Annotated in this window: 50 protein-coding genes, 8 tRNA genes and 1 rRNA gene (2 of these 59 running past the window's edge); 7 read left to right on the top strand and 52 right to left on the bottom strand. The window is 53.8% G+C overall.

The features are described 5' to 3' along the window. The 11 genes from E6C60_RS00965 to E6C60_RS00915 form a co-directional block, all read right to left on the bottom strand. Nucleotides 1-428 carry the 5' portion of an ABC transporter permease gene (locus E6C60_RS00965; RefSeq protein ID WP_138227560.1) on the bottom strand. 334 nt of this gene lie to the left of the window's left edge, so only the first 428 of its 762 coding nucleotides appear in the window; its start codon is at nt 426-428; its stop codon lies beyond the left edge, outside the window. Between the two features lie 41 nt (nt 429-469). Beyond that, complete coding sequence (locus tag E6C60_RS00960; protein ID WP_138224048.1) at nt 470-1,321, bottom strand: ABC transporter permease; 852 nt, start codon at nt 1,319-1,321, stop codon at nt 470-472. Beyond that, nucleotides 1,318-2,289, bottom strand: a complete 972-nt coding sequence (locus tag E6C60_RS00955; RefSeq protein WP_233281090.1) for an ABC transporter ATP-binding protein — start codon at nt 2,287-2,289, stop codon at nt 1,318-1,320. The genes E6C60_RS00960 and E6C60_RS00955 overlap by 4 nt, the downstream gene beginning before the upstream one ends. A gap of 294 nt (nt 2,290-2,583) precedes the next feature. After that, complete coding sequence (locus E6C60_RS00950; RefSeq protein ID WP_138224046.1) at nt 2,584-3,339, bottom strand: SIMPL domain-containing protein; 756 nt, start codon at nt 3,337-3,339, stop codon at nt 2,584-2,586. A 108-nt stretch (nt 3,340-3,447) separates the two neighbouring features. Then, nucleotides 3,448-4,812 carry a sulfatase family protein gene (locus tag E6C60_RS00945; RefSeq protein ID WP_138224045.1) on the bottom strand — a complete coding sequence of 455 codons (1,365 nt, stop codon included), beginning with the start codon at nt 4,810-4,812 and terminating at the stop codon, nt 3,448-3,450. Between the two features lie 14 nt (nt 4,813-4,826). Continuing rightward, nucleotides 4,827-6,329: a sulfatase gene (locus tag E6C60_RS00940; protein WP_138224044.1), complete on the bottom strand. Its 1,503-nt coding sequence runs from the start codon at nt 6,327-6,329 to the stop codon at nt 4,827-4,829. 68 nt (nt 6,330-6,397) lie between these two features. Beyond that, nucleotides 6,398-9,565, bottom strand: a complete 3,168-nt coding sequence (locus E6C60_RS00935) for a 3-keto-alpha-glucoside-1,2-lyase-like domain-containing protein (protein ID WP_138224043.1) — start codon at nt 9,563-9,565, stop codon at nt 6,398-6,400. Nucleotides 9,566-9,580: 15 nt separating this feature from the next. Then, nucleotides 9,581-11,536, bottom strand: a complete 1,956-nt coding sequence (locus tag E6C60_RS00930) for a heparinase II/III family protein (protein WP_138224042.1) — start codon at nt 11,534-11,536, stop codon at nt 9,581-9,583. 165 nt (nt 11,537-11,701) lie between these two features. Further along, on the bottom strand, nt 11,702-13,342 hold the full coding sequence (locus tag E6C60_RS00925) for an extracellular solute-binding protein (RefSeq protein WP_138224041.1): 1,641 nt from the start codon (nt 13,340-13,342) through the stop codon (nt 11,702-11,704). 27 nt (nt 13,343-13,369) lie between these two features. Continuing rightward, nucleotides 13,370-14,239 (bottom strand): carbohydrate ABC transporter permease, encoded by an 870-nt coding sequence (locus tag E6C60_RS00920; RefSeq protein WP_138224040.1) that lies wholly within the window; start codon nt 14,237-14,239, stop codon nt 13,370-13,372. 13 nt (nt 14,240-14,252) lie between these two features. Next, entirely contained in the window at nt 14,253-15,170 is a 918-nt protein-coding gene (locus E6C60_RS00915) for an ABC transporter permease (protein WP_138224039.1), read from the bottom strand. Nucleotides 15,171-15,410: 240 nt separating this feature from the next. Here E6C60_RS00915 and E6C60_RS00910 point away from each other — a divergent pair, with 240 nt between their 5' ends. Then, nucleotides 15,411-17,747 (top strand): AraC family transcriptional regulator, encoded by a 2,337-nt coding sequence (locus E6C60_RS00910; RefSeq protein ID WP_138224038.1) that lies wholly within the window; start codon nt 15,411-15,413, stop codon nt 17,745-17,747. 194 nt (nt 17,748-17,941) lie between these two features. Here E6C60_RS00910 and E6C60_RS00905 read toward each other — a convergent pair whose 3' ends face one another. From E6C60_RS00905 to E6C60_RS00880, 6 genes are all read right to left on the bottom strand, one after another. Beyond that, nucleotides 17,942-18,211 carry an HPr family phosphocarrier protein gene (locus E6C60_RS00905; protein WP_138224037.1) on the bottom strand — a complete coding sequence of 90 codons (270 nt, stop codon included), beginning with the start codon at nt 18,209-18,211 and terminating at the stop codon, nt 17,942-17,944. Nucleotides 18,212-18,313: 102 nt separating this feature from the next. Then, entirely contained in the window at nt 18,314-19,243 is a 930-nt protein-coding gene (gene whiA, locus E6C60_RS00900; protein WP_138224036.1) for a DNA-binding protein WhiA, read from the bottom strand. A gap of 5 nt (nt 19,244-19,248) precedes the next feature. Beyond that, a complete protein-coding gene (locus E6C60_RS00895) occupies nt 19,249-20,235 on the bottom strand; it encodes a gluconeogenesis factor YvcK family protein (RefSeq protein ID WP_175415121.1) in 987 nt (328 codons plus the stop codon). A 12-nt stretch (nt 20,236-20,247) separates the two neighbouring features. Continuing rightward, a complete protein-coding gene (gene rapZ / locus E6C60_RS00890; RefSeq protein ID WP_138224034.1) occupies nt 20,248-21,153 on the bottom strand; it encodes an RNase adapter RapZ in 906 nt (301 codons plus the stop codon). A gap of 63 nt (nt 21,154-21,216) precedes the next feature. After that, nucleotides 21,217-22,167 carry an ROK family glucokinase gene (locus E6C60_RS00885; protein WP_138224033.1) on the bottom strand — a complete coding sequence of 317 codons (951 nt, stop codon included), beginning with the start codon at nt 22,165-22,167 and terminating at the stop codon, nt 21,217-21,219. A gap of 177 nt (nt 22,168-22,344) precedes the next feature. Beyond that, nucleotides 22,345-23,130 (bottom strand): glucose-1-dehydrogenase, encoded by a 786-nt coding sequence (locus E6C60_RS00880; RefSeq protein WP_138224032.1) that lies wholly within the window; start codon nt 23,128-23,130, stop codon nt 22,345-22,347. Nucleotides 23,131-23,370: 240 nt separating this feature from the next. Between E6C60_RS00880 and E6C60_RS00875 the strand changes: the two genes are divergently transcribed. From E6C60_RS00875 to E6C60_RS00860, 4 genes are read left to right on the top strand one after another with little or no spacing between them, the layout of a single operon-like run. Beyond that, the gene (locus tag E6C60_RS00875) at nt 23,371-24,306 is read left to right on the top strand and encodes an ABC transporter ATP-binding protein (RefSeq protein WP_233281089.1); all 936 of its coding nucleotides are present in this window, start codon (nt 23,371-23,373) and stop codon (nt 24,304-24,306) included. 1 nt (nt 24,307) lies between these two features. Next, a complete protein-coding gene (locus tag E6C60_RS00870; RefSeq protein WP_138224031.1) occupies nt 24,308-25,051 on the top strand; it encodes an ABC transporter permease in 744 nt (247 codons plus the stop codon). A gap of 14 nt (nt 25,052-25,065) precedes the next feature. Further along, on the top strand, nt 25,066-26,211 hold the full coding sequence (locus tag E6C60_RS00865) for a sensor histidine kinase (RefSeq protein WP_138224030.1): 1,146 nt from the start codon (nt 25,066-25,068) through the stop codon (nt 26,209-26,211). Further along, complete coding sequence (locus E6C60_RS00860) at nt 26,208-26,819, top strand: response regulator transcription factor (protein WP_138224029.1); 612 nt, start codon at nt 26,208-26,210, stop codon at nt 26,817-26,819. The genes E6C60_RS00865 and E6C60_RS00860 overlap by 4 nt, the downstream gene beginning before the upstream one ends. A gap of 48 nt (nt 26,820-26,867) precedes the next feature. Here E6C60_RS00860 and E6C60_RS00855 read toward each other — a convergent pair whose 3' ends face one another. The 4 genes from E6C60_RS00855 to E6C60_RS00840 form a co-directional block, all read right to left on the bottom strand. Beyond that, complete coding sequence (locus E6C60_RS00855) at nt 26,868-27,074, bottom strand: DUF4177 domain-containing protein (RefSeq protein WP_138224028.1); 207 nt, start codon at nt 27,072-27,074, stop codon at nt 26,868-26,870. 58 nt (nt 27,075-27,132) lie between these two features. Then, a complete protein-coding gene (locus tag E6C60_RS00850) occupies nt 27,133-27,633 on the bottom strand; it encodes a YcxB family protein (protein ID WP_175415120.1) in 501 nt (166 codons plus the stop codon). A 118-nt stretch (nt 27,634-27,751) separates the two neighbouring features. Next, nucleotides 27,752-28,777, bottom strand: coding sequence for a FecCD family ABC transporter permease (locus E6C60_RS00845; protein WP_138224026.1), 1,026 nt, complete (start codon nt 28,775-28,777; stop codon nt 27,752-27,754). Next, nucleotides 28,767-29,777: a FecCD family ABC transporter permease gene (locus tag E6C60_RS00840; protein WP_138224025.1), complete on the bottom strand. Its 1,011-nt coding sequence runs from the start codon at nt 29,775-29,777 to the stop codon at nt 28,767-28,769. Before E6C60_RS00840 ends, E6C60_RS00845 begins: the two co-directional genes overlap by 11 nt. A 203-nt stretch (nt 29,778-29,980) precedes the next feature. On the opposite strand from E6C60_RS00840, the gene E6C60_RS00835 reads away from it, so the two are divergent. Further along, nucleotides 29,981-30,991, top strand: a complete 1,011-nt coding sequence (locus E6C60_RS00835; protein ID WP_138224024.1) for an ABC transporter substrate-binding protein — start codon at nt 29,981-29,983, stop codon at nt 30,989-30,991. A gap of 170 nt (nt 30,992-31,161) precedes the next feature. Here E6C60_RS00835 and E6C60_RS00830 read toward each other — a convergent pair whose 3' ends face one another. After that, entirely contained in the window at nt 31,162-32,205 is a 1,044-nt protein-coding gene (locus E6C60_RS00830) for a CotH kinase family protein (RefSeq protein WP_138224023.1), read from the bottom strand. A 137-nt stretch (nt 32,206-32,342) separates the two neighbouring features. On the opposite strand from E6C60_RS00830, the gene E6C60_RS00825 reads away from it, so the two are divergent. Beyond that, entirely contained in the window at nt 32,343-32,945 is a 603-nt protein-coding gene (locus E6C60_RS00825; protein WP_138224022.1) for a hypothetical protein, read from the top strand. A 178-nt stretch (nt 32,946-33,123) separates the two neighbouring features. On the opposite strand, the gene E6C60_RS00820 is transcribed toward E6C60_RS00825, so the two are convergent. From E6C60_RS00820 to E6C60_RS00675, 30 genes are all read right to left on the bottom strand, one after another. Next, a complete protein-coding gene (locus E6C60_RS00820; protein ID WP_138224021.1) occupies nt 33,124-33,606 on the bottom strand; it encodes a hypothetical protein in 483 nt (160 codons plus the stop codon). Nucleotides 33,607-33,757: 151 nt separating this feature from the next. Next, a complete protein-coding gene (gene trxB, locus E6C60_RS00815) occupies nt 33,758-34,711 on the bottom strand; it encodes a thioredoxin-disulfide reductase (protein ID WP_138224020.1) in 954 nt (317 codons plus the stop codon). A gap of 47 nt (nt 34,712-34,758) precedes the next feature. Continuing rightward, on the bottom strand, nt 34,759-36,480 hold the full coding sequence (locus tag E6C60_RS00810; RefSeq protein ID WP_138224018.1) for a tetratricopeptide repeat protein: 1,722 nt from the start codon (nt 36,478-36,480) through the stop codon (nt 34,759-34,761). A gap of 91 nt (nt 36,481-36,571) precedes the next feature. After that, nucleotides 36,572-37,519, bottom strand: coding sequence for a ribose-phosphate diphosphokinase (locus E6C60_RS00805; protein WP_138224016.1), 948 nt, complete (start codon nt 37,517-37,519; stop codon nt 36,572-36,574). A 208-nt stretch (nt 37,520-37,727) separates the two neighbouring features. Beyond that, on the bottom strand, nt 37,728-38,546 hold the full coding sequence (gene hisJ, locus E6C60_RS00800; RefSeq protein ID WP_138224015.1) for a histidinol-phosphatase HisJ: 819 nt from the start codon (nt 38,544-38,546) through the stop codon (nt 37,728-37,730). Between the two features lie 15 nt (nt 38,547-38,561). Beyond that, the gene (gene hisIE / locus E6C60_RS00795) at nt 38,562-39,275 is read right to left on the bottom strand and encodes a bifunctional phosphoribosyl-AMP cyclohydrolase/phosphoribosyl-ATP diphosphatase HisIE (protein WP_138224014.1); all 714 of its coding nucleotides are present in this window, start codon (nt 39,273-39,275) and stop codon (nt 38,562-38,564) included. Beyond that, entirely contained in the window at nt 39,272-40,030 is a 759-nt protein-coding gene (gene hisF / locus E6C60_RS00790; protein WP_138224013.1) for an imidazole glycerol phosphate synthase subunit HisF, read from the bottom strand. The genes hisIE and hisF overlap by 4 nt, the downstream gene beginning before the upstream one ends. 24 nt (nt 40,031-40,054) lie before the next feature. Continuing rightward, the gene (gene hisA / locus E6C60_RS00785; protein ID WP_175415119.1) at nt 40,055-40,789 is read right to left on the bottom strand and encodes a 1-(5-phosphoribosyl)-5-[(5-phosphoribosylamino)methylideneamino]imidazole-4-carboxamide isomerase; all 735 of its coding nucleotides are present in this window, start codon (nt 40,787-40,789) and stop codon (nt 40,055-40,057) included. Nucleotides 40,790-40,818: 29 nt separating this feature from the next. Next, nucleotides 40,819-41,439, bottom strand: coding sequence for an imidazole glycerol phosphate synthase subunit HisH (gene hisH / locus E6C60_RS00780; RefSeq protein ID WP_138224011.1), 621 nt, complete (start codon nt 41,437-41,439; stop codon nt 40,819-40,821). Between the two features lie 3 nt (nt 41,440-41,442). Next, nucleotides 41,443-42,045: an imidazoleglycerol-phosphate dehydratase HisB gene (gene hisB / locus E6C60_RS00775; protein ID WP_138224010.1), complete on the bottom strand. Its 603-nt coding sequence runs from the start codon at nt 42,043-42,045 to the stop codon at nt 41,443-41,445. Then, nucleotides 42,042-43,346 carry a histidinol dehydrogenase gene (hisD, locus tag E6C60_RS00770; RefSeq protein WP_138224009.1) on the bottom strand — a complete coding sequence of 435 codons (1,305 nt, stop codon included), beginning with the start codon at nt 43,344-43,346 and terminating at the stop codon, nt 42,042-42,044. Before hisD ends, hisB begins: the two co-directional genes overlap by 4 nt. 45 nt (nt 43,347-43,391) lie before the next feature. Then, a complete protein-coding gene (hisG, locus tag E6C60_RS00765) occupies nt 43,392-44,030 on the bottom strand; it encodes an ATP phosphoribosyltransferase (protein WP_138224008.1) in 639 nt (212 codons plus the stop codon). Between the two features lie 29 nt (nt 44,031-44,059). Further along, the gene (locus E6C60_RS00760; protein ID WP_138224007.1) at nt 44,060-45,259 is read right to left on the bottom strand and encodes an ATP phosphoribosyltransferase regulatory subunit; all 1,200 of its coding nucleotides are present in this window, start codon (nt 45,257-45,259) and stop codon (nt 44,060-44,062) included. 354 nt (nt 45,260-45,613) lie between these two features. Beyond that, a complete protein-coding gene (gene ltrA, locus E6C60_RS00755; protein ID WP_233281088.1) occupies nt 45,614-46,804 on the bottom strand; it encodes a group II intron reverse transcriptase/maturase in 1,191 nt (396 codons plus the stop codon). Nucleotides 46,805-47,481: 677 nt separating this feature from the next. Beyond that, nucleotides 47,482-48,708 (bottom strand): acyltransferase, encoded by a 1,227-nt coding sequence (locus E6C60_RS00750; RefSeq protein ID WP_138224006.1) that lies wholly within the window; start codon nt 48,706-48,708, stop codon nt 47,482-47,484. Nucleotides 48,709-48,917: 209 nt separating this feature from the next. Continuing rightward, entirely contained in the window at nt 48,918-49,424 is a 507-nt protein-coding gene (locus E6C60_RS00745; RefSeq protein WP_138224005.1) for an acyltransferase, read from the bottom strand. Nucleotides 49,425-49,491: 67 nt separating this feature from the next. After that, nucleotides 49,492-50,139, bottom strand: a complete 648-nt coding sequence (gene ppaX / locus E6C60_RS00740; protein ID WP_138224004.1) for a pyrophosphatase PpaX — start codon at nt 50,137-50,139, stop codon at nt 49,492-49,494. A 24-nt stretch (nt 50,140-50,163) separates the two neighbouring features. Next, nucleotides 50,164-51,231 carry a prolipoprotein diacylglyceryl transferase gene (gene lgt, locus E6C60_RS00735; protein WP_138224003.1) on the bottom strand — a complete coding sequence of 356 codons (1,068 nt, stop codon included), beginning with the start codon at nt 51,229-51,231 and terminating at the stop codon, nt 50,164-50,166. A gap of 12 nt (nt 51,232-51,243) precedes the next feature. Then, entirely contained in the window at nt 51,244-52,182 is a 939-nt protein-coding gene (hprK, locus tag E6C60_RS00730; protein ID WP_138224002.1) for an HPr(Ser) kinase/phosphatase, read from the bottom strand. A gap of 383 nt (nt 52,183-52,565) precedes the next feature. Continuing rightward, nucleotides 52,566-53,690, bottom strand: coding sequence for an ABC transporter ATP-binding protein (locus E6C60_RS00725; RefSeq protein ID WP_138224001.1), 1,125 nt, complete (start codon nt 53,688-53,690; stop codon nt 52,566-52,568). Between the two features lie 106 nt (nt 53,691-53,796). Further along, nucleotides 53,797-54,963 carry a PucR family transcriptional regulator gene (locus E6C60_RS00720; RefSeq protein WP_233281087.1) on the bottom strand — a complete coding sequence of 389 codons (1,167 nt, stop codon included), beginning with the start codon at nt 54,961-54,963 and terminating at the stop codon, nt 53,797-53,799. A gap of 95 nt (nt 54,964-55,058) precedes the next feature. Beyond that, nucleotides 55,059-55,131, bottom strand: a tRNA-Lys gene (locus E6C60_RS00715). A gap of 7 nt (nt 55,132-55,138) precedes the next feature. Further along, nucleotides 55,139-55,224: transfer RNA gene (locus tag E6C60_RS00710), tRNA-Tyr, on the bottom strand. 12 nt (nt 55,225-55,236) lie between these two features. Beyond that, a tRNA-Phe gene (locus E6C60_RS00705) sits at nt 55,237-55,309 on the bottom strand. Between the two features lie 30 nt (nt 55,310-55,339). Then, a tRNA-Asp gene (locus E6C60_RS00700) sits at nt 55,340-55,416 on the bottom strand. 10 nt (nt 55,417-55,426) lie between these two features. Further along, nucleotides 55,427-55,502 (bottom strand) — tRNA-Thr (locus tag E6C60_RS00695). Between the two features lie 15 nt (nt 55,503-55,517). Beyond that, nucleotides 55,518-55,593, bottom strand: a tRNA-Val gene (locus tag E6C60_RS00690). A 9-nt stretch (nt 55,594-55,602) separates the two neighbouring features. Next, nucleotides 55,603-55,679, bottom strand: a tRNA-Met gene (locus tag E6C60_RS00685). 29 nt (nt 55,680-55,708) lie between these two features. Beyond that, a tRNA-Ser gene (locus E6C60_RS00680) sits at nt 55,709-55,800 on the bottom strand. An 80-nt stretch (nt 55,801-55,880) separates the two neighbouring features. After that, nucleotides 55,881-57,671: ribosomal RNA gene (locus tag E6C60_RS00675) — 23S ribosomal RNA — on the bottom strand (it continues 1,142 nt past the right edge of the window).

Below are 57,671 nucleotides of genomic sequence, written 5' to 3'. Positions count from 1 at the left end.
CTGCCCATATTGGCCAGGCGGGCAGACACCACCACGTACACATACGACAAGCTGAATGTAATGTGGGCGATCATGACCGTGAGCTTGCTGAGCTCCAGCTGCAGCTGGGAGAACAGCACGAGCAGAGACAGCCCCATAATAATATCCGGGATGATGACCGGCAAATACAAGAGTCCGTTCAACCCCCCGCGGCTGCGGCGGCTCAAGGTCCGGAGCGACAAGGCCGCCAGCGTGCCCAGTACCGTGGAGACCGCTGTCGATACCAGTGCAATACTCAGGCTGTTTATCAGCGCCTCCTTCACATGCCGGTTATCCAGCAGCGAAAGGTACCAATCAAACGTAAAGCCTTCCCAGCTGCCGCTGAGCCGCGTGTTATTAAAGGAGTAGAGGACAATCATCAGGATCGGCAAATATAAAAATACCATCATGAGCAAGGAGTGCAGACCTAGCAACGCAGAGCCGCGCTTGTTCAAGATCTCCCCTCCTTCACATTCAGATGCCGGGCCTGCATGGCCCGGTTAAACAGCAGGATCATCACCAGCGAGGTCAGCACAAAAATAACTGACAGCGCGGCACCGAAAGGCCAGTTCCGCGCCCCCTGAAACTGGGCTTGAATGATGTTGCTGAGCATGCTGGATTTGGCGCCGCCCAGAATGTCCGACACGACGAACATGCCAGAGGTAGACACATAAACCAGCACGCAGCCGGTCATCATGCCGGAGCGGCTCTGAGGCAGAGTCACGTATCGGAAAGCTTTCCAGCGGGAAGCGCCCAGATCGGAAGCGGCATCCAGCAGGCGCTTGTCCATCTGCTCCAGTGCAACATAAATCGGCAGCACCATAAATGGAATAAAGTTGTACACCATGCCGAGCAGCACGGCTCCCGGCGTGTACAGCATCTGCAGCGGCTCGGCAATCAAGCCCGTCTCCAGCAGCAGCGTATTGACTACACCCTGCGTTCTCAAGAGAAGCACCCAAGCATAGGTGCGGATCAGGAAATTGATCCAGAACGGTACCGTTACCAGCAGCAGGCCCCAGGTCTGGACACGCGGGGAAGCGTTGGCTATATAGTAGGCCATAGGGTAGCTAATGAGCAGGCAGATAACGGTCGTTAGCACAGACAGCACAATGGTATCCCAGTAAATGCCGATATAGAGAGGGTCAAAAAATGTCTTGTAGCCCTCTATGCTAAACGAGAATTGAAGCTGGCCGAGTGCATTCCGCTGCAGCAGAGAGATGCCGATAACAATCAGCATCGGTACAATCAGAAATAGAGCCATCCACAGCAGCACAGGTGTCAGCAGCAGCTTGTTTCTGTTCATGGCCCAATCACCACTTGATCCGCGTCGTTCCAGCTTAGGCCAATGGAATCTCCGATGTCATACAGGTGCTCTTGGGACAGGTCCAGCGCCAGCGTCACCTTCATCGGCTCCTGATCCAGCTGAACCACCAGCTTGTGCACATTGCCAAGATACTGGATATCTTGAATGACGCCTGCCCTGCGAGCGCGGCTGTCTCCTTGAGGGAGCGGAATCAGCTTCTCCGGCCGGACAGCAAAAAGACCCTCCGGCGCAGAGAATATATTGTTCTCTCCGACAAAGGTCGCGGCGAACAGCGTCTTGGGCGACGCATAAATCTCCCGCGGCGTGCCGATCTGCTCTACCCGGCCTCCGTTCATAATGACGATCCGGTCGGAGAGCATCATCGCCTCCTCCTGATCATGCGTCACATACACGAACGTAATGCCCAGCGTTCGCTGCAGATGCTTCAGCTCTGACTGCAGGCTTTTGCGCAGCTGCAGATCGAGTGCTCCCAGCGGCTCGTCCAGCAGCAGCACCTTGGGTTTGTTCGCAATGGCCCGGGCAATAGCCACACGCTGCTGCTGGCCGCCGGACAGCTGATGCGGATAGCGCCCCGTGAACGCAGCCAGCTGGGTCATGGCGACAGCCTCATCGACGCGCTTTTTGATTTCGGATTTGGAAAGCTTCTTCATCTTCAGTCCGAAGGCAATATTGTCCGCTACCGTCATATGCGGAAACAACGCGTAGTGCTGAAACACGAGATTCAGATCCCGCTGGTTCGCCGGCTGCTGTGTTACATCCTGCCCTGCGAGCCAGATTTGTCCCTCCGTCGGGTTCTCAAAGCCGGCAATCATGCGGAGAATCGTCGTTTTTCCGCAGCCGCTGGGGCCGAGCAGAGTCAGGAACTCTCCCTCCCGAATGGACAGAGACAGCGGCTGCACGACGGTCTGTCCCTGAAATTGCTTGGTGATCTGGACAAGCTCTATCACAGATAAGTTCCTCCCCTTCCCGTTTCGGAAAACCGTCTTTTTGCGATACCAAGAAAAAAGACCATATCCACACGGTATGGTCCGGACTATAGTCATGGTCGATTTTTGCATATTCACTATACCTTGTTTTGATGCGGTACACAACACTTTTGTCAGATGTAATCTCTTGCAGAGGGCGGTTTTCGCCCCATCCTGTAACAAGCTTCACTCCACGCAAAAAATGCCCGGCTGCACCAAGGGGCAGCCAGGCATCACTTAGGCTCTCATGCGGATCTGCAAGGCATATAGATCCCTTTACTTCAACTCGTACTGTACCTGCAGCTGTGTATTCAGCTTGATTTCGCCCGGCTCCACCGCTGTGGAGGCGAAGTCTGCTGAGGACGACAGCTTGGCTTCGTTTTGTACATATTCAAAACCGTAGTTCTGAACCTGACCTTCTACCACCTGGGTCACCACACCTAACTGGCGTTTAGCGGACTTGGCAATAGCTTGTGCCTTCATCTCTGCATTCGCCATCGCTTTCTCGATCACCTGGGCTTCAAACGCATCGCGGTTTTCCACGGAGAAGCGGACATCGCCAATCGCGTTCGCTCCTGCCTTGGATACGCCATCCAGCAGCTCACCGACCTTGCTGAGATCGCGCAGCGTCACCTGAAGCGAATGGCGGGCCGTGTAGCCTTTAACCTGCTGACCCTCTTTTTCGGTATAGGTATAGTTAGGCTGTACGTGGAACCGCTCGGTTTGAATGTCCTTATCCTGGAGCTTCCAGGTGTTCTTCAGCTCCTTCAGCACCTTATCCATTTTCTCGGCGTTATGCTTCTGGGCCGATTCTGCAGTAGCGGCCGTGGACTCTGCTCCAATGGACAGATAGACGATATCCGGCTTCACCGAAAGCTCGCCCTTACCGATCACCGTCACTCCCTGCTGTGCCGCGGCTTCCACAGCCAGCACCTCTGCCGCACCTCCAGCAGTAGAAAGCACAGCCGCGCCGCCGGTCAGCAGCGAGCCAGCCAGCATGACAGCACCTAAACGCTTGGTCAGACTATTCATGTTAACATCAGCCTCCTTCATCAAATATATGGCAGCCCCTCTACTGTAGCTTGCCTTACTTTTCTGACGAAGCTGTACTGGTAAATGTTGCAGAAGAAAGAGGGTTCTCTAAAGTTTAATCCGGCACTCCTCAATCGACACTCTGCGCTGTCCTCCACTGCGCACCTCATGAGCGACAATCTCCGGCGCATCCTCGCCGGCCTCCACCATTCGCGTGATCAGTCGTGCTCGCAGCTCGTCAGCAACAGTACGATAGGCCTCCATGCCTGCAAGATTGCTCAGCTCATACGGATCTGCTTCCAGATCATACAATAGCTCCTCAACATACCGGGCAGAGCCAGCATCATTCTTCGGGTGGGCATCCGGCGCGGTCACGGCATACTTCCAGCGCTGCGTCCGAATCGCTCTGCCCACCTGAGATTCGCTGATTTGCACAAGGACCTCCTCCGGCCAGGATACCGGCTGCTTCTGAATAATCGGCAAAATCGAGCGACCCTGCATGTCTGCCGGCACCTCAATGCCAGCGGCGTCGAGCAGGGTCGCAGGCAGGTCCACCAGGCTGACCAGCTCACGCAGCTGTCCGCCTTGCAGGAAGCCAGGGCCATACAGCGCTGTCGGTACGCGAATGGAGCTGTCATGGGCGCTGCGCTTATACTCCTCATTCCGCGTTTTGAAATGACAGCCGTGGTCAGAGGTAAAGAGAATGATTGTACGCGAGGTCAGATTCAGGCTTTTTAGCGCGTCCCGGATTCTTCCCAAGCCCTCATCCAGCCGTTTCACCATGCCATAATAGCCTCCCAGGTGCTGCGGCGAGCTGCCCGTGAGCGCCCGCAGATCCGGCGGTGTCCAGCGGTCCGTATACAGCTCCTCCGAGCCGTCCGGTGCAGGATAATTGTCGGTATGGTTCTGGTGATGAGGCTCTATATAGGATAAGAAAAGAAAGAACGGATGATCCTGATGGGCATCCATGTATCGAATCGCTGCATCGGTCTGGGCATCGACCCGGTATCCTGGCAGCCTGACCTCGTTGCAGTCGTTGTCGTACATGACCGTGTTGTAGGCATCCGAGGAGAATTCAAGCACATTGGATGCGAGCCAGTATTCATATCCGCCCCGCTCGTCAGCGGGAACCGGCTCCTGAGACGCCAGATGCCATTTGCCGATGTATCCGGTGTCGTAGCCGGCATCCTTGAAATGATGCGCCAGTGTACGGCGGTCTCGCGGCAGCGGTATGGAATTGCGGTAGCAGCCGCTTGCTGTCGCATACAGGCCAGTCTGCAGACAGGAACGGGCAGGGCCGCAGACCGGCTGGCAGGTGAACATATTATAGATATGCGTCCCTTCTCTTGCCATTCGGTCAAAGTTGGGCGTCAGCCCCAGTGGATTACCATGGACTCCCGTAGTATCCCACCGCTGCTGATCTGTAAAAAAAACGATTACATTAGGCTGTTCATTCGAGCGGGCTGCAGTCATATCAGCACCATCCTTTACTCAGATTCGTTCCTGGCCAGAGGCACAGCAGCATGCTGCTCAAGGCCCAGCCGGATGTACTGCTCTGCCGGCGCCTCCTCGCGGGCCATGACCTCCTGCAGCAGCTTCAGCATTCGCTCCTCTGCGTCCGGATCAGTGATCGGCTCCAGCTGCTGCGGGTCCTGCTCCACGTCAAACAGCATCGTCCGGAGATCATCGATCGGCTTGCCGTGAGCCACCGGTATTTGTAGCACCGGCACGCCCTTCGTGAAGGCAAAAGGCTCGTGCAGCTGAGACGATCTCAGCTCTGCCACCTCAAAGCGGGAGCGCATCCGCGTCGGCATCAGCGTGTAATTATATAACGGTCTGTTGTCTGAAGAAGCCGGTCCCCTCATGTAGACATACCGGCCGTCGGTACAATTCACATGTCCTCCGTGAATGCCGAAGATCGCGGCTTCCCGTACCGGTACATCCTGAGCAATGGTTTGCTGCAGGCAATGTCCTGTCATATCCGGGGGCACCTCAATCCCGAAATAGCGGAGGAGTGTGGGGGCCAGGTCTACATTTTGAACCAGGCTGGAGCGCCGTACTCCGCTTGCCTGTGTCCGCGGGTCCCAGATAAAGAGCGGCATATGGGCAATCTCGTTGTAAAACGGCATATTGCTCTTGGCCCACCAGTCATGCTCCCCCAGCAGGAAGCCATGGTCAGTATTCACAATAAGCATCGTATCCTCCCACATGCCCAGCTCATCCATTAGGTCCAGTACCTTGCCTAAGTAGGCATCGCACATACTTAGCAGTGCCGCATACTCCAGCCGGACATGATCAATCTCCTCCTGCGTCTCTGTCACCCGCCGATACATCGGCCAGTCAAAGTGCTTGCCCTCATACGTGTGAGGGTACAGCTCCCGGTATTTCTCCGGTGCATGAAACGGCTCGTGCGGATCAAAGGTTTCCAGCTGCAGGAACCAGCGGTCCTCGCCATGGTTGCGGCGGATAAATTCCAGCCCGGCCGCAAACGTCTTCGCTTGCGGGAAATCTTCTTCCTGACGGCAATATTGACGATTGATCCAATCCTGGCGGAACATGCCCTGCAGCGGACGGGTCGTTACCGTCTCCGGAGGAACCGGGTCCTTCACATGTCCTTTCCACGGATCGCCCTCCTGGCCCCGAATCAGCTCGAATGAGCTGTACCGGGTGTGATAGGTCGCGCCGCCGTCCTCCCAGTAATGCTGATGATCTGTTACAAGATGGGAATACACGCCATGACGCTTTAGCAGCTCCGGCATAGAGTCATCAAACGGCTCGATCGGCCCCCAGCTGCGATGCAAAAAGTTGTGCCGGCCGGTGTGCAGCTCCCGGCGTGCAGGCATGCATGGCATGCTGCCTACGTACGCCTGATCGAACACGGCCGTGCGCTCCGCCAGTCGGCGGAAATTCGGTGTATGGGTCCAGTCGCAGCCATAGGGGGACAGCATGCGGCGGTTCAGCGTGTCAAACATGAGCATTACAGCTTTCATGGACATCCCCTCCAGAAGGATTATGATTAGATTTTTACAGATCTCATGAACTGATATATTAGCAAACCTTAGTTGTAATCGATGCTGCTCAGCACACTCACATCATCAAACCGGGAGTCACTCCGGTGAGAGAACAGCCCGATGGAGCCGGCGGCAAACTGGGTGTCCGTAGTGGACAGCTCCAGCACTCCGTTCACCCAGAACTCCAGATTGTTTCCGTTCAACACAGCCTTGAACGTATACCATGTGCCAGGATTGAAGGTATACGCTTTGGTGGTCAGATCCGTGTACACCCCGCCAACGGTCTTCTGAATCTTGAGAATATTGCCGTTCGTGGAGTAAGAGAACGTGTACTTATTCGCCGCATCCTGATAGCGCGCCTCCAAGCCAATTCCGGAGTAAGACCCGCCGAAGGCACCTGCCTTCACCCGGGCAGACACCTCGTAATCTGTCCAGGATGCACTTCCTTGTACTGCCCTCGCACTTACCGCCGTCGTATCACTCTGGCGATACGCTTTGCTGCCGTCTGTCATCACAGCCCATGACCCGGTATTCGTCACCCAACCTGATGCGGTCCCCGACTCGAAATCGTCGCTGAACAGCACGGCGGGCGAGGCGCCGCCGGTATCTGGCCCGGTACGGAACATAACCGTTACCTGTGCCTGAGTGCCTCCGGCTTCCGTAAACGTCAGCACTCTGCTGTAGCTCGTATCCGGCGCCAGACTGGAGGGGTCCATGGAGAAATAGATTTCCCGCTCTCCCCGCAGATTGCCTGAAGTCTGCGACAGGGTTAACCCTCCGCCCTGACCGGCAGCGGACCACAGGGTGCTGAGCCCTCCGCCTTGGTTCACCAGCTTGATTTTGTGCATTTGATTCCGGTTGTCTATCGTTTTGGTGCCGATGTCAATGACAGGAGCAGTATATATTTGGGCTGGCGGAATGCTGCCGATGGCGCCGATCTCATTGGTCTCCTCAAATTTGAGGGTAGCTCCTTTTCGAGCGGTCAGCTTCAGCTGCAGCCAGCGTGCCGATACGTTTGCCGGCACCGTAAAGCTGATGGCCTGCTCCCCTTTATTGCCGTAGGGAACATTGATATTGAACGAGCCGCTCTGAAAGCTGGTGTACGTCCCGTTCGCGGGGTTCGTGTAGCCCGCTTCCCAGGCTACCTCAATACCTGTTCCGTCTCTCTGCTCGTCGTTATACACGATAATGGTTCGGGTTGTACTGCTGCCTGCCGCGAAGACCGGAGGATGGACGCCAATCCGGTTCAGGCGGTCTCCTTCCTTATCAAAGGCAGCCACCGGAGAAAATGTATTCTTGGTATATTCGTAAGAATCCGAACGAATGAAGGCAGGATGCGACGAAGAGAAGACATTGAACATGGGCCGCTCGATTTTGGCAGGCTTGATCCCTTTGGCAGAGAGGTCGGTCCATACCGGGTAAATCGTATCCTCAATCACTTCATAAGCGTAAATCCAGTTATGGTAATACCGGATGTCTGCATACCCTGCATAGCGCATACCCCGGACCATGCGATCCGCCGCACGATGCCAGACAGCCTGAGAAACCAAATTATCGTTCATATAATCCTTGGTATTCCCGCTGGTGTAAGCGCCGCTTGCATCCAGCACCGTCCAGCCCTGAGAAGGGGTGTAGGCTTCGCCTTCGCCCTTTGGCTTGGAGGCATTGTTCGTATACAGCCCGTATAAATTGCTGTGGTTCATCCATCCGTCCGGGTACCCGCCGGTATAATGATGGTTCTCCTGATCGTCTGTCGTCGCGTCATCCTGAATGATGGGGCGGGTGGTATCCACCGCCTTGATGGCGTTAGTGACTGCGGGAATCAGCGTATTGGCATTGCCGGGAATATGCTGGAAATTCTCATTTCCGCCGCTCCACATGACAATGCTGGGGTGATTTCTGTTACTAATGACCCATTGCTGAACCCATTTGTTCACATGGTCCATCGCAGCCGGGTTAAAGCTGTGGCGATTGTGATATTGCCAAAAAGGGGTTTCATCAATAATCAGCAGTCCGATTTCATCCGCATAATCGTACAGCTCCCGAATGGCTCCACCAATATGAGTTCGGGCCACATTGTAGACGGCCTTCCACTCATCCATCTGCAATTTGACCTGGGCAATATTCGTGTCCTTATAGGATTCCTTTGCAGAGAGCGCGGTTCCGGCGCCGCTTTTTACATGCCAGTTGGATTGAAGGGAATCGCCTCTCAGATTGGTCTTGATTCCATTCAGCTGATAGTAATTGCTGTTCACCGAAAATTCCCGGAACCCGAAGCGGGTCGCAGAGAAATCCCTTGTAACGCCTCCCTGTACCAAGGAGGTATTCAGGCTGTACAGCTTGGGATCATGCGTCCACCAATACTTGGCATCGGTCCAGGGTACATTGGACAGCGATACCGTTTGGCTGCTATTCGCAGCCAGGGTTACGGTGCGGTCGCCAAAGCTTTTTTCCAGGCTCCCGCCGATCAAAGACGCACTATTCGTTACGGTCACGCTCTGACTAGAGGAGGTCGCATTCGTAACGGTCACGTGTACAGAGATGGTATCATCAGCTGCATTACTGTTATTGTTCAGATCAGTAAGGATATGGGTGTCTGAAATGTACACCTTCGGATACGCGATGAGCTCGACATCATCGGTAATGCCGCGGCCCTGACCCCAGGACCGATCATCTACGCCTACCGGGTACAGAGATTGTCCACTGGCATCCACCGCATCCGCAGGCAGCTGGTTCGAGCTCCACACCCTCACCTCCACCGTATTGCTCCCACCCACTTGAGCGACAGCCGTAATATTCAGCTTGTAGGGAAGCCGCGTCATTAAATAGCCGTCTGTTTCGGTAGCTAGCGGAACACCGTTTACCAGCACCTTGGCCAGTGGAGCTACCTGCTCAAAGGATAAAAAGATTTCTTTTCCCGCCATCGAGGAAGGCACGGTAAAGCTGCTTCGGTAAATCCCGTGATTCAGCGATTCCCAGCTCGCCGGGTACCCGAAATCGTCAGGACTGTCCCAGTAGGAGGGAACCCGTATATCATGCCTGGCAGCTCCGCCATTAGGGTAAAAATCCCATATTCCGTTTAACGATACGTTCTCACGGTCATGTGCACCTGCATGTGCTGGAGTCGGAAAGGTAACCATGGGCAGCATGGCCAATACCATGCTGATTACGATCAAAAGTGAGAGTGCTTTCAGGGAGTGAACTTGACTACCCATACGCTTGACCTCCTTTTAATGGTCGTTCCGTGCCACGGAGTGCTCATCCAGATTCAGTGTCGAGGAAGCTCCGTCTGCGGAGCGGATCGTGATCTGCAGTCGTTTGCCGCTCTCCTCGATCAAGCCGTTCGTAATGCTCACCTCCTTCTCATCATAGATGATGCTCAAGAGACATGCATTGTCCTGAATCACCCCCTTTACGGAAATGGCCAGCGTTGGTGCTTTGGTTCCGTATTGCTGCGCAATAAAGGCCTCACCCACACGGCTTCTGGCCTGGCTGAAGGTGCCGTCTGTGTACCATCTCATCGTCAGCTGGCGGCCTCCACCAGCCAGATGAAGCGGCTGCACGCCCTCGTCCGGCTCTGCGGCCGGGACTGCCAGCCAGCCCTCCTGCAGCTGAAACCGCTGCTCCGCCTCGTGCGTGCCGGTGCCCTGCAGCCAGTCGGCAAGGATGATAAGCGGCAGCTGACGGTCCACATACAGCCAGCGGCGGTGGCGGACCGGTGAAGCCAGGCGTTCATAGCCATTATGAGCCGCATCCACCAGCTCATACTGCTCCGTGCTCAGATGACGGTATACCGTCGGCACGGCCTCGGGCTCTGCCCATTGCTGGGTGGAGGCATACGGGGTCTGATCCAAGCCATCAATCGTTACCGTATTGTGCGCATAGGTTGATTTGAAGTATCTCCGCCATTCCCCCTCTTGGTACGTGTATCTGCCCGGGTCCACGAATACCAGCTGGCCATCCAGCGCCCATTCGAAGGAGAGGCAATCGGCATGCCCGTGAGCATCGCCCAGCGGACCGGCATCAAAGGCCAGATAATGTCTGGATGAACGCATGATGTAGTAGCCGGCATCAGGAAATACGGTGCTGACCCCATTTGAAGGAGTATGCCGTGACTCCTGAATGGCATTAAAAGCGGCCTCATAGGCCTCAGGCCCAAGCTGCCACAAGGCATCTGCGGACAGCTCACCTAGTGCCAGCAGCGAGGAATCCTCCAGCAGTGCCCCGGCCAGACCGATCATATAGCGCCCGCTCTTGCTCCAGTCCGAATCCGACCAAGGTGTACAGGTGCCATCCGGGCGGGTAATGGCCGCCACATAACGTGCCATACGCTCCAGCCGGTCTCCAAACAGAGAAGGAAGGGCATAGCCCAGGCGTGCTCCCATCAGCGCCGGAAGCAGAAACAGGTTCATACTCGAAATATGATAAGAGGTCGCCATTTCGTTGTGCACTCCGTCCGGCAGCACCTGCCGCAGCAGGCACAGCTCCAGCCGCTCCGCAGCAAGCTGACGCCACATCGGAGCCTCCGGTGCAGCCGGCAGGCATATGCCGAGAAAGAACAAGCCCTGCATATGTATGGAGGCATGATTCATGTCCGGCGTACCGAAGTAGGCTGTCAAGTAACGAGCATGCTGACGCAGCGACGCCTCCAGCTTCCCCTGGAAGCTGCCTTCCTGCAGCACCCGGCTTCTCTGCAGCAGCGTTGCACCCCAGAGCCAGCTGTGTGCCCGCATGCTGACCTCCAGCAGACGCCACGGCCCGCGTTTTTGAAAATACGCTGCGGCCTCATACGCCTCTCCCTCCGGCATCGGATTTTGTTCAATCCAGGTGATTACATCGCGCTGAAACACCTCCGCGTAGCTCTCCTCACCGGTCAGCAGGTATGCAATCCCCAAACTCATGACATGCAGGTGACGGTTCAGAATCCATTCAAATTCCAGATCCTCTGTGGGATTTACACTCCAGCTGGGCGGAACTCCAATCGGCACAAATTCACGCGCAGCCATGGAAAAAGGTACTTTATAGCAGCCCGTGACAGCCATGTCAGCGGTCTGCATCGCCTGCTCCAGCTCAACTGCGAAATGCTTTTTATAGATCTGTATGGCTTTGTCCAGCTCTCCTTCGCTCAGAAAATACCGGAGTCCGCCAACATGGACGCTCTGTTCATCTGTATTCAAAGTCTTCATTGCCGCTTACCTCATTTCTGTCAGCATTTATGCTTGCATAGTGTGGAACGCTTTGTGGAGCTGCCTGCGGAATCGGTGTCATGATCATGCGGCCCGGCAGGTGCGAAAGAAGGGCTTCAGAGATGGTCATCTCCAAGCCCTGCCGTCGCCAGCCCTATCCCAACCTTATTTCATGGACGAATACCATTCATTAGCTTCCTTCTCCAGCTGCTCGCCACCCGCCTTGCGCCACTTCTCTACAAATTCATCAAAGTAGCTGATCGGCTTGTCGCCAGTAATGATCGAAATGTAGGCCTCATCCTGCAGCTTGTCGAGCTCCGCACGGTATTTGCCTTCTGACTCCAGCGCCGTGAACAGCTCGTTCTGGATGCCGCCCTCGTCCAGCTTATGCTCTGCGCCGAATTCATTTCTCATCTTGTTGTCCACATCCTGATGCTCCAGCATCTGGAACGGATTGATAACCAGGTGACCACCAAGCTTCGCCATCGCGGCTGCATTATGCTCAGGATCGATCGGAGTAGCTACCTTAACACCATCCTCATCCTGGTAATGCCAGTGCTTGTTCTCCATGCCGTACCACATAATGCTGCGCTCTTGATAAGTAGCGTTCATCGTCTCCAGCATCTCCAGCATGCGGATCATCTTGTCTGGGTCCTTCTCCACTTGCTTGCCAAAGCTCACAAAGCTGCCGCTCATCATATTTTGCTGCCACATGCCTCGCTTTCCATCCTCGCCAACCGGCGGCTCGCCCTGCACGAGAGCTTCCGCTGCAGCGCTGTTCAGCTTGCCCAGCTCCGTATTGTTCGGACCTGCATTTCTGCTGCCCAGCTGCGGAATCCAGTGATAGAAGTAGCCCTGGCCAGATGTACCGATACGTCCGTTAATAAACGCATGGGTCAGTGCCCAGTTGCCGCCCTGGTTTTCCCCTGTAATAAATTCCGGATCAATAATGCCGTCCTTAAACCATTGGTTCAGCATCGTAAGCGCTTCCTTCATTTCCGGCTGAATCGCGGAGTAGACGAGCTTGTCATCCCGAACCTGCCAGATCATCTTGTCATTGCCTTTGTCCCCGTTGAAAATATCCGGCATATAGCCGAAGGCGCCAAAGACTGCAGCCATCGCAGAATAGGATAGACCGTACGTGTCCTTCTTGCCGTTGCCGTCCGGGTCCTCCGTTGCAAATTTATACATGAGCTCCTCAAATTGTTCAAGGGTCTTCGGTGCCTCTTCGACCCCGACGTTCTTCATCCAGTCGCCCCGATACACAAGCGGTGCCCGGTGCTGACCCTGTGGAACGACATACGGAATGCCATACAGCTTGCCGTCAATTTTGGAATATTCAAAAATACCAGGAAAGCTCTTCTCCAGGCTGGCATACAGCGTCGGCGCATGCTGCTTCAGCAGGTCCTCCGGAATTTCTGCAAGTACATCGGACTTGATATATTTCTGCAGTGAGCCGAAGCTGCGCACCTGCATCCGGTCGGGAATTTCACCGGAAGCGAACTTCAGGTTCAGGAGCTCCTCGTATTTGTTATTCTCGATGTTCAGAATGTCGAGCTCCACGTTGTATTTTTCATTGGCATACTTCACAAGCTCCCCATCTTTGTCTGTCGGGCCGATGTGATAGGATGCGATGGAAAGGGTATGCTTCTTGTCCTTTTCCTCCTCTACAGCCGGTGTACTTGGGCTGCTCGTTCCGCCTTGCCCCGCACTCGTGCTTTCCTTAGAGCAGCCGGATACGATCAGAGCTGACGACAGCAGCAGTGCAGCAGAGCCTCGAAGCCATACAGACGCTTTGTTTTTCATGTTTCATGGACCTCCCTGAATAAATTATTATCCTTTTAATGAGCCTACAAGAATTCCTTTTACGAAATGCTTTTGCAGGAAAGGGTAGAACAGGATAATCGGAATCGTCGTTACCATAACCGTCGCCGCTTTGATGGTCTCCGGGTTGGCAACCTCCTCAGCATCGTTCAGATTCATCATCTGCTGCGTACCCTCCAGAACGATTCGGCGCATGACAACCTGCAGCACCTGATTGTTCGGATCGGTAATATAGATGAGGGAATCGAACCACGCATTCCAATGCCATACCGCGGTCCACAGAACGACCGTAGCCAGAATTGGCATGGAGAGCGGAATCACAATCCGGAACAGAATGACAATGTCATTGGCACCGTCAATCTTGGCAGACTCCTCCAGGCTTTCCGGCAGCGCCATGAAGAAGTTACGGCAAATAATCATATGAAAGGTATGAAGAAGTGTCGGGAGCACGAGCGCCCAGGTCGTATTCATCATCCCCAGTGACTTAACGAGCAGGAACAGCGGGATGAGACCGCCGCTGAAGAACATCGTAAAGACAACAAACATCGTCCAGAAATTCCGGTGCGGAAAATGCCGCTTGGCCAGCGGATACGCTGTACATACGGTTACGATCAACGTCAGCGCCGTTCCCAGGGCCGTCCTTATGATCGTATTGCCGAAGCCCGCCAGCACGAACTCGTTGGACAGCACCTTTGCGTAATTGTCCAGCGTCCACGTCTCCGGCAGCAGCCGAACGGTCGCGAACGACGATTCCGGCGAGCTGAAGGAGAGGGTGAACAGGAACAGGAACGGGTATAGCATACTTATACATAATAGAATGAGCAGTGCGTAGTTAAATACGTCAAACGCCACACTCGATAAACTCCATCTGTGCTTCATTGCAGCTTCCCTCCTACCACAAGCCGTAGTCGTTCACCCGTTTAACTATGGCGTTTGTAATGACGATCAATGTAAAGGCGACGACGTTCTTGAACAAACCCACTGCTGTTGCAAAGCTGTACTCCATATCGACTAGGCCTCTTCGATAGGTGTAGGTGCTCAGGACATCCCCGACTTCATACACCGCCGAGTTGTACATATTGAAGACCTGGTCGAAGTCGTCGTTCACCAGCTTGCCGATAGCAAAAATAAACATAATCGTAATAACCGGCATCATCGAAGGAAGTGTAATAAAACGGATGTTATGATAACGATTCGCTCCGTCTACCTTGGATGCCTCGTACAGCTCAGGGTTAATCCCTGTAAGCGCTGCCAAATAAATGATTGAGCTCCAGCCGATTTCTTTCCACATGTCGGTAACGACCAGGACCGTACGGAACCACTTCGGATCGGCCATGAAGTAGATGGGATCGAAGCCCAGCCATTTAATCACGGCATTCAGCGGTCCGATGGACGGGGACAGAAACTGGATGAACAAGGATGCGATCACGACCCAGGATAGAAAATGGGGCATGTAGCTCACCGTCTGGACAATCCGCTTGAAGAACACCAGCCGGATCTCATTCAACAGAATTGCCAGGATAATCGGAGCCGGGAAGCCGAACAGCAGCTTATACGCACTAATAATGAGCGTATTGCGAAACACCTGCCAGAAGCTCTCCATCCCGAAAATGTCCCGGAAGTGCTCCAGTCCAACCCACTCGCTCCCCCAGATCCCTTTACTGAACACATAATCCTTGAAAGCGATCTGAAGTCCGTAGATCGGTACATAATGGAACATGACATAATAGAGGAAAGCCGGCAGAAACAACAGCACCAGATATTTGTGTCTGACATAGGGGCGAAGTGCAGGCAGCTTCAGCTTATTCATATGTTGTTCACCTCGTCTTTCATCGCGGTTTAGCGTGCATCCCGCTTGCGTAGCCTAACTATATCGGCCCTGATGCTTGTTGAACATCGTAAACATTCGCAGGCATATAAAAATGCGTCATTTTGGCAATATAAACATTTCCACCTCATAATAAAAAGCGACGGAATGCCGCGAATCCATTGACTTTTCTCCACTTATTTCCTACATTTTAAAGACTACGTACGATAAGGAGGAGGATCGATGCTAACGAAACTGCGGCGCAGAAGCAATTTCTTCTTCCGGCTTATTCTGTCGTACATCCTGCTGCTCGTGCTTGCGGTTGTGCTGGTAGGCTACGGCTCGTATCTGCAGTTCACGGAGCAGTATAATGAGCAGGTTCAGCAGGTCAATGAGCGGATTCTGAGCCAGTGGAGCGCAACGATTGACATGTCGATTGTCCAGAAAGCGGAATCCATCTACCTGGGGCTTGTCACCGACTCCTTCCAAAATGCCGACCTGCTGCATCTGTTCACCAATACCGCCGACGGACAGTATACCAAGATCCGGAACGTCCAGAGCCTGCTGTCTACAGCCGCGGCCACCGCACCGGACATTGTAGAGTCCGTGGACATGTATGTGCTGGGCTCATCCCTGCGGGTATCGTCACTGCGCGGCGTCACGTACGGGAATGATCCGGCCTCTGACAGCAAGCAGAAGCTGGAGTGGATTACCGCCGCGGCCGAAACAGGCCCGACCTCCTTGTGGCTGCTGACCGACGCCGAGACGCGGCTGGCAGGGCAGCAGCCTGCCAAGCGGCTCACCTTCCTGCGGCCTTATCCCCTGGTAGCCGACCGCTCAAAGCAGCGCGGCTTTATCGCGATTCATATGCATGCCCAGCTGATCGATCAGCTGATTGCCAATAAATCATCCAATGACGAGAGCAGCACGCTCCTGCTGGATGCCTCCGGGAAGGTGCTCGCCTCCAGCGCGCCTTTTTTGCCCAGTGAGGGCTGGGATGACATGGTAAGTCGCATTGTGAATGAGCCCCAGCCCAGCCTGCACCAGCTTGTCGATCTTGGCGGCCAGGCTACCATTGCCGGCTACCAAACCCTGCCTTCCTATGGCTGGAGGCTTGTCAGCTTCACCCCCGTGGAGGAGTTCTACAGCAAGGGCCGCCGCATTCGCAACAATGTGCTGTTTACGAGCCTGGCGGTCATTGCCATCGGCCTGCTGCTGGCGCATATCTTCGCCTCCCGCTTCTACAACCCGGTACGGACCATTGTAACCTCCGCCCGGGCGTGGCTGGAGCAGGATCATGCCGAGGTGAAGCGGAAAGAGAACACCTCCTCCAATGAGTTCCTGATGATTAATGAGATGATTGGCGGCTTGTCTGTCCAGGTGAACGAGCTGCAGCGCACGCTGAGCTCGAACCTGCCGGTCATGAAGCATAATTTCGTATATGGATTGCTGCTGCAGGGCTATACATCGAATGAAGAGGTCAGCGCTCGCCTGAAGCTGCTGCGCTCCTCCTTCCCTTTCAGCCGCTACACAGCGGTTCAGATTCAGCTTCCTCCGCAGCAGATGATTGAGATGGACACGGAAACCCGAGAGTTTGTGAAGTTCTATGTCATGGGTAAAGCGGAGGAGCAGCTCAGCCATGATACCATGCGGGTCATGGCCGCGGACCTGCCGGGCGATATTATCGGCATCGTCGTCAATCTGGAGGAGCCCGCCATGAGCACTCTGGCAGAGCGTTGTCAGGATCTCGTGTCTGTCATCTACGCCAACTTTATGGTCGAGGCTACGGTGCTGCTCGGCAGCACTGTAGAATCCGCACTCGCGCTCCCCGACTCCTATAAGCAGACGGAGAAGCTGTCAAGCTATCTGTACTACCTGCCGCGAGTGCAAGCGGTGTATGAGGTTGAGCTGCTCCGCCGGGAGGAGAGTCAGGAGGAGATTCCGGAGGAGCTTGTAGACAGCTTCGCCAAGAGCCTTCGCAGCCGCCAGCCGGAGGTGACGGAGCAGGCCTTGCTGCTGATCATCGAGCATATGGCCAAGGGAAGCTACTCCCTGCATCATTGCGAGCAGCGCTGGTCGGAGACGATTAATGCTTTTTACGGCTACCTGAAAGAAATGAACTTCCGCTCCAAGGATATTGTGTCTGCTTATATGCAGGAGGAGCTGAAGGAGGTCAAGCACATTGTCGAGTTTCAGCAGCTGCTGTTCCGGATGATCGTCAAGACCTGGACGATGCTGGAGAAGAAGAGCAATGACCGGACTTACGAGGTCGTGGATCGGGTTAAATCCTACATTGAGGAGCAGTACCATATGCCGCTGTCCCTGGATTATTTAGCAGACCTCGTGCAGACCAGCCCGCGTTACTTGAGCAAAATCTTCAAGGATGAGACCGGCATGAACTTCGTGGACTACCTCAATTCGGTCCGTATGGACCGGGCAAAGGAGCTGCTGCTTACGACCGAGCTGACTGTTGAGGACATCTCCAGCAAAACCGGCTTCAACAGCTCTGCTTACTTCATCCGCAAATTCCGTGAAGCGCATGGAACCACCCCCAAAATGTTTCGGCAAATGCAGCAGTAGGACGCTGCGTTACACATACTGAATATCGCCACACCGACAATGGGGCCGCCTTCAAGATCCAAGGATCTTGAGGGCGGCCCCATCATGCGCTACAGCGGTGCGGTTAGTGCCAGCGCAGCGCTAATATTAAAAAAGCCTTGATGCTCAAGGCTTTTCCTTACTTATGTCACAGTGGACGGCGGAGCCGTCCTATATTACTGATTCTCCAGCTCTTCTTTGCTCACCAGGTTCACTAAGGAAGTAACCGCCTGCTCCGCGTCAGCGCCATCGGCGCTGATATAAACCTCAGTACCCGAACTGATGGCAAGGCTCATGATGCCCATAATACTTTTGGCGTTCACTTTTTTATCATCTTTTTCCACGAAAATTTCAGATGAATATTTATTCGCTTCTTGAACGAACAACGCGGCCGGTCTGGCATGTAGACCCGTCTTCAGCCGAACAACTACCGGGTGCTTGGTCATGGAAAGTTTACCCCCTATTTATAAAATCTTGATTACCTTTTTCAGCCTTCACATTTCTAATATTATACCATCTTACCATACAGGACACTAGTTTATAAAGCTTCAGCCGTTTCGGATTTTTTCCGCCAGCTCGTCAATCTTGCGCAGCCTGTGGTTCACTCCCGACTTGCTGACGGTTCCCTTCAGCAGCTCTCCGACCTCTTTCAGATTCATATCGGGATGCTGAAGCCTGATCTCGGCGACCTCGCGGAGCTTATCTGGCAGCTTGTCGAGGCCGACCTCTCTTTGAAGCAGCTTGATGTTCTCAATCTGCCGGATGGCGGCACCGATCGTCTTGTTCAGATTCGCCGTTTCACAATTCACGATCCGGTTCACCGAATTGCGCATGTCCCGCATGATGCGGACATCCTCGAATTTGAACAGCGCCTGATGGGCCCCGATCAGATTCAGGAACTCGATAATCTTCTCGCCTTCCTTGATGTAGAAGATGAACCCCTTCTTGCGCTCGATACAGCGCGCGTTCAGGTGAAATTCATTCGCCAGATCGACCAGGGCCTGACAGTGCTCCTCATACATGGAGGCAATCTCCAGATGATAAGAGGAGCCCTCCGGATTGTTCACCGAGCCTCCGGCCATAAAGGCGCCGCGCAGGTAAGCGCGTTTACAGCAATTTTTGCGGATAATTTGATCATCAATCCGGGGAAGAAACAGAAAGCCCTCGGACACAATATGGAGTCCCTTTAAAATTTCCTGAACCTGAGCGGGAATCCGGACGATATATACATTATTCTTCTTCAAGCGCATTTTTTTACGCACCAGGAGCTCCGTATGCACTTGAAAATGCTTCTTGATCAAGGAATAAATCCGCCTTGCAATCGCGGCATTTTCTGTCGATATGTCCAGAACAATCTTCTTGCTGGATAGCTGAACGGATCCGTTCATGCGAATGAGCGCGGACAGCTCGGCTTTCTCGCAGCAGCTCTGGCTTTCGATCATGGTTAATTCTTTTTTGGTTTGAGCCGCAAAAGACAAGGGACTCACCTCTCTCTGGAAATCCAGTCGTTCACCAGCTGGTAAATATGCTGGCTCAGACGTTCCGCATCATGACGGAGGTAGGTCCGGAACAGCACGAGCTTGTCGGCAATCAGCTTGTAGCCCCGGCTCGTGACCTCATCCCGGTCCAGAAGCACGGGCTTCGCCCCCTGCTCCGCATACTGATCCTGGACCTGTGGCGGAATTTCTCCGTCATTGACGATCACATAGTCAAACAGATGAAGGCCTATATGATCATAAATGGCCTGGAGATGATCACCGACCGTATAATTGTCGGTTTCTCCGGGCTGTGTCATAACATTACATACAAATATTTTTATAGCCTTGGACTGTACTACTGCTTCCGCGAGCTTCGGCACGAGCAGATTGGGAAGAATGCTCGTATACAGGCTTCCCGGTCCGATCAGAATCGCATCCGCCTGCATGACAGCCTCCAGCGCTTCCGGCAGCGGCTCCACTTCCTCCGGCTCCAGAAATACGCGCTTGATAACGCCTCCAGCCTCCGGAATCTTGGATTCCCCGGAAACGATACTGCCGTCCTCCATCTCCGCATGCAGCACCACGCCCTCGCCAGCCGCAGGCAAAACCGCTCCACGACAGACGAAAACCCGGCTCATCTCCTTGACCGCGGTTACAAAGTCACCGTGCATGTCGGTGAGCGCTGCCAGGATCAGATTGCCGAGGCTGTGGCCTGCCAGATTGGAGCCGGCGCTGAAGCGGTACTTCAGAATATCCGCCAGCAGCGGCTCAACATCGGCAAGCGCCGTTAATACGTTCCGAATATCTCCCGGAGGAGGCATCTGCAGCTCACTGCGAAGAATGCCGGAGCTGCCTCCATCATCGGCTACAGTGACGATTGCTGTGATGTCGAGCGGCTTCTCTTTAAGTCCCCGAAGCATGACAGACAGTCCTGTTCCGCCCCCCATCACGACGATGCGGGGACGCTTTCCGGCTGTTTGAGCCACATTCATCACTTCCCTCAGTTAATGCCGGTCCCGGTCATGATCGCGGTGGCTTACCGAAACCTTCTCGGTTTCACTCGCCGACAGCATCTTTCCGAGATATTCCGAGATTGCCACAGAGCGGTGCTTGCCACCGGTGCAGCCAATGCCGATGATTACCTGGCTCTTTCCTTCCTTGCGGTACTGCGGGATCAGGAAATGGAGCATATCGAGCAGCTTCGTCAGAAAGGCCTGCGTTTCCGGCCACTTCATCACATACTCGTATACATCACTGTGCTGGCCCGTATTGGGGCGAAGGGTCTCTACATAATGGGGATTCGGCAAAAAGCGGACGTCAAACACCAAATCCGCATCAATCGGAATGCCATATTTGAATCCAAAGGAGGTCACATTGACCGTCAGCATGCGGTTTTCCAGATGCGTAAACCGGGAAATAATCGTTTCCTTCAGCCGCGCCGGCTTCATGAGGCTGGTGTCGATAACCTGCGTCGCTGAGTTCTTCAGCTCATCTAGCATCTTGCGCTCCAGGCGGATTCCGTCGAGCGGCATCCCCTCCGGCGCCAACGGATGGCGGCGGCGGCTCTCCTTGTAGCGCTGGACGAGCACGGAATCCGTCGCATCCAGAAACATGATTTCGCTGTGGATCGTAAAGTGATCCTTGATGTAGTTCAGCGACTCCGCCAGCGCGGTGAAAAATTCCCGGCCGCGAAGATCAATGACCAGCGCGACCTTGCCGATCTTGCCGTTCGATTGCTCAATCAGCTCCGCAAACTTCGGAATCAGCACCGGGGGCAGATTGTCGACACAGAAAAACCCGAGGTCCTCCAGGCTCTGTACAGCCAGCGTCTTTCCTGCTCCTGACATGCCGGTAATGATAATTAGCGTGGCCATCGAATTGGTCTTGCCGCGTTCCTCTGTTTCCAGCATCAGCATTCCCTCCCTTGAACATTATCCTCTAGTGACAGGCCGTCTCCTTCGTTATCGTCTTGATTAAGAGCGCAGGTGAAGGCCGGCAGCGCCGACGATTCCAGCATCATTGCCAAGCTCTGCCGCTACGATGCGAACACCGCGCTGCAGCGGCTCCGGCGTCAGCTTCTGAAATACCGAACGAATTTCATCAAACAGGAAATCTCCGGCCTTGGATACACCCCCGCCGATAATGAACACTTCAGGATTCAGGACCGCGGCCACGGAAGACATGGACTTGCCCAGGTAGTAGGCCGCACGGTTGACGATGCGCATAGCTACCTCATCTCCAGCCTTTGCCGCATCAAACACTTCCTTCGCCGTTATGCTGTCTGCCAGTGCCAGCGAGGTGCGATCCCCCCGGGCCACCGCGTCCTTCGCCATCCGAATAATGCCGGTTGCCGAGGAGACCGTCTCCAGGCATCCCATCTTGCCGCAGCCGCATTGAATCGCTTCCAGATCCGGCACGACGGTAATATGCCCGAGCTCGCCGGCCATGCCGCCAAAGCCCTGATAAATCCTGCCGTTGATAATAATACCTCCGCCAACGCCGGTACCCAGGGTAAAGCAGACACAGTTATCCACGCCGCGTCCGGCACCGCTCCAGGCTTCTCCCAGCGCGGCTACATTGGCATCGTTGTCTATTTTGACAGGCTTGCCGAATCGTTCCTCCAGTATGGCGCGAATCGGAACATCCTTGAACCCTACGTTCGGTGCGAATATGATGATGCCTTCACGGATATTTGTAAAGCCTGCAAAGCCGGCTCCCACGCCCGCTAACTGGTCCCAGCTGTAAGGAGACTCCTCGACAATATGACGAACATATTTCTCTATATTGTTAATAACCGCCTCCACGCCCTTGGACGTTTCTGTCGGTCCCTCATATGTCTGCAGAAGCTGCCCTTCCTCGTTGCAGATCCCGACCTTGATCGCCGTTCCGCCTAAATCGACACCTACGTAGATGTTCTCAGACATGTTACAAGCCACCTTTTTCCTTCTATATTATAGATTGCTTCTACTGTACCCACTATAATTGAAGGCATCATTTCGGTCAAGAGAAGACCCCTGCGCCAAAAAAGCTCCGAGCCCTCTTCGGCCCGAAGCTTGAAATTCCTTCGCCATGACGCTGCATTGCACACAGATGCCATCAACCTAACCGTTTCCTCCCTGAAAGGAAGGATACTTGGTCATGCCTCCATCCGCAAACAGGGTAATCCCGGTAACATAGCTCGATTCCGAGGACGCCAGCCAGGCGGCAACAGAGGCAATCTGCTCCGGCTTGCCGATATATCCCATCGGAATCATCGCCTCTACACTTTTGCGCGATTCCGGATCGTCGAACTTCTCCTGATTAATCGGCGTGTAGATCGCTCCCGGACCAATGTTGTTGACCCGAATCCCCTTCGGGGCAAATTCCAGCGCCAGCGTTTCCGTCATGAGCTTGACCCCGCCTTTACTGGCAGCATAGTGGACAAAATGTGGCCAGGGGATGACCTCATGCACACTCGACATATTGATGACCGAGCCCTCAATGCCATGCTCCAGCATGTAGCTGATCGCTTCCCTGGATCCCAGGAAGGCCCCGGTCAGATTCACATCAATGACCTTTTTCCAGTCGTCCAGGGACAGCTTCTCGGAGGGAACCTCATTCTCAATGCCGGCATTGTTCACCATGACATGCAGGGCACCGAAATGCTCGTGCGCGGTGGAGATCAGCTTGCGGATATCCTCCTCCTGCGATACGTTTGCCTGCACTGCGACGGCTTGTCCTCCCGTCTCCTTAATCTCTGCAATCATTTCCTCCATCGGGTCCGGATTGCTGTTATAGGTCATGACCACATTGGCCTTCTCCTTGCCGAACCGAAGAGCGATCGCCTTCCCGATCCCGGAGGACGCTCCCGTCACGATCACAGTCTTTCCTTGCAAATCTCCGTACATATGCCTTACCTCCTCTTCGCCGGAGCCTGCCCCCGCGGTTGATACTACTTCATTAAACCATTTGCCGAATTTTCAATAACGCTTGTCTCCCACTCTTCTGGCCGTCCTCGCCCCGCAGGTCTCTTTCTAGATTGTCCCGAGATGACAAAAGTCATATCAAGTCATGACAAAGTTTACTCATCAGGGCGGGGGCCTCTTCGATAAGATAACCATACCAAGCAATAGAAAGGTGCGGTTGCATTGAGTTTAAATATTACGCAAAATACGGCGGTGGCAGTGGCAATTCATAACGTCAGCAAGCAGTTTGGCAGCAAGCGGGCCGTAGATGGGGTATCCTTTACCCTCCAGCAAGGCAGCATTACAGCCATTCTGGGTCCCAATGGGGCCGGAAAAACCACAATCCTATCCATGATGCTGGGCTTGCTGGAGCCGGATGCCGGCACGGTTGAGGTGCTTGGCGGCAGTCCGAAGGACCTGAAGGTCCGGCGCCGGATCGGGGCGATGCTGCAGGAGGTCAGTGTGATGGACAGCCTGAAGGCTGGTGAAATCCTGGAGCTGATCAGAGGCTATTACCCCAAGCCCATGGAAATGGCTGAGGTGATGCAGCTGACCGGGCTTAACCAAGAAGATCTTAGCAAGCGGGCGACCAAAATGTCCGGCGGACAAAAGCGCAAGCTGAGCTTTGCCCTGGCGCTGGCCGGTAATCCGGACCTGCTCTTCTTCGACGAGCCCACCGTGGGGCTGGATACGACCGCGCGGCGGCTGTTCTGGTCTACGGTACGGAGTTTGGCGGCACAAGGAAAAAGCATCCTGTTTACGACTCACTACCTTCAAGAAGCCGACGACAATGCAGACCGGATTGTGCTGTTTAAGGACGGGCGTATCGCTGCAGACGGCAGCCCGGCTGAGATCAAAGCCAGGCTGTCCCGTAAATCCCTGTCGTTCCAGTGCCGCAGCGGCACCGCTGCGAATATCATTGCCCGGCTGGAGGCTGTACCTGACGTCACCGGGCTCCAGCAGGAGCAGGGGCGCCTGCACGTTTACACTAACAATACTGATTTGGTGTTATCGATCATTTTCAAAGAGGAGCTGCCCGTTCACGACATCCAGATGGATCAGGGCAGTCTTGATGAAGCGTTTGAACAGCTCACAGCCCGGAAAGAGGAGGTCGTCTGATATGACTGGAAAGCTGATTTCCCTGCAGTGCCGCATGGAACTGCTTCGCATCCTGCGGAACCCGTATTTTATTTTTTGGTCGCTCGTGATGCCCATTGCGTTCTATTACATCTTTACCCGCGTCGTCAATACGGGGGCTGGGGACCCCGGCGCATACCAGGCTCGCTATCTGATGTCCATGACCACATTCAGCGTGATGGGCTCGGCGATCATGACGCTCGGCATCCGGCTCGTGCAGGAGCAATCGCTCGGCTGGTCCACACTGATGAAGGTCGTGCCGTTGCCGGCCAGCATTTATTTCCTGGGAAAAATGTTCGGCCAGACGCTGCTGCTGCTGCTCTCCATCGCTGTCATTTTCTCAGCAGGTGTCCTGATCAATGATGTTCAGCTGCAGGCCTGGCAATGGATCAGCAGCGGTGTATGGATCCTGGCCGCATCTGCCCCTTTTCTGGCCATCGGCACACTCATTGGCACCATGAAGCGCGTCGACACCGCCAGCGGCGTGAGCAACGGAATTTATCTGGTATTGGCGCTGCTGGGCGGCATGTGGATGCCGCTGGAGATGCTGCCCTCCTTCCTGCAATCCATCGGCAAGTGGCTGCCTTCCTACCACTTTGCAAGCGGAGGCTGGGCCATAACCGAGGGCGGCCTGCCGGAGCTGCAGTCCGTGCTTATTTTGACAGGATATTTAGTCCTGTTTATGGTAATATCCACGTATGTACGCCACAAACAGCAAGCTGTCTAAGAGGATGATGCCCATTGAAGCAGCCAATTGAGCTATTTCCGCGCAAGCTGGGACTGCTCCCTTATGTATTTCTCATTTATTTATTTCTCCCGATCGTCAATCTGTTTACTTACGAGGATGGCCTGAGGTTCGGGTTTGGCGTGGTCATGCTGCTCTTGTTCCTCGTGTCATACCGGGAGCTGTACTTCGGGGAAACTCGGCCCGGCTTTCTATTCTGGCTGCTGCTGCAGCTGGGAATCATATTCACGTTCTCCATGCTCTACGGTCTTACGTATTTGTTTATGGGCTTTTATACGGCTAATTTTATCGGCTGGTATACCCAGTCCCGTAAATTCTGGAGTGCCCTGCTGCTGCTCTATATGGTAGAGCTGATCCCGCTGATATATCGAATCAGCCAGGCTTGGAATCCCGATCTGCTCTTTGTATTTCCTTTTATGATCATTATGCTACTTTCTCCATTCGCCATTCGCTCCATGAACAGCAAGCTGGAGCTGAAAGCGCAGCTGGATCAGGCGAATGAGCAGATACGCAATTTGATCAAGGGGGAGGAACGGATGCGGATTGCCCGGGATTTGCATGATACGCTGGGACATACGCTGTCCTTGATTACTTTGAAGAGCCAGGTGATCGACAAGCTTGCTGCCGTAAATCCGGATCAGGTCCGGGAGGAAGCCCGGGAGATCGAGAGACAGTCGCGCGCCGCGCTCCGCCAGGTTCGCGAGCTTGTGTCCGATATGCGCACTGCCACGCTGGCCGGCGAGCTGAAGGAGGCCGCTGTGCTTTTAAGCAGCGCGGGAATAGAGATGACGATCGAAGGCGAGCCCCATTTTCAGAGGATGCCGGATACGACGCACAACATTCTAAGTCTTTGCCTGAGAGAAGCCATTACGAACATCGTGAAGCACAGCCAGGCCTCCCACTGCCGCCTCTCTTTTCAGCAGACGGACAGAGACTGGCAAATGACGGTACAGGATGACGGTATCGGGATTTCCCGTGAGGCCGCAAGCTTTAACGTCAGGGAGAAGAACGGGCTGAAGGGTATGGCAGAACGGCTAGCCTTGGTCAATGGCAAAATGGAGCTGCTGAACGCAAAGGGCACACTCCTTCAGCTTTCAGTACCGATTGTCGTGAAGGACCCCCAAAGGAGTGAGGCAGGATGAGCATCCGGGTGTTTATTGCAGAAGACCAGCGCATGGTGCGGGGAGCACTGGCCCTGCTGCTGGATTTAGAAGAGGATATTGAGGTGGTTGGCCAGGCGGGCGACGGCCAGGAGGCGCTGAATGTCATCCGGCAGCTGCAGCCGGACATTGCGCTGCTGGATATCGAGATGCCGGTCTTGTCGGGACTTGAGGTTGCCGAAAAAATCGCGACAACTGTCCCGACATGCCGGTGCGTGATACTCACGACCTTCGCAAGGCCGGGATATTTCGAGCGGGCGGTGAAGGCAGGTGTACAGGGCTATCTGCTGAAGGACGAGCCCAGCGAGCGATTGGCTGAAGCGCTGCGGCGCATTATGGACGGCCGGCGGGAGGTATCGCCAGAGCTTGTGTTCGGCACCGTGAGAGAGGCCAACCCGTTGTCGCAGCGGGAGCAGCAGATTTTGCGCCTGGCTGCGAACGGCAGCAGTTCCAGTGACATCGCACAGCAGCTTCACCTCTCCTACGGTACGGTTCGCAATTATATGTCAGAGGCACTGAACAAGCTGGGGGCCCGAAACCGGCTGGAGGCCATTGCTCTGGCCGAAGAAAAAGGCTGGATCTCATCATGAGAATCCAGCCTTTACCGTGCTATACGGCGGCCAAGGAGCCGCTTTTTTTTATAATCCTGTAAAGGCACGGCGCTTAAAGATCGCAATAATATCCCGCGACTGTCCTTGAGAAATGCTCGTATCAAAGCACGACACCAGCTCCCAGCCCTCGTACCCGAGACCGTTAAACAGCTCGCTCAGATCCTCCTCGTCCACCTTTCCGCCCAGAAACCCCTTGGTGGCGTACTTGACCGTCTTGTACTCCCATTGCTCCATGGATTCCACCTCCTCTCCTTTCTCCTCTGGCTAATAGCATCCGCTTAACGCCGACCGCTCATGCAAATGTCTTATTGGAGTAGTCCTCAACTGCCTTCACATATGATTGCTCTGCCTCAGGACTTCCAAAGGAACGCTTCGGAATGATGACCGCTTGCATCGAATTCACGAAAATATACAAGTAATCCCCATCCCGCCGCAAATCATGAATGCCGCTCCAGTCATAGCGCAGCTGGGTCTTGTCGTTGGACTCGTGCACCGCTGTACGGTCCACGGTAATGGTTCGTTCCCCCAGAATGCCCTCATTATGCTTCACCATGCTCATCGTACGGCTCTTGATCCGGTATACAAACAGCAGGTCGCACAGAATGCCGATCAGCACGCCCACCACCACTGAATACACCCAGTCAAAGCTGGAGAATCTCAGCAGCAGAATACTGAGCAGCGGTACGGAAATCAGCGCTGACAGCATCATCGTTCTATACTTCGGCATATGAAACATCACATACCGGTTAAAGCGCCAAAAATCTTCTTTGTGTAAATCAACGTGTACTTCCATCGGTTCTCTCTCCATTCTGAATGGTCACGGCTCCCTGCCGGGCTTTCGGTCCATTATATCACAGGTTGGATATACAAAAGCGCCGCTCTCTCTAGAGACAACGGCACTTCATGGGAAGCTACATTCTTTTATATAACAGGTAAAAAAAGAACGGCGCACCAATCGCAGCGGTAAACACGCCTGCCGGTATGTCCAGCGGCTGGAACAGCATCCGCCCGGCGAGGTCCGCCAGCAGCAGAATGACCGCGCCGATCAGCGCCGCGGTTGGCATCAGGATGCCGTAGGCGCTGCCTACCAGTCGCCTTGCGATATGCGGAGCAATCAAGCCGATAAAGGACAGCGTGCCGGCAATGCCCACCGCCGCTCCCGCCAGGGCAATGCTGCATAGAATAATGAGCATCCTGTCCCGCTGAATCCGCGTTCCAAGCCCGATAGCGACCGTATCGCCCATCGACTGCGCGTTCAGCGAGCGGGAGAAGAGAAAGGACAGCGGAATGATGACACCTGCCCAGGGCGCGATGGCCGCAACCTGCTTCCAGCCTGTGCCATAGACGCTGCCCGTAATCCAGTTCAGCACCTGAGCCGCATGATAAGCTGTGCCGCTGATCAGCAGGAACGTGGTCATCGCGCTGAGGGCTGTCGAAATGCCTACGCCGATCAGCACGAGCCGCAGCGGTGAAACGCCATTCTTCCACGCCAGCACGTATACCAGCATGCCCGCTCCCAGTGCCCCGAGAATCGCCAGCACCGGAATGAAGTGATAGCTGAATGCGCCGGTGTACAGAGTCATAAAGGCCACGACCACCACAGAGGCCCCGCCGGTGACACCGATCAGATCCGGGGCAGCGAGCGGATTACGAATCACGCCCTGCAGCAAGGCGCCGGCTACCGCCAGCATGGCTCCTACCAGCAAGGCAGCCAAGACTCGGGGCAGACGGAACTGGATGACAATCAAGGAACTGCCGCTCTCTCCAAGCCCCAGCAGGGAAGCGGCTACCTCTAGCAGCGGAATTGTGGTGCTGCCGACCGAGATGCTGATCAGCACTAGCAGGATGACCAGCAGCGAAAGCACGCTTAAGATGAGCGCATTTCTTCGGCGGCGGGAGGCAGGATCGTGGCGGACTGCATTCAGTTTATAAGACATAGGACTTCCTCCGTACGATATAAATCAGAAATGGAACGCCAATCAATGCCATGGCAACCCCCACAGGCACCTCTTTTGGCATAATAATGAAGCGCGAGACCAGATCCCCTGAGACGAGCAGGATCCCACCGCCAATGGCACAGTAAGGAATGAGCCAGCGATGGTCGTGACCGACCAGCGAGCGGCACAGATGCGGGACCACAATCCCGACAAAAGCAATCGGCCCCGCAACCGCAACGCCGCTGCCGGCGAGCAGCACGACCGACACACAGGCACCGGCCCGCACCAGAAGCAACGAGATGCCGAGTCCCTTGGACACATCATCGCCCAGCATGGCTACATTCAAGGCTCTTGCCAGCAGCAGCGCCACGACCATGCCGGCTGCGAAATACGGAAGCATCGCCGTGACGTGCTCGATGCTCCGGTTCACGACAGAGCCGATCATCCAGAACATCGCCTGATCCAGTGACTGCTTATCAATCAGAATAATGCCTGAGGTGATGGAGGCCGAAAATGCCGCAATGGCGGAGCCTGCCAGAGTCAGCTTGACGGGGGCAAAGCCCCCGGGCCCGCTAAAGCCAAGCACGAACACAAGCAGAGCGGTCAGGGCCGCGCCTGCAAACGCAATCCAGATCATGCCGCTCATGGTCAAACCGCCCCCAAGAACGGCAATCGCAATGACGATGCACAGTACGGCGCCGGAATTAATGCCGAATATGGACGGAGACGCCAGCGGATTGCGGGTGATGGCCTGCATAACGGCTCCCGAGGCTGCAAGCCCCGCACCGACCATGGCTCCGATCAAGGTCCGCGGCACCCGCGTATCGCGAATAATCATATGCTCGGTAGAGCCATTGAAGGCTTGATAGGTATCCAGCAGCATGCTGAAATTGAAATTTTGCAAACCCAGCAAGATGCTCATCAGCATGACTGCCAGCAGCAGGACCAGCCCCCCAAGCAATCCCCAGAGCCGGGCATTGCGGCTTTGAAGCACTCCCATGATGGTATTCCACTCCCTAAAGGATGTTTAATGGTTCAATCAACCCCTTTATTGTAGATGTGAGCGCTTTACGTGTCAATGAATGTGATAATCATTTTCATTTAAAGTCTTGACAAGTGCTTGTTATCATTTTATATTTTAGTTAATTGATAATGATTGTCATTATCATATATAAAAATGTACATAAGGGGAGAGCATTAAACATGTCATCTTTATTCCGTAATAAATCCTGGCTGGTTCTGTTGGCCTTGTCCATGCTGCTGATCGTTTCGGCCTGCGGTGGAAGCTCCAGCAGTGATACTCCAGCAGAGACGCCGGCGGCTTCCGGCTCCAATAACAACACGAACGAAGGTAGTGCTGCAGAAGGCGAGTCCCGCACCATCAAGCATGCAATGGGAGAAGAGACGCTGACAGGCACACCGGAGCGCGTCGTCGTGCTGACGAACGAAGGTACAGAAGCGCTGCTGGCCGTTGGCGTGAAGCCTGTCGGTGCCGTTCAATCCTGGGTAGGTGACCCTTGGTATGATCATATTAAGGACCAGATGGAAGGCGTTGAAGTGCTGGGGGAGGAAACCCAGCCGAACATCGAGCTGATTGCGGGACTGAAGCCGGATCTCATTATCGGCAACAAGGTTCGTCACGAGCAAATTTATGATCAGCTGAAGCAGATTGCTCCGACTGTATTTGCCGAAGAACTGTCCGGCAACTGGAAGAACAATATGACGCTGTATGCCGAGGCGGTAAACAAGAAAGCCGAAGGCGAGCAAGCTTTTGCTGATTTTGACAAGCGTGTGGAGGAAGTGAAATCCAAGCTTGGCGAGAAGGCGAATACGAAAGTGTCTGTCGTTCGTTTCACAGCAGCAGATGTCCGTACCTACATGAAGGACAGCTTTAGCGGCGTCATGCTGGAGCAGCTCGGCATTGCCAGACCTGCCGAACAGGACAAGAACGAGTTCGTAGAGAAGCTGACGAAGGAACGTATTCCGGCGATGGACGGTGACGTGATGTTCTACTTCGTGCAGGAGGATGTAGGCTCCACCGATGCTCAGAAGGCAGCCGAGGAGTGGATGAACGAGCCGCTCTTCCAGAGCCTAAATGTGGCCAAGACCGGCGAGGTTCATCAAGTGAACGAGGTTGTATGGAACCTGGCTGGCGGCTACCTCGCAGCCAACCTCCTGCTGGAAGAGATTGCGACTTACTTCGAAGTCAATTAATGTAAACCCAGCAAGGGAGCCATCCCCCAAGTAGATCATTATATTTTAAGGATGCCCACATCTGTAAGACAAAAGCATATATACGGCAAAATAACCAGCTCAGGGTGTTATACCTGGCTGGTTATTTTTCTTTGTTAGCTACTATATGTCCCGGGGGAATACCAATACGTTCACAGCTGATGAAGCCGGCTGTAAATATACCCTCTGCGATCCTGGATGTAGCGGTAGATGACGCCGAGATCAGCCTGGATTTCCTGCCTGCTCCATTTGTATTCCTTATCCTTGTATAGCTCCCCTGCGATAGCATCAAACCGCTCTCCCGCCTGCTCCAGCTGCTTATGCGGAGTAAACACCGTATCCATGCTGTGAAGCAGCAGGCTCCGGTACAGCCTGCGGTAGGAGGGGATGCTCAAAATCTGCTCGGTCAGCTTGTTATATCCCGTAATCCGGACCAAATCCGCCCCTACTCTCTTTCCGTAGCAGTTGCGCCCCCAGGTGCCCTCGTAATCCCAAGGCAGCATCTGATAACGCCGGGTTTCTCCATGCTCGTAGATCGTATAGTTTTGATTGAATCCGTCATAATTCCCTGTCAGCACCGCCCCGCATAGCCAGCGTAAATACTGCTCCACGTGAAGATGCTGCTCAAGAAACTGCGCCCTCTCCGCCCTGCTCCCTTCATGCATTCCCTGCAAAAAGGCAACGAACCGCCGCCGCTCCCCTTCGTCCCCGGCGATCAGCCGGTATCCTGCGAACCAGGACAGCCCGCGGCTTTCTTTGTGGGAGAAGTCGGCATGGCGGTTCACCGCGTAAATGATGCTCTTCACGGGAATCCTCCGCCTGCGAAAAAATCGCGGCAGCACAGCCTCAATTTGCAAATACACGCCCGCCCGCTGTTGATTAATATAAAGCAGGCAATGACGGGTTCGGGGACTCGGTACCTTCAACGTCTCAAATAACTTGAACGACAGGGCATTACGAATCAATGATGGATCATCATGCTCAGCATTGAAATGATAGGTGGCTGACGCCGTACGAATTTCGTAAGAGCGCTTGGGATATTCCCGGGTGTGCCCTCCGCGGTAACGGAGGGAGATGGGTACCTCTTTTCCTTTATAAGAGATGCGGGCTTTGACGAACTGCTCCGACCAGATGTGTTTGTTAAGCCAGGCCAGCTTGTTGTCCTCAATCAGGATTCGGTACACCGGCAGCTCCATACCAGGCCTCCTTCCTTCCCCAGGCAGGCAGCTGCTGATCTTGCAGCCTACCTTGCATGAAACCAGTCCCATATTGACCTTCATTACATATAATGTGGCAGTTAGATTTCATTCCCATCTTGAAAGGAGTAGGGACAGTGCGTACAAATAGAACGAAGCCAGTCTCTCCATATTCCAAAAGAACAACCGCACGCGTCAGAGCCTTCACCGCTTGGCCGTGGTCTCCCGCAGCCGGCAATGCTTCAGAGGGAATCGCCGCAACCCCGTCCTCAGGCGGTCAGGCTTCCCCGGGCGCTAACGACGGCTACTTCCCCGGCGAGCCGCTCAGTCAGGCGCACCATGGGCATCAATCCGGCTTCCCCGGCTCGCTCGGGCATGCTTCGCACGGCCATCATTCCAGCGGCCACGCCTCTGCAGGCCACTATTCGCACGGCCATCATTCCAGCGGTCATGCCTCTACGGGTCATCACTCGCAGAGCCACCATTCCGGCCTGTACCCGGATGGACTCCACCCGCCGGATCAGTGGGGCGCATACGACGGCTCCAGCGGTGTTGGCGGCAGCCACTCCTTCGGCAGCGAGCATTGCAGCTGGGCCAGCGAGGGCTGGACGCCGAAGAAGACCCTCAAGAAGCGCAAAAAAAGAGCAGCTGCAGGCGGGCCTTCCAAGCCAGCCAGGACGAAGCCGCGCCCCTCACTGCAGCGCAAGCGAACCGCAAAGCCCAAGTCGAAGCGCTGCTAACAGCGCAGCGCATAGCCATGGCTGGTCCGCAAACGTTATAAAGCATTGTCATACTGACATGGCCATATGCCGTGTCCATCCGATAGCGGATGCCAGCATGGCGTCCGCTTTTTAAGTGTGCACCCGTCCTGTTCTGAGATAGTATATGCAATCCGCCCACCTTGGTGAGCTTTCTTGCTTACAGCGTGTGGTTCTCGGGCTTGGGCTTGCGCACCCGCTCATACACAAAGCCCGCCGTAAACACCAGCAGCATGAGTATGTAAGACATAATAATGATTTGCGCAGCATCGATACTCCCCGTCAGAAGCAGCTGCAGCTGGGTTCCAAATCCTACAATCAGCAGCACATACAGCTGGGCCATCAGTGCAAGCACAAGGCTTCGGGATTCGTCGCCGGCCAGCATAAACTGCCACAGAAACAGCAGCAGACATATTAGCCACAGCGAGTTACCCATGACAAAGCTGAGCGCTGTACTCTTTTTCATCTGCGAGAACTGTCGCCCGGCCCAGAACCAGAACACCACGAATCCGAGATGAATGGTCCAGATCAGCACGCCCGACGCAGGTATCCGCGTCATCAGGGCTTGAAATAACCAGCCGCCCAGCAAGGGGGCAAGCACAATCCAGGTCATTTTATTTTTCTTTAAATAGTCGTTTAGCATCTGTAAGCTCCTCTATCGGCCGTGGACCCTGTCCCGCGCCTCATTTCATCCGCATTATAACATACATCCCGCTCTCGCCCATCATCATCCATATCATAGAGCCGCGCAAAAAAGAGGCCGGTTGCCCGGCCTCTCACCTTCAAAGCTCCATTTACGGATTCAGCGTTTCGCTCCAGTCATGGACCATATGACCTTCAATGAACTTCTCACAATCCATGGCAGCCATACAGCCAGAGCCGGCTGCGGTAATCGCCTGGCGATACCGGGTATCCTGCACGTCACCGCAGGCGAACACGCCTGGAATATTCGTCTCCGTTGTGCCTGGCTTCACCAGAATATATCCGGTCGGATCTGTATTGATCTGGCTTCCCAGGAAGCCTGTGTTCGGCGTATGGCCAATTGCCACGAATACGCCTTCCGCTTCAATCAGCTCTTCGGCGCCAGTCTCGTTGTTCCGAACCTTCAAGCCCTTCACGCCCGTTTCCGTCGTTACGACCTCTAGCGGCGTACGGTCAAGTGCCCACTGAATTTTCTCGTTCTCGCGAGCGCGATCCTGCATGATCTTGGAAGCGCGCAGCTCTTCCCGGCGGTGAACCAATGTGACGCTGGAAGCGAAGCGTGTTAAGAAGCTCGCTTCCTCCATCGCGGAATCGCCTCCGCCCACCACGATAATCTTCTTGCCGCGGAAGAAGAAGCCGTCGCAGGTCGCACATGTGCTGACACCCCGGCCCACATTCTCCTGCTCCCCGGGAATGCCCAGATACTTGGCCGAGGCACCGGTAGAAATGATGACCGACTCAGCCTGCAATTCTCCCATGCCCTCGACATTAATCTTGAATGGACGCTGCGAGAAATCAACAGACTCTACCCAGGCGCTCTTGAATTCCGCACCGAAGCGCTCTGCCTGCTGGCGCATATTATCCATCAGCTCAGGTCCCATGATGCCTTGAGGGAATCCCGGAAAGTTCTCGACTTCGGTGGTTGTGGTCAACTGGCCCCCCGGCTGCATTCCTTCAATGACCAGTGGCTTCATATTCGCGCGTGCCAGGTAGATGGCTGCGGTCAGTCCGGCAGGGCCGGTTCCGATTACGATTGATTTGTACATAGAGATTGCCTCCTTTATTGGGTCCTGTTGGTTAGCTTGTCCCGGTTCTACGATTTTTCTGTAAACGGGCGAAAATTATTGCGAGCCTCTTCCCGATCGGCATCCGTCATTGCCAGCTGCCGGGCGTAACGCCTCACGGTAGAGGATGAAATCTGATAGCGCTCCGCGAGCTTCTCGTACGTATACGAGTCTCCCGCTAGCTTGCCGGCGGTATACTCCAGCGCTGCCGCCCAGCCGGAAAGGTTACGCATCTTCGGAAGGTCGGGATACATCCGGCTCAGGAATTGTGACCAGAGCCTTTCCATCTCTCTTTTGCGGTAAGGGTCCTGCCGTTGTCCCATAGAGACCGCCAGATCCAGCACCTGCTGCCATTCCTTATGCCACTCCGGAAGGACCTCGTTTAACGAGTCGCTGGGCATCTCGCCCGCTGCCTCCCGGCCTGAAGCTCCCTCCAAGCGCGTTAGCACGAGCTCCGCCGCAGCTTTCAGCTCTACATCCTCTCCTGGCTCCTGAAGAAACAGGTGCAGCGCATGCTGAACCTCTTCATCGGCAATCAGCTCCAGCGTCTGTATAACCTGCAGCTTGATGTGAGGCTCGCCATGGCGAAGCGCCCAGAAGAAGGAGGAGCGGATTAACGGATTGCTCTTCGCTTCCTCAGTCAAGGCAGCTCCATCATGCTCCCACACCTTAAACTGCTCTTCAAAGGGGAGATGATAGTGATAGCTGACCTTCAAGCTTCCGGAATCACTTTCCTGCAAAGAGTCCAGCTGAGCCAGGTAGAAATCAGCGACATCATTTGCCGGGTCCAGCCTCTTGCACTGACGCCAGTATCTGACCGCATCTTCCATTCTGCCGCTGTTGCAGGCTGCAACGGCTGTATAATGATACAGGCTTGCATCACTGCTAAATTCCTCATCCTTCGTCAGACGGCGAAAATGGCCGTAGGCCGCTTCGTGCCTCCCCAGAATGCCCATCGTTGTCGCGAGCTTGAAGACATGCTCCTGATGAAACGGAATCGTAACAGACAGCATGTCCAGCAGACGGTGAAGCCCTTCCTCATCCTTCTCATGCTGATAAAAAATCGCCAGATTGCACAGCGCATGCAGATTGCCCGGCTCCTTGTCCAGCACATCACCGATGACCTCCTTCGCCTTCGCGAAGCGGCCCATGTAATAGAAGGCAAGCGCCAGATTATTGCGGGCCGACATAAAGTCCGGACAGTCCTCTACAATCGTCTCCAACAGCTTGGCAGCCTGAGCGAATTTCCCTTCCTCCAGCAGCGCCCGTGCCTGCTCATGCTCCACCATGCCCTCGCGGCTCTTGATCTTGTTCACCTTCGTGGGCCGGTTTAGCTCATAGTGAAGCAGCTCCATCATCTCTTCGGCCTCGTCCATAAACTGGCCGCTGGAATCCTCCTCCAGATACGTAATCAGCGCCTGCTCGGCTTCTTCAAACTGCTCCAGATTCGCGTAGTTGTTCGCCATATAGAAATGGCATTCCGTCATCGAGGAATCTACCTGATCCAGTATATGCTTCAATACCCGGTTCGAGCCCTCATAATCACCGGTCTCTGATAATATACCCGCCATATTGCAATGATTCACAGGATTATCCGGTTCATATTCCACAGCCTTGCGAAAATATTTCAGCGCCTTGCCATATTGGAAACGGTCCAGCGACTTCACGGCGCGTTCAAAGAAAAAATTAGCGTTGTAATCGATAGGAATTATATTTTGCAGGTCCTGATGACCTGGAATGTTTGCATGCATCGAAGCAAGACACCTCCTTTAACTTGCTTCTCTCTATCCTCAACAGTATACCATGATCTCCTGCCGCTTGCAGAGAAAAAGACGCCGGTCATCAGACGCCGGCGTCTTTAAATAAGGTCGCAATGCTGCCGCCTTCCATAATAATATGGATGGCTTCAGCGAGGATCGGCGCTGCCGATAAGATGGTCATGCCTTTCATCGGCGGCTCCCGAAGCGCGATGGAATCTGTCACTACCAGCTCCTTGATATGGCCATGATCCAGGCGGGACAATGCCTCCCCCGAGAATACGCCATGCGTCGCACATACGATCGTATCCTTGGCGCCTAACTTCTTGAGAGACTCCACGACCTGTACAATGGTAGTACCTGTGTCAATAATATCTTCGATGATGATCGGCGTGCGTCCTTCTACGTCTCCAACCACATGCGTAATGACCGCTTCATTGTGGGCCGGGCGCTGCTTGACCATCATCGCAAAGCCCGCACCCAGCCGGCCTGCCAGCTTCTCGGCAATTTTAGCCCGGCCGGCATCAGGAGAGACGATGACCGGCTGCTCCAGCTGCTTGCTTCTCAGGTAGTTGGTGATCAGATCCATGGCCGTCAGATGATCGACTGGAATATTGAAGAAGCCCTGAATAGCCGGGGCATGCAGATCAATGGTAATGACGCGGCTGGCTCCGGCTGTCGTCAGCACATCGGCGACCATTTTGGCGGATATGGGCTCGCGGGGTGCAGCTTTTCTCTCCTGCCGAGCGTAGCCGTAGTAGGGGACAATAATATTTATCGTGCGTGCAGAGGCCCGCTTGGCCGCATCAATCATAACCAGCAGCTCTACGAACATTTCATTAATCGGATGGGAGAAGGACTGCAGCAGAAACACATCACAATTACGGATGCTTTCCTCATAATGGACGTAGATTTCTCCATTTTTGAAACGGGACAGCTTGATCTTGCCCAATTCGACGCCCAGCTGCCGACTGATATCCGCGGCCAGCCGCGGATTGGATGATCCGGCGAACAGACGAAGTTTCTGATACATGAATGCCTCCTGGAATACCCAAAGTATAGGGATTGCTTGTACTCTATTATAGCGCATCAGGAAAGCGCTGTCGCGCAAGCAGGCCGTCTCCATCAGCCGCCAGTCCGCGCTCCTCATAAGAACATAGAGCGCGGGACTATGACTTCAGGAAACAGCCTGTATGGTTGGCGGTACATTTAGAACAGCTTCAAAAGGCTGGCCGCTTCCATTACAGCGCAGCCATGTCCCGCTGCCGTCCCTCAAAAACAGCCACCTGCTTCACTCCGAGCTCGATTAACAGCTCCCTCGCCTGATCCAGATGCTCACCGAGCTTCAAGGGCTGATGCGCGTCAGAGCCGAGCGTCAGCGGAATGCCGAGCCGAAGGGCCTCCTCCAGCATACGCCGGCTTGGAAACATCTCCCGGCAGTCCTTGCTCAGACCGGAGGCGTTCAGCTCCATCGCCTTGCCGCTCCGGCGGACAGCGGCCAGCGCCTCATTCTCCAGCGCCACAACCTCATCCTGATGCTTCGGCCCAGGGGTAAAGCCGAAGCGCTTGATGACATCCAGATGTCCCATAATGTCATACAAGCCTGTCGATGCCGCCTTGCAGACCGCATCGTAATAGCGCCTGTATACCGTGATCGGGTCACGCCCCTCCCAGCCATGGGTCTGGCGGTAATCGGTAATATCCCATTTTCCGAGAAAATGGACCGAGCCGATCACATAATCCCAAGGATACGCCTCAATCACCTTCCGGACGTCCTCTTCATAGCCTTCGATATAGTCCCCTTCCAGGCCGACACGGATCTCAATCTGGCCTTTATAGCGCTCCTTGAGGGTCAGGCATTCCTCCACATAGCGTGGAAGCTCCTCCATCGGCATCGCCATCTCCGGGTAATATTCATGCGGCTTAATATGAATAAGCGGCATGTGATCGGACAGGCCCAGCTGGTCCAGCCCAATCTCAATGCCCCGCAATACATACTCTTCCAGTGCTCCAACAGCGTGTCCGCACCGGGCATGGTGAGTGTGATAGTCAATATGCATAGCCTTGTGCCCTCTTTAACCGTCGCGGCGTGGACGCTCATGACGGCGGCCCAGCTCGTCCAGAATATGATCCAATGGCAGCTTGCGCTCCTGCAGCAGCACCATCAGATGGTAAATCAGATCGCTGACCTCCAGGCGCAGCTCCTCGTTATCGCGATTTTTAGCCGCAATAATCGTCTCGGAGGCTTCTTCCCCGATCTTTTTCAGAATCTTATCCACGCCTTTATCGAACAGATAGGTCGTATATGCCCCTTCCGGACGCTCTGCTTCCCGCTGTGCAATGACCTGCTCCAGCTCACCCAGCACTGCAAAGCGGTCTTGGCTGCCCGAGGACTGCACATCTTCGCCGGACACTGTCGATTGTCCCTGAACGGTAATCGTGTTGAAGAAGCAGGTATTCTCGCCGGTGTGACAAGCAGGTCCTTTAGGATCTACCAGCACCAGCAGCGTGTCGCCATCACAATCGTAGGACAGAGAGATCACCGTCTGCGTATTGCCTGAGGTTGCCCCCTTGTTCCACAGCTCCTTTCGGGAGCGGCTCCAGAACCAGGTTTCTCCTTTTTCCAGGGTCAGCTGCAGGGATTCCCGGTTCATGTATGCCATCATTAATACTTCCTTGGTCTCTGCATCCTGCACGATCGCCGGAACCAGACCATTCTCGTCCCAGCGGATATGCTCCGACACCTGCTGCAAGGACAAATCCTGCATCATGTCATCATGTACGCTCATCGGATCTCCACTCCTTTATGCTTCAATTGTTGTTTCAGTTGAGGAATCCCGATTTCTTTATAGTGAAAAATCGTCGCCGCCAGCCCCGCATCTGCCCGGCCGTCGGTGAACACATCATAGAAATGCTCTTCCTTCCCGGCTCCGCCAGAGGCGATCACCGGAATGGATACCGTACTGCACACGGCCGAGGTCAGCTTCAGGTCGAAGCCATCCTTCGTGCCGTCGGCATCCATGCTGGTCAGCAGAATTTCTCCGGCCCCCAGCGACTCCGCCTGTTTAACCCAATCCAGTGCCTTAATGCCGGAAGGGGTACGTCCGCCGTGCGTGTACACCTCCCACTCATCCCACTCCGGATTGAACCTTGCGTCCACGGCTACGACGACACACTGAGAGCCGAAGCGCCGTGCACCGGCGGATATAAGCTCTGGCTGCCTCACAGCTGCCGTGTTCATGCCGATCTTGTCCGCACCGGCGCGCAGGATCCGCTTCATATCGTCCACCGAGGAAATGCCGCCGCCGACGGTAAAGGGAATCGCAATCTCTCCCGCCGTCCGCCGTACAACCTCCTCCATCGTCGCCCGGCCTTCCACGGAAGCGGAGATATCCAGAAAGACCAGCTCATCGGCGCCTTCCCGGTCATACAGCGCAGCTAGCTCTACCGGATCTCCGGCATCACGCAGATTGACAAAGTTAACCCCTTTAACGACCCGTCCATCCTTCACATCCAGACAAGGTATAATCCGCTTGGCCAGCATCCTTCACATCTCCCCCGATTAATTTTACTTCTGAATCTTCTGGACAGCCTCTGCCAGATCAATATTTCCTGTGTACAGCGCCTTGCCTACAATGGCGCCGCCGACACCGTCCTCGCGGTGCTTGCCCAGAGCCTCCAGATCCTCCATCCGCGTCACACCGCCTGAGGCGATAACCGTCCGGCCGCTGGCCTTGGCTAAAGCTACAATGGCTTCCACATTCGGTCCCTGCATCATGCCGTCCCGGGAAATATCGGTAAAAATAAAGTTTTCCGCGCCCTTCGCCGCAAGCTCCTTCGCCAGCACCTCAGCCTGCACCTCTGACGTTTCCAGCCAGCCGCGGGTTGCGACATATCCGTTTCGGGCATCAATGCCGATCGCCACCTTATCTCCATAGCGGCCCAGTACCGTTTCCGTGAATACCCGGTCCTCAATGGCGGCTGTGCCGATAATAACCCGGCTCACACCGAGAGAGAGCAGACGCTCAACATCCTCGATCCGGCGCAGTCCGCCGCCAACCTGAACCGGAACCTGAACATGGGCTGCAATTTGAGCAATGATCTCATCATTGACGGGATGCCCCGCTTTCGCTCCATCCAGGTCCACCAGATGAATGAATTTGCCTCCCTGCTCTTCCCATGAACGGGCTACAGACAGCGGACTGTCGTTGTAAACCGTTTCCTGGTTATAATCTCCTTGCACGAGCCGGACGCACTTGCCGCCGCGGATATCAATCGCGGGATAAATAATGAATGATGACATTTGCAGATTCCCCGTTTCTGTAGAAATAATTAGCTTGCTCCATCCGTTAACGCCAGAAAGCCTCGCAAGAGGCTCATGCCGAGCTCCCCGCTTTTCTCCGGGTGAAACTGCATGCCGTATACATGCCCCCGACCGACAATGGCGGTCACCGTTTGCCCGTAATCCGTCACGGCCAGAAGATCACTGTTCACTTCAGGAAGAACATGATACGAGTGGACAAAGTACACATGGCCCTCCTCAAGCCCCGCAAACAGCGGCACATCCGGCTGCAGGAAGCTCAGGCTGTTCCAGCCCATATGCGGCACCTTGTAATCTCCACCTGTAAACCGGACGACCTTGCCGGGCAAAATATTCAAGCCCTCATGCACACCATGCTCTTCACTTTGACTGAACAGCAGCTGCATCCCGAGACAAATCCCTAACAGCGGCGCTGTCCCGGCCGCAGCCTCACGCATGACCTGATCAAGCCCGCTTTCCCGCAAATGCTCCATCGCATCTCCAAATGCGCCGACCCCTGGCAGAATAATGCCGTCCGCCGACAAGATTTCCTCCCGCACTCCGGTAATCAGCGGCTCATAGCCGAGCCGCTCTACCGCTTTGCTGACACTATGGAGATTGCCCATGCCGTAATCCACTACCGCAATGGCCATGTATTACAGCACTCCCTTCGTGGATGGCACGCCCGTAACGCGGGGATCAATACTCGTTGCCTCATCCAGAGCGCGTCCCAGTGCTTTAAACACCGCTTCAATCATGTGATGCGTATTGTGTCCGTAATGCACGATGACATGCAGGGTAATGCGCGCCTCCAGAGCCAGCTTCCACAAAAATTCATGCACCATCTGCGTATCAAAAGAGCCGACCTGCTGAGTCGGATATTCCGCACGGTACTCGAAATGAGGCCGGTTGCTAATATCAATGACGACCTGAGCGAGAGACTCGTCCATGGGAACAAAGACGCTGGCATAGCGCTTGATGCCCTTTTTATCACCGAGCGCCTCCCGCAGCACCTGACCCAGACAAATCCCGATATCCTCTACAGTATGGTGATCATCAATCTCGATGTCGCCCTTCGCATTCACGCTGAGGTCAAAGTGTCCGTGCTTCGTGAACAGATCCAGCATATGATTCAAGAACGGCACATCGGTCTCCAGCTGTGACACCCCGGTACCATCCACATTGAATTTCAAGGAAATATCGGTCTCATTCGTTTTGCGGCTGACGCTTGACGTCCGCCCGTTAGCTTCAAAGCTCACTTTGAATTCCCCCCTGTTTGTGATTCCTGCTCCAGCCGGATTTCGATCGCTCGGGCATGACCCTCCAGCCCTTCCCGGCGTGCCAGCTCCATGATGGTCTCGCCGTCGCGGAGCAGTGCTTCCTTACTATAGTAAATCATGCTGGATTTCTTAATGAAATCGTCCAGATCGACCGGCGAGGAGAAGCGTGCCGTCCCGTTGGTCGGAATGATATGATTGGGACCGGCAAAATAATCTCCGACCGGCTCTGAGCTGTACGGACCGAGGAAGATGGCACCTGCATTTTCAATCCGGCCCAGGATGCCCATCGGGTCCTCTGTCATAATTTCAAGATGCTCCGGTGCCAGCTTGTTCACGATCGAGATGGCCTCGTCCATGGAGCGAGCCACAATAGCCGCCCCGTAGCTGTCAACCGATGCCCGGGCAATATCGCGGCGCGGCAGCAGCTCCAGCTGGCGTTCTACTTCTGCGCTGACGGCTTTTGCGAGGGCTGGTGACGTCGTCACCAGCACCGCCGAAGCCATTTCATCGTGCTCAGCCTGGGAGAGCAGGTCCGCTGCCGCATACGCTGCCTCAGCACTGTCATCGGCCAGAACGACGATCTCACTCGGGCCGGCAATGCTGTCAATGTTTACAGCACCGTACACCTCGCGCTTCGCCAGCGCCACATAAATGTTGCCGGGCCCGCAAATTTTATCGACAGGAGCAATCGACGCGGTTCCGTAAGCCAGCGCGGCAATCGCCTGAGCGCCGCCCACCCGGTAGATCTCGGTCACACCAGCCTCCGCTGCTGCCACCAGGATGTACGGATTGATACCTTCCGTGCCTCCCGTTGCCGGAGGGGTGACCATCACAATTTCGGGCACCCCGGCTACCTGCGCCGGAATGACGTTCATCAGCACCGAGGAGGGGTAGGCTGCTTTCCCGCCGGGCACATATACACCGACTCGCTGCAGGGGCCGAATAATCTGGCCCAGGATGCTTCCATCCGGCTGCACATCCATCCACGAGCTGCGCTTCTGCTTCTGATGATAGCTGCGAATCCGTTCTGCTGCCGAACGGATTGCGGTCACGAACGACTCCTCCACCTCGTCATACGCAGCCATCAGCTCGCTGTGCTGTACCCGCAGGCCGCTTGCTGTCAGCTTCGTGTTGTCGAACTGCTCCGTATACCGCAGCAGGGCGGCATCACCTTCGCGGCGAACGTTCCGGACAATCTCCTTGACGGCCTCATTCTGCTCGGGTGTACCGTAGTCACTTTCCCGCTTTAAATCAAACTCCTCTGCCGGCACTATTCTCATTCCTGATTCCTCCCCGCCTGCTTCCTATTGAATTATGCTGCCGATCTATTTGTCTGTATTTGCAAAAATAACGCTCTGAAGCCGGTCGCACAGCTCCTGAATTTCCCGATTCTTCATCCGGTAGCTGACCCGGTTGGCAACGAGCCGGCTTGTAATTTCGAACATGCTCGTCATCTCAACCAACCCGTTCTCCCGCAGCGTCTGACCGGTTTCAACCATATCGACGATGCGATCGGCCAGGCCAATCAAAGGGGCAAGCTCAATCGATCCGTTCAGCTTGACGACCTCTACCTGCTGTCCCTGCTCCCGGAAGTAACGGGAGGCTGTGTTGGGATACTTCGTCGCCACGCGCTGCCGGATGCCCGGCGTCCAGTCTGGCAGGCCAATGACCGACATGCGGCAGCGGGCAATGCCGAGATCAAGAAGCTCATATACATCCTTGTCTTCCTCAATCAGCACGTCCTTGCCGACAATACCGATATCCGCCACGCCGTACTCGACATACGTCGGAACATCGACAGGCTTGGCCAATATAAATTCCATTCCCGCCTCCGGCAGCGGGATCACAAGCTTGCGCGTTTCATCCACGTCAAGGGGAATCGGCAGCCCGGCCTCGCGAAACAGGGCTGAGGCTTTCTTGTATATCCGTCCCTTGGGCATAGCTACTTTTAAGGTTTCTGCCATGTGAGGCACCTCCTGTCTAGGATTGAGATCTATTGTAAGGTAATAATTTCGTCATAGCCTTGATGCAGCAGGCTGGCACCAGGAACATCATTCCGTGCATCCTGCAAGCTTCCATGCTCGCCATCCCCCATCATGGAGGTAATTACGATCCGGCCGCTTTCCCGGAGGGCACTGGCCTTGGCCAAGCCTTCCTTGCGATGCTGCAGCGTGTACTGAATCAGCACCGGCTTCACGGCTTCGCTGTCCTCTGCATCCACACCATCCAGAATCCGGTTCGTCTTCAAAGCAAAGCCCGTGGCCGGCACGCTTCTGCCGAATTGCTGCAGCAGCTTGTTATAGCGTCCGCCGCTGGCTACAGGAGAACCGATCTCGGCCGCATAGCCTTCAAAGGTCATACCCGTATAGTAAGAGAAGTCACCAATCATGGTCAGGTCAATCAGCACATGACTAGAAGCATTGTAAGCCTCCAGCACCTCCCACACCTTGCATAGATGCTCGATCGAGGCCCGGGCCAGCGGGTTCAGGCTCAGCTCTCTCGCTTCCGTGCATACCTCCCGGCCGCCGCGTAGACGGAGAATGCCCTCAAGCTTCGCTGCCTCCTGCGGGGGCAGCTGCAGAGCTTGAATAGTGCTGCGGTAGCCGACATAATCCCGGTTCAGCAGATCACGCTTCAGGCTCTCCTGATCGCCCGGACGGTCCGGCAGCACCTCTTCCAGCAGTCCGTTGAGGAAGCCCATATGACCCATAGCCATTTTGAACGTCTTCACGCCTGCCGCCCGAAGGCTCTCAATCGCAAGCGCCACCACCTCGGCATCCGCCTCCGGAGAGTCGTCTCCCACAAGCTCCACGCCAGTCTGGTAAAATTCAGCCTCCCGTCCCGCTTCCTCTTCAATCGCCCGAAACACATTGGCATGGTAGGACAAGCGAATCGGCAGAGCTTCTTCCTTTAATAGAGATGATACAACCCGGGCAATAGGGGCCGTCATATCGGAACGCAGCACCATTGTCGTGCCCCGGTTATTGAGCAGCTTGAACAGCTTCTGGTCAGAGGTGGAACTCGACACACCCACCGTATCATAAAATTCAATCGTCGGGGTCATGATTTGCCGATAACCCCAGCGCTCCATGCATTGCAGCACCCGGGATTCAATCTGGCGCAGCCGGGATACCGCATGGGGGAGATAGTCCCGCACACCGGCGGGTTTTTCAAAACCTTTCGGTTTAGACATGGCGTAGTCACCTCGAATTCTATTTTTAAACGATCAAGTCCGGTATTACCCTCTAAAAAATAACACCCGACTCTTTATTATGGTAAAGTGCTACCTTGCTAATAAAGTAAAGAATAATGGCTATAGTATCATATCCCTGCCTACGCCGTCAATTCACCTTACTGACCTCAAGCGTATCGGTATCATCTACAGCCCGTACTCTGTATTATAACCTGTATGACCCTCTGCTTTCACGTTAAATCATCATTCCTTCTCTAGAGTAAAGGGCAGACATCTCTGCCCCTCCTCATCAAACCGTACGTGAGGTTTTCCCTCATACGGCTTTCCGATGTTCGTCATTCATGTGCATGCAGATCACAAGAGCGTTTTAAGTCCACATTGTGAGGACAGTGCTTTCACTTCGCGTAATGAGCTCATCCATCGCGTGCGTTGACGTTTCTTGGCAACCCATTTGGCTAGTCGCTGGAGGATGTACCAGTCCAGTTTCGCCATCTTCTTTTGGCTGTAAGCTGTGTAGTAGTAGTTGCGCCACCCCTGTATTTTAGGGTTTAAGTATTCCAGGTGGTCCTGAAAGGTCTTGTGACGCATATTTGGAGGAGCCAGTCGCTCTTTTACGACCTCTCTGATTCGTTCCTCCGCCTTGCGGCACAGCCACTGCTGGGTCGTATAATATATTTTGCCTTGAGATGTCTCCGCTTTCGTCTTTCGATGGTGCATGCCTAGAAAATCAAAGCCTTCTTCTCCTGTCCATAGTCCAACGATGCGTGTCTTGGTTGGATGTAACGTTAGCTCTAGGCGGTCCATAATAACTCTAATGAGTTCGTACGCCCGATCTGCATCCTTCTTTGTTTTGCAGATGACCACCAGATCGTCCGCGTAACGTGTGAGTTCCCCCATTTTTCTGCCATGCCGTTCCCACAGGAGATCAAAGTAATTCAGGTAGATATTCGCCAGCAGTGGTGAAATGACCCCACCTTGTGGTGTACCCAAATCTGAGCGTCTGACATTGCCTTCCTCCATGACACCCGCACTTAGCCACTTCCTCAACAGCTTCAGAATTCGTCTATCGCTGATTCGCATTTCTACCAGCTTAATGAGTTTCTCCTGATTGATGTTGTCGAAGTAGCCTTGGATGTCGACGTCGACCACCCAATTTCCTTTGCGGTTACATGCTTTCCGAATGCGATCTAACGCTTGCTTTGCACTTCGTTTTGGCCTGAATCCGAATGATGTTTCCTGAAAATCCGCCTCGAAGATCGGTTCCATGACGAGTTTCGCTGCCATCTGGATGACGCGGTCTCTCACCGTGGGAATGCCCAGCGGTCGCTTTTTGCCATCTTTCTTTGGAATGTAGTGGCGCCTTACAGGTTGTGGATGATAATTGCCTTCCTTAAGAAGACGTTGACATTCGTGTACAAAGAGCACCTCTCCTTGTTTCTCGATGTCTGCCAGTGTCTCTCCGTCTATTCCTGCCGAGCCCTTATTAGCTCGTACTCTTCGCCATGCTTCCCAAAGAATGTCCAGCCGGTAGATTTTGTCGTACAACGCGTGAAACCTTCGCTTCTTGCTTTCCTTGGCCGCATTGACCTAATTTCTCTTGGAGTTGTTGAACGTTTTCCTTTGGTGTTGTTAGCCGTTTGGCATTCACTGACTCGTACCTCCTTATGAAACTTGAACAAAGCAGGGCTCCTTCCCTCCTACAGGTTGTGTTGTCCTGCATTCTTCGGTACTATGAGCCCCTCGGACTCCCTTCCTGCAGACGGTTCACTTCACCTTTTAGGCTTATAGAGCGTCTCTTTACGGTTTCAAAAAAAAAAAAACGTGCAGGGGAGGGCCTCCCCAGTTCACTGCATCCTCTTTCATACCATGCCGATCCCCATACGCCGGAGGATTCTTCACTGCTGATCCAAGTTCTAAACAGCTTCCGTGGCCTTCGTCCAATGCAGCGAGACTCGGCATCCTCTCTTCCCTCTTGCGAGGCCTTTTTGACGACGCGGCAGAATTCACTTTATGTTACGGCCTGGTACGTTGCTCGCCCCATCTCTGACGGGTGCTTTCGTCAATACGCTTCTACTTACAGATTTCGCCATAAGCAGGTATCCTAGCTACACAGGGGCTTGGTCCCTCCTGTGACCGGATTTTCACCGGCTAGAGAATGCGTGCTTAGCTGGGCACGCCAGCACAAAAAAGCCGCCCGCGCTTCTCGCGGACAGCTATACCAGCTACCAATCGACCGACCGGCTCCTTCCTCCAGCGCGAACGTCCCGTTTGGGATTTCCTTTTGGAGGAGAGGGCATCTTGCTCTTGAGGGATTTGGGCACACTGCCTAGCAGCATCCAGGCCCCCGGCATGTATTTCATGATGGTCTGCACCACGATTGCGCTGATTACCAGTGCCGTAACCATTCCCCCATACACCCAGATCAGATAATCATCCGTGACCGGATTCAAATTGAAATCATACAGCCGATAAAAAGCCAGCCAGAGCGGATGCACTAAATAGATGGCAAAAGAAAGCTCTCCAATCCGGATCAGCATAGATTTCATCATGCTCCAGTCGCTGTTAAACAGCCAATTGGTGAGCTGCATCAGCACCAGCGCCGAGAACATCGTATGCATGTTCCACAGTCCCTCATACCACAACGAATCATGCCAATTGCTGTACAGGCGCGCCTCATACCAGATCAGAACATGCGACAGCCCCATTGCCAGCCAGCCGACCCACAGGATGAAGGTACCCTTTCTCTGCCGCGGGGTCTGATCTTTCCAGCTGGAGCTCAGCCAGGCCTTAAAGGTATCATAATGGATCGCCAGGTACGCTCCCAGTACATAATAGGCCATATAAGAGATCGCAAGGCTGCCTTTATCCACAAACTTCAAATCGTACTTATTCCAGAGAATGAATCCCCACTGCAGCAGCAATCCGATCGGGACCGCCCAGCGCACCAGAAATTTGGAGGATTTGAACAGCAGCAGGAACAGCGGAAACAGAATATAGAACTGCAAGCTGATAAAAACAAAGTATAAATGCGTATAATTTTTACCGGTAATCAGCCGATGCCAGAAATCAGCCCATAATGCTGATCCGTCCAGCGGACCGGAGAGCATTCCATTTTGATAGAGCCGTATTCCAAAATATCCGATCGAAATGAGCAAATACGGAAGCAGGATGAACAGCAGCCGTCTTTTGTAGAAGTTAAGAATCAGTCCTTTGGTCAGCGGCCGGTCATAATAATTGTAGAACAGCACAAAGCTGCTCAAAAAAATAAAAGAAGGCGTCCCGTACTTAAAAAAGATATTGATAAAATTGATCATAAAGTAGAATCGGGAGTCTACAGCTTCGACGGTGGCAAACGAGGTGGCATGGACATGCAATACACCTAAAATAGCCATGGCGCGGTAGATGTCCAGCTGCGGCAGCCTCTCCCTTGAGTTGATGGTGGCTTCCATTGCTTTTCACTCCCTTTTAAATTTGCAGCACATGAATCATTAAACCATTCACTCTTATACCTACTCTTCCAACCCTAAACCTTCTTCCTAAAAAAAGAAAAGCCCCTCACGGCGCATCTCGTGGGAGCTACTAGCTTACATTTACTTTTGCGTCCTTACTAATTTTACTACAAGTCCACAAAGATTGGAACTTCATCGCGGTAACGTACTCATGCATTCTCTTCTTCTGGCTTAGAAGGCTTTAGCTCCCGAAGCGGATTTCCGCCGACAAAAGCGCCCGGCGCTACATCCTTATGCACGACAGCACCCGCGGCTACCACAGCGCCATCTCCGATTGTGACGCCCGGCAGAATCGTGACATTGGCACCGATCAGCACATTGTCCCCGATCACCACATCCCCCAGCCGATATTCCTTGATCAGGTATTCATGAGCCAGGATGGTGCTGTTATATCCAATGACTGAATTTTCGCCAATCGTGATCCGTTCGGGAAAGAATACATCCACCATCACCATCAGTCCAAACGCCGTATGACTCCCTACTCTCATTCCCAGCGTGCGCCGGTAAATCCAGTTCTTGAGCGGAAGCACCGGGCAGTAGCGCGCCAACTGAATACAAATAAAGTTTTTGACCCCTTTCCAGGGGCTCACGGTTCGATAAATATGCCAAAGTGCATTATAGCCTTCTACGGGATAGCGTGTTACGTTCCTGCCCATTCTTAACGGCTCCATTTCTTTTGCTGGATCTGAACTGCTGGCTCTTGGTGCTTCAAATTCATTTAAGCTATTCTTGCCCCGGCTCTAGCAGGCGATACAGATCACGCATATCCTGCAAAATATAATCGGCTCCACATGACCGCAGCATTTCCGGCCCCTTCAATGACCAGGCGACCCCTGCTGCAAGTGCTCCTGCCGCCTTGGCCGACTGCATATCCACCGCACTGTCGCCCACCATCAGGGTCGTTGCCGGGTTAGCACCCAGAAGCTCGATCGCCTTTTGCACCGGCTCCGGATGGGGCTTCGGATGCTCTACATCATTGACCGTCACCACGGCATCCATGTAGGGAGCCAGCTTGAATTTGTCCAGCGTCATCAGCGTCGACGGCCGGATCTTCGTCGTTACGACGCCCATGCGAAGGCCTTGTCCTTGAATCCATTCCACCACTTCATTGACGTAGGGAAAGGTTTTGACCATTTGATCATGATGCTGTTTATTGTACGCGCGGTATAAGGGAACCAGCTCCTCGACGTCCTCTAGGCCAGAGAAGGTCTGAAGCTGATACTCCAGTGTAGTCCCCATGTGGGGAATGATCTGTTCTCGTGTAAGCGGTCCATCGGGATTGCGCTGAAATACATGCATAAATGAAGCAATAATCAAGTCATTGGTATCTATAATCGTGCCATCCAGATCAAAAAGTACAGTTTCAATCATTTACGTTACTCCTTGTGCGAGCTTTTACTTTTCTTTATCGTCTGGCGAGTCCACTACAGAATCCGTCTGCCGCGCTTGGGGCTTCGGCGTCTCCGGCGTTGACGTGGATCGCTGTTCTGAGAGCTCCTCCTTGCGGCGGGAACGGTTCAGATCCGCTTCCGGCGTAGGTGCTCCGGCATTTTTGGTGCTTACAATCGGGTCCATATATCTTGCGCTCGCTTTTCCCGTAGTCCGGCGGATCACAATCAGTGCAACTGCGGCGATAATAATCAGCAGAGCCAGCAGCTGGGAAATCCGAACGTTTCCGTATACAGGATCCAGATAGCCCTGTTCAAAGCCCATCCAGGTCATCGGGCTCCACAGACTGTTCAGGAAGGAAGCCAGGCCCGCCGAGCCTTGAAACGCCAAGCTGTCAGTACGCAGCGCTTCAATAAAGAAGCGTCCGATGGAATACCAGATGAAATAGCTGATAAACAGCTCGCCCGCACGCAGAAACTTTTGTCTTCGAAGCACCAGCAGCAGCGCGATGCCCACGAAATTCCACAGCGATTCATAAAGGAACGTAGGGTGATGGAATACGCCTTTTACGTTCATTTGATCGATAATAAAATCAGGCAAGTGCAGTGTGTTTCGTAAAAAAGACTCTTCCACCGGTCCGCCATAGGCTTCCTGGTTCACAAAGTTACCCCAACGGCCAATAGCTTGCCCGATTAACAGCGATGGTGCACAAACATCGGCAATTCGCCAGAAGGAGTAGCCCTGTCTGCGAACATAAATGACAGCACAAATAATAGCCCCGATCAGGGCGCCGTAGATGGCAATACCACCCTCCCAAATTTTGAAGGCATCCCAAATATTATCTTTGTAATCCTCCCATTTGAAGGCGACATAATAAATTCGGGCCGCTACAATTGCAGACGGTACCCCGAGCAGCAGGAGGTCCATGAAGAATTCCTGCGGTATGCCGAAGCGCTTCCCTTCTCTGATCGCAAGCAGTAAGCCTGCCAATGCGCCCAGACCCAAAATGATTCCGTACCAATGCACCGGCAGCGAGCCTATTTGAAATGCAATCGGATTGATGAGCAGAGACATCCCCAATTCCCCCTAGTCCATATCGTCCATATCCTCGGCAATGGTTGCCGTTAATTTGTTCGTGAATTGCAGCGCCGCATTTAAACCCATCTGCTTCAGTCGATAATTCATAGCCGCAACCTCGATAATGACCGCCAGGTTTCGGCCTGGTCGGACGGGTATGGTAACGAGGGGAATGTCGGTATCAATAATTCGTGTCGTTTCCTCATCCAGCCCCAGACGATCATATTGCTTATCCTGCTGCCAGGCTTCCAGTCGAACCACAAGTGTAATCCGCTTGTTATTGCGTACCGCACCCGCACCGAACAAGGTCATGACGTTAATAATGCCAACGCCCCGAATTTCCAGAAGATGCCGGATCAGCTCCGGTGCAGTACCGTGAAGCTGGTAGTCCGAGGTCTGCCGGATTTCCACCGCATCATCGGCAATTAAACGATGTCCGCGCTTGACAAGCTCCAGCGCCGTCTCACTTTTACCGATCCCGCTGGATCCTGTAATCAACATGCCAACGCCATAGACGTCACATAATACACCATGAATCGTTGTCGTCGGTGCCAGCTTGCGTTCTAAGAAACCGGTAATCCGGCTCGTTAACGTGGTGGTCGCCATGCTGCTGCGAAGCACCGGCATGCCCTTGGCATTGCTGACCTCGATCAGCTCCTCCGGAACCTCCAGGGAACGTGTCACAATAATACAAGGTGTTTCATCCGTACATAAACGTGACATACGGTCTTTGCGCTCCTCCGGCTCCAGCATGGCATAGAATGCCAGCTCTGTCCGTCCCAGAAGCTGAACCCGTTCGATGGGATGGTATTCGAAATATCCGGCCATCTCCAGTCCCGGACGATTCAAGTCGTCGGTTGTGATTGGCCGTTTCAGCCCCGCTTCACCAGAAATAACCTCCAGCTGGAATTGCTGCACCAGCTCGGATACCCGCACTTTCTTGGCCATGGTCGTACCCCTTTTCGTAGCTATATGAAGTGAACTCTTAGGTTCTCATTCTTGCTCTCGGGCGTGCTTGCGTATCTGCTCTTGCTACCGCACGTAATATTGCTCCCGGACCTACTCTTATACATGCCTTGCTCCTGCTCGTGTTCTTGCAATCAGTCGTGCTTGCGTGCTTGCGTACTTGCTCTTGCTACCGCACGAGCCCGTCCTGCTATGGATTCCCAGGTCATACTTCTTGATCATCTTAACAGGAATCAGGTGTCTAATGCAATGTTCTCAGCCGGGATCGCTCGGACCTGAACCTGCAGCAAAGCAATCCAGCGTGCCTGTCTTTATAAAGTAAAAAAACCGCCCAGCAGGGCGGTTTCTATAGATATGCTGGAATCTTAATCTGCCAGCAATACGTTCAATTCGGATTCTCTGTCAAAGAGATGAACTTTGTTCATGTCTACTGCCAGCTTTACATTGTCGCCTTCACGAGTGGTGGAACGTCCATCCACACGGCCGATTACGGTATCGTTGCCCAGTCCGCTCAGGTACAAGAGCATTTCGTGACCCAGGTTCTCGGTTACGTCAACCTTGGCATTAAATACAGTGTTCGGGGAAGCTTCCAGGAATACTGGCTCTTCGTGAATGTCTTCCGGACGAACGCCCATGATTACTTCCTTACCGATCATGGATTTGTTCTTCAGCAGCTGTGCTTTACCCCCAGGAACCTGAACGCTCAGGCCTTCGGAAGTGAAGAATACGCCGCCGTTTTGCTCGGAAAGCTTACCGGAAATAAAGTTCATTGTCGGGGAACCGATAAAGCCTGCTACGAACATGTTTACAGGCTGGTTGTACAGCTCTTCCGGGGAAGCCGCCTGCTGGATGATACCGTCCTTCATAACGACGATCCGGTCACCCATCGTCATCGCTTCGATCTGGTCATGCGTTACATAGATACAAGTGGTTTCAAGACGCTTAACCAGCTTTGTGATCTCAGCACGCATCTGACCGCGCAGCTTCGCGTCCAAGTTGGAAAGTGGTTCGTCCATCAGGAACACTTGCGGATCACGGACGATCGCACGACCCAAGGCCACACGCTGACGCTGACCACCGGAGAGTGCCTTCGGTTTACGGTCCAGCAAATGCTCGATGTCGAGAATCTTCGCTGCTTCACGTACACGCTTGTCAATTTCATCCTTCTTTACTTTACGGAGCTTCAAGCCAAAGGCCATGTTCTGATACACATTCATGTGCGGGTACAAAGCGTAGGATTGGAATACCATCGCGATGTCACGGTCTTTCGGTGCTACGTCGTTAACGACGCGGTCGCCGATGTACAGTTTACCCTCGGAGATTTCTTCAAGTCCTGCGATCATACGCAGTGTAGTGGATTTACCACAACCGGACGGACCTACCAGAACCAAAAATTCTTTATCCTTAATATCAAGGTTAACGTCAATTACCGTTGCCTTATCGGAACCTGCATATTTTTTGTAAATGTGCTCTAAGCGTACACCTGCCATGCTGATTGCCCCCTTGTTCATATTATGAAATGAAATCGGATACATTGAATATCTTTATATTACATGACCGCGTGGTTGCTGGCTATGCACAATCTGCACAAAAATTTTAGGCTCTTTTCGTTAATTTGTACAATAGGAGTGTAAGCTTCACCAATACTGCGTCATTAAAGCTGCGAACGTCCAGTCCGGTTTCCTGTTTTATCTTGTCCAGTCTATATAAGAGGGTGTTGCGGTGGATATATAAATGCTTCGCTGTTTCACTAACATTACAGTCCAGATCAAAAAAAGACTCCAAGGTAGACAGTGTCTCCGGATCATGAAACAACTCTGTACAGCCTTCGGCATACTGCTGAAGATACAGCGCACGCTGCTCCTGCGGAATGTGAAACAGCAATCGTTCCAGGTGCAGGCTGCCCGATAGATGTATATGCTCCTTAACCTGAAAAATTCTTCCCAAGTGCATCGTCTGCTTCAATAGGTTCACAGCATCAGGGAGGCCATGCAGGGCATCCGCTTCCGGAATACTGCTGACATAAAAATCACCCACCCACTCGGTAGAAATCAGCTCATGCAATCCCACACAAAAAGAGTACAGAGCATCTTCATGTCCTCGCTCCTGGCCCTTCTCATCCAACAGATCATCCATATCATCCTTAATGCTCTGTAGAAGCTCCTGCTTCGCAAGAATCAGCCACTCTGCCTCGTGCAGCGGAATCAGTGCAACCTCGCCATTAAAATAGCTGCGAAGCAGTCTAGACAGAACCTTATATTGAATGTCTATGGCATGATCACTCTCATTAATGATGAGAAAGGGGATCATGTCTTTCGTCAATACACCATCTAAACCGAAGTTCTCTGGAAGGTCCGCATTCAACTGATCTGCCTCTAAGCTCTGTACAACCCATTGACCTAATTGTCGGAGTTGCCTCTCGTCCTCTTGCTTGGACCCTGTTTTAGGGTTCATGTTGTTTTCTTTGCTTCTTAAGGAATGCAGCCACAGCTGGATTAAGACAATTTCTGAATCTGTCACATCTTCGGCATGAAATGCCAGCACCTGATTGGTCTGCTCATGCTCCAGCGGTATCCATATTTGATCTTCAGCTTTATGGTAGAAATACGGTGAACCGTTGCGATCTACCTTTTCAGACTTACTTACTTCTTCATCCGATATGAGTCTCGAGGTTACACTTATATTTAATGCTTGTTTTAAGAGCTGAACGATTTGTTTGATCTCCGCCATGATGACTCCCACCACTTTGTCGTTTTTTATCATTGTAGCACATCCTATCCGATCAACGACAATGCTTACATGATGGATTTCCTAATAAAATACAAAAAAGCCGTCAATTAAAATTGACGACTTTCGGATGAGCCATGAAGGACTCGAACCTTCGACACCCTGATTAAAAGTCAGGTGCTCTACCAACTGAGCTAATGGCTCATATAACTGGTGGAGGATGATGGATTCGAACCACCGAACTCGTACGAGAACAGATTTACAGTCTGCTGCGTTTGGCCACTTCGCTAATCCTCCAAAAACAAAAGGTGGCTCGGGACGGAATCGAACCGCCGACACGAGGATTTTCAGTCCTCTGCTCTACCGACTGAGCTACCGAGCCATACATGAAATTTAAGGTGAAAAATATAAATGGCGGAACTGACGGGATTCGAACCCGCGGTCTCCTGCGTGACAGGCAGGCATGTTAGGCCTCTACACCACAGTTCCGCATTTATAATGGTGCCGGCGAGAGGACTTGAACCCCCAACCTACTGATTACAAGTCAGTTGCTCTACCAATTGAGCTACACCGGCATATGAAAAATTACATGGTGGAGGCTGAGGGGATCGAACCCCCGACCCTCTGCTTGTAAGGCAGATGCTCTCCCAGCTGAGCTAAGCCTCCAGGTATGTATGGTAGCGGCGGAGGGGATCGAACCCCCGACCTCACGGGTATGAACCGTACGCTCTAGCCAGCTGAGCTACACCGCCATACTAATATTTGCATTCAGGTATATGAATGGCGGAGAGAGAGGGATTCGAACCCTCGCACCGCTTACGCAGTCTAACCCCTTAGCAGAGGGTCCCCTTATAGCCACTTGGGTATCTCTCCATCATAACCTTATGCAGTTACAGAGATTGACTCCCTGAAAACTAGATACGAAACGAATGTGCGTTATTAGATTAATCTTGTAGGATAAGCCCTCGACCGATTAGTATTGGTCAGCTCCATGCATTGCTGCACTTCCACCTCCAACCTATCTACCTCGTGGTCTTCAAGGGGTCTTACATACTGGGAAATCTCATCTTGAGGGGGGCTTCACGCTTAGATGCTTTCAGCGCTTATCCCTTCCGTACGTAGCTACCCAGCCATGCTCCTGGCGGAACAACTGGTGCACCAGCGGTACGTCCATCCCGGTCCTCTCGTACTAAGGACAGCTCCTCTCAAATTTCCTACGCCCACGACAGATAGGGACCGAACTGTCTCACGACGTTCTGAACCCAGCTCGCGTACCGCTTTAATGGGCGAACAGCCCAACCCTTGGGACCTACTTCAGCCCCAGGATGCGATGAGCCGACATCGAGGTGCCAAACCTCCCCGTCGATGTGGACTCTTGGGGGAGATAAGCCTGTTATCCCCAGGGTAGCTTTTATCCGTTGAGCGATGGCCCTTCCATGCGGTACCACCGGATCACTAAGCCCGACTTTCGTCCCTGCTCGACTTGTAGGTCTCGCAGTCAAGCTCCCTTATGCCTTTGCACTCTTCGAATGATTTCCAACCATTCTGAGGGAACCTTGGGGCGCCTCCGTTACTCTTTAGGAGGCGACCGCCCCAGTCAAACTGCCCGCCTGACACTGTCCTCGTACCGGATCACGGTACCAAGTTAGAACCTAGATACGATCAGGGTGGTATCCCAACGGCGCCTCCACAGAAGCTGGCGCTCCTGCTTCAACGGCTCCCACCTATCCTGTACAGATCGTACCCAAATCCAATATCAAGCTGCAGTAAAGCTCCATGGGGTCTTTCCGTCTTGTCGCGGGTAACCTGCATCTTCACAGGTATTAAAATTTCACCGGATCTCTCGTTGAGACAGCGCCCAAGTCGTTACGCCATTCGTGCGGGTCAGAATTTACCTGACAAGGAATTTCGCTACCTTAGGACCGTTATAGTTACGGCCGCCGTTTACTGGGGCTTCGGTTCACAGCTTCGGATTGCTCCTAACCGCTCCCCTTAACCTTCCAGCACCGGGCAGGCGTCAGCCCGTATACTTCGCCTTACGGCTTCGCACAGACCTGTGTTTTTGCTAAACAGTCGCTTGGGCCTTTTCACTGCGGCCCCCTCGTGCTATTCACACTACCGGGGCACCCCTTCTCCCGAAGTTACGGGGTCATTTTGCCGAGTTCCTTAACGAGAGTTCTTCCGCGCGCCTTAGAATTCTCTTCTCGCCTACCTGTGTCGGTTTGCGGTACGGGCACCTTCACCTGACTAGAGGCTTTTCTTGGCAGTGTGAGATCATGACCTTCGCTACTGTAATTTTCGCTCCCCATCACAGCCCAGCCTTATGAGTGTGCGGATTTGCCTACACACCAGCCTCACTGCTTAGACGGACATCCATCAGTCCGCGTCACTACCCTCCTGCGTCACCCCATCGTTCATAACGGTTTACGGTGGTACAGGAATTTCAACCTGTTGTCCTTCGACTACGCCTTTCGGCCTCGCCTTAGGTCCCGACTTACCCTGAGCGGACGAGCCTTCCTCAGGAAACCTTGGGCTTTCGGCGGATCAGATTCTCACTGATCTTTTCGTTACTCATACCGGCATTCTCACTTGTATGCTGTCCAGCGCTCCTTCCGGTACACCTTCAACCTGCATACAACGCTCCCCTACCCCTGATGCATTGCATCAAGCCATAGCTTCGGTGGTGTGTTTAGCCCCGTTACATTTTCGGCGCAGAGTCACTCGACCAGTGAGCTATTACGCAC

The organism is Paenibacillus algicola, from assembly GCF_005577435.1.
Taxonomy (GTDB): Bacteria; Bacillota; Bacilli; order Paenibacillales; family Paenibacillaceae; genus Paenibacillus_AQ; species Paenibacillus_AQ algicola.
This window is presented reverse-complemented; position numbering and strand designations above follow the sequence as displayed.

Excerpts from the sequence above, each read along its gene's own strand:
- E6C60_RS00895 (WP_175415121.1), bottom strand. The coding sequence starts at position 20,235 with ATGAATGTGGCTCAAACAGCCGGAAAGCGTCCCCGCATCGTCGTGATG.
- E6C60_RS00945 (WP_138224045.1), bottom strand. The coding sequence starts at position 4,812 with ATGACTGCAGCCCGCTCGAATGAACAGCCTAATGTAATCGTTTTTTTT.
- E6C60_RS00840 (WP_138224025.1), bottom strand. The coding sequence starts at position 29,777 with ATGGGAGTGCTTCAAAGCCGCAATGCCCGGCTCTGGGGATTGCTTGGG.
- E6C60_RS00905 (WP_138224037.1), bottom strand. The coding sequence starts at position 18,211 with ATGACCAAGCACCCGGTAGTTGTTCGGCTGAAGACGGGTCTACATGCC.
- E6C60_RS00845 (WP_138224026.1), bottom strand. The coding sequence starts at position 28,777 with ATGTCTTATAAACTGAATGCAGTCCGCCACGATCCTGCCTCCCGCCGC.
- E6C60_RS00925 (WP_138224041.1), bottom strand. The coding sequence starts at position 13,342 with ATGAAAAACAAAGCGTCTGTATGGCTTCGAGGCTCTGCTGCACTGCTG.
- E6C60_RS00960 (WP_138224048.1), bottom strand. The coding sequence starts at position 1,321 with ATGAACAGAAACAAGCTGCTGCTGACACCTGTGCTGCTGTGGATGGCT.
- E6C60_RS00930 (WP_138224042.1), bottom strand. The coding sequence starts at position 11,536 with ATGAAGACTTTGAATACAGATGAACAGAGCGTCCATGTTGGCGGACTC.
- ppaX (WP_138224004.1), bottom strand. The coding sequence starts at position 50,139 with ATGATTGAAACTGTACTTTTTGATCTGGATGGCACGATTATAGATACC.
- hisD (WP_138224009.1), bottom strand. The coding sequence starts at position 43,346 with ATGAGAATAGTGCCGGCAGAGGAGTTTGATTTAAAGCGGGAAAGTGAC.
- E6C60_RS00745 (WP_138224005.1), bottom strand. The coding sequence starts at position 49,424 with ATGGGCAGGAACGTAACACGCTATCCCGTAGAAGGCTATAATGCACTT.
- E6C60_RS00870 (WP_138224031.1), top strand. The coding sequence starts at position 24,308 with ATGACTGGAAAGCTGATTTCCCTGCAGTGCCGCATGGAACTGCTTCGC.
- E6C60_RS00830 (WP_138224023.1), bottom strand. The coding sequence starts at position 32,205 with ATGGAGCTGCCGGTGTACCGAATCCTGATTGAGGACAACAAGCTGGCC.
- hprK (WP_138224002.1), bottom strand. The coding sequence starts at position 52,182 with ATGGCCAAGAAAGTGCGGGTATCCGAGCTGGTGCAGCAATTCCAGCTG.
- E6C60_RS00885 (WP_138224033.1), bottom strand. The coding sequence starts at position 22,167 with ATGTCTGAGAACATCTACGTAGGTGTCGATTTAGGCGGAACGGCGATC.
- hisG (WP_138224008.1), bottom strand. The coding sequence starts at position 44,030 with ATGGCAGAAACCTTAAAAGTAGCTATGCCCAAGGGACGGATATACAAG.
- E6C60_RS00720 (WP_233281087.1), bottom strand. The coding sequence starts at position 54,963 with ATGATAAAAAACGACAAAGTGGTGGGAGTCATCATGGCGGAGATCAAA.
- E6C60_RS00860 (WP_138224029.1), top strand. The coding sequence starts at position 26,208 with ATGAGCATCCGGGTGTTTATTGCAGAAGACCAGCGCATGGTGCGGGGA.
- hisJ (WP_138224015.1), bottom strand. The coding sequence starts at position 38,546 with ATGCATATTGACTATCACACTCACCATGCCCGGTGCGGACACGCTGTT.
- E6C60_RS00725 (WP_138224001.1), bottom strand. The coding sequence starts at position 53,690 with ATGGCAGGTGTACGCTTAGAGCACATTTACAAAAAATATGCAGGTTCC.
- E6C60_RS00820 (WP_138224021.1), bottom strand. The coding sequence starts at position 33,606 with ATGCTAAACGACTATTTAAAGAAAAATAAAATGACCTGGATTGTGCTT.
- hisF (WP_138224013.1), bottom strand. The coding sequence starts at position 40,030 with ATGCTGGCCAAGCGGATTATACCTTGTCTGGATGTGAAGGATGGACGG.
- E6C60_RS00935 (WP_138224043.1), bottom strand. The coding sequence starts at position 9,565 with ATGGGTAGTCAAGTTCACTCCCTGAAAGCACTCTCACTTTTGATCGTA.
- trxB (WP_138224020.1), bottom strand. The coding sequence starts at position 34,711 with ATGTACAAATCAATCGTAATCGGAACCGGCCCTGCCGGACTGACCGCA.
- E6C60_RS00850 (WP_175415120.1), bottom strand. The coding sequence starts at position 27,633 with ATGGAAGTACACGTTGATTTACACAAAGAAGATTTTTGGCGCTTTAAC.
- E6C60_RS00750 (WP_138224006.1), bottom strand. The coding sequence starts at position 48,708 with ATGGAAGCCACCATCAACTCAAGGGAGAGGCTGCCGCAGCTGGACATC.
- E6C60_RS00855 (WP_138224028.1), bottom strand. The coding sequence starts at position 27,074 with ATGGAGCAATGGGAGTACAAGACGGTCAAGTACGCCACCAAGGGGTTT.
- E6C60_RS00805 (WP_138224016.1), bottom strand. The coding sequence starts at position 37,519 with ATGTATCAGAAACTTCGTCTGTTCGCCGGATCATCCAATCCGCGGCTG.
- E6C60_RS00835 (WP_138224024.1), top strand. The coding sequence starts at position 29,981 with ATGTCATCTTTATTCCGTAATAAATCCTGGCTGGTTCTGTTGGCCTTG.
- rapZ (WP_138224034.1), bottom strand. The coding sequence starts at position 21,153 with ATGCTGGAAACAGAGGAACGCGGCAAGACCAATTCGATGGCCACGCTA.
- hisA (WP_175415119.1), bottom strand. The coding sequence starts at position 40,789 with ATGTCATCATTCATTATTTATCCCGCGATTGATATCCGCGGCGGCAAG.
- E6C60_RS00950 (WP_138224046.1), bottom strand. The coding sequence starts at position 3,339 with ATGAATAGTCTGACCAAGCGTTTAGGTGCTGTCATGCTGGCTGGCTCG.
- hisH (WP_138224011.1), bottom strand. The coding sequence starts at position 41,439 with ATGGCCATTGCGGTAGTGGATTACGGCATGGGCAATCTCCATAGTGTC.
- E6C60_RS00910 (WP_138224038.1), top strand. The coding sequence starts at position 15,411 with ATGCTAACGAAACTGCGGCGCAGAAGCAATTTCTTCTTCCGGCTTATT.
- lgt (WP_138224003.1), bottom strand. The coding sequence starts at position 51,231 with ATGTCTCTGCTCATCAATCCGATTGCATTTCAAATAGGCTCGCTGCCG.
- E6C60_RS00920 (WP_138224040.1), bottom strand. The coding sequence starts at position 14,239 with ATGAAGCACAGATGGAGTTTATCGAGTGTGGCGTTTGACGTATTTAAC.
- E6C60_RS00940 (WP_138224044.1), bottom strand. The coding sequence starts at position 6,329 with ATGAAAGCTGTAATGCTCATGTTTGACACGCTGAACCGCCGCATGCTG.
- E6C60_RS00880 (WP_138224032.1), bottom strand. The coding sequence starts at position 23,130 with ATGTACGGAGATTTGCAAGGAAAGACTGTGATCGTGACGGGAGCGTCC.
- E6C60_RS00915 (WP_138224039.1), bottom strand. The coding sequence starts at position 15,170 with ATGAATAAGCTGAAGCTGCCTGCACTTCGCCCCTATGTCAGACACAAA.
- E6C60_RS00760 (WP_138224007.1), bottom strand. The coding sequence starts at position 45,259 with ATGTCTAAACCGAAAGGTTTTGAAAAACCCGCCGGTGTGCGGGACTAT.
- E6C60_RS00810 (WP_138224018.1), bottom strand. The coding sequence starts at position 36,480 with ATGCATGCAAACATTCCAGGTCATCAGGACCTGCAAAATATAATTCCT.
- hisIE (WP_138224014.1), bottom strand. The coding sequence starts at position 39,275 with ATGAGCGTACATGATGACATGATGCAGGATTTGTCCTTGCAGCAGGTG.